This window comes from Sulfitobacter aestuarii, assembly GCF_042685005.1.
Taxonomy (GTDB): domain Bacteria; phylum Pseudomonadota; class Alphaproteobacteria; order Rhodobacterales; family Rhodobacteraceae; genus Sulfitobacter; species Sulfitobacter aestuarii.
Genome location: NZ_JBHUMP010000020.1, coordinates 1 through 47,467 on the forward strand (window position 1 = coordinate 1; position 47,467 = coordinate 47,467).

Genomic DNA, 47,467 nt, shown 5'->3' on the forward strand with positions numbered 1-47,467 from the left:
AGCCGCATCGACGATCTGCTGCCGTGGAACTTCAGGACGTCAAGCTGAACCGACAGTGCTATCCCGCGACCGCTTACCAATCAATCGACAGGCGCCGCTTTCAGACAGCGGGCCCGGCGGCGTCGGCTCTTTAACTGGTGCGCATGGTTTTGTAGAGACAGGCAACGACAGGGGGTACCGGTGAGCCAGGACAAAGTAACGCCGATGATGGCGCAATATCTTGAGTTGAAAGCCTCCTATCGGGAGGCATTGTTATTCTACCGGATGGGCGATTTTTATGAGATGTTCTTCGAGGACGCCGTGGCGGCTGCCGAAGCGCTCGATATCGCGCTTACCAAAAGGGGCAAGCATGACGGAGCGGATATCCCGATGTGCGGCGTGCCGGTTCATGCCGCCGAAGGTTATCTTCTGACACTGATCCGCAAGGGTTTTCGCGTTGCGGTCTGTGAGCAGATGGAAAGCCCCGCCGAAGCCAAGAAGCGCGGCTACAAGGCGGTGGTGAAACGCGACGTGGTGCGGCTGGTCACGCCCGGCACCCTGACCGAAGAGGCCCTTCTAGAAGCACGGCGGCACAATTACCTGGCCGCCTTTGTCGAGGTGCGTGACGCTTCTGCACTGGCCTGGGTGGATATTTCCACCGGGGCGTTCCATGTGATGCCCTTGCCGACCGTCCGTCTGGCCCCGGAACTGGCGCGTCTCGCGCCCTCGGAGTTGATCGTTTCGGAGGCCAAGGAGCGCGAACTCTTCGATATCGTCTCCGATTTCGGCCTCGCCCTCACCGGGCTTGCACGCTCTGCCTTTGACAGCAGCGCTGCCGAAAAGCGGATCTGCGATATTTACAAGGTCGGGACGCTGGAGGCTTTCGGCAGTTTCACCCGTGCCGAGGTCTCGGCGATGGGGGCGCTTATCGACTATCTGGAAATTACCCAGAAAGGCCGCCTGCCCCTCCTGAAACCGCCGCAGCGTGAAGCGGAAGCGCGCAATGTGCAGATCGACGCCGCGACAAGGCGAAATCTCGAATTGACGCACGGGCTCAACGGAGGTCGCGCAGGCTCGCTGCTCTCAGTGATGGATCGCACGGTAACCGCCGCCGGGGCGCGGCTGCTCGAGCGGCGTATTTCCAGCCCATCGCGTGTAATAGAGACTATTCAGAGCCGCCTGCAGGCCGTCGCCCACGCCATCGAAAACCAGCGCCGGACCGAAACGATCCGTGACCTGCTGCGTAATGTGCCCGATCTGGACCGTGCCCTGTCACGCCTGTCGCTCGACCGCGGCGGGCCGCGAGATCTGGCGGCGCTGCGCGACGGGTTGATCCAGGCTGAACACATCTCAGTAACCCTCGATAATCCGGAGATGCCGAGCCTGCTGAGAGAGGCAAGGGCCGGCCTTGCGGTGCATCAAAGCCTGATCGACCTACTTGATCAGGCGCTCGTCGCCGAGCCGCCGCTGATGCTGCGCGATGGCGGCTTCATTGCTCCCGGTTATGATGCCGAGCTCGATGAAGCACGCCAGCTGCGCGACGAAGGCCGCGGTGTGATCGCGCGGATGCAGCAGGATTTCGTCTCAGATACGGGCATTTCGTCACTCAAGATCAAGCATAATAACGTGCTCGGCTATTTCATCGAGGTTACGGCAACCCATGGCGACAAGATGCTGTCGCCGCCGCTTTCCGAGCGTTTCATCCATCGCCAGACCACCGCCAATCAGCTTCGGTTCACCACCGTCGAACTTTCCGAGATGGAAACCCGTATCCTCAACGCAGGAAACCTCGCGCTGGAAATCGAGAAACGCCTCTATGAAAATCTGAAAACCACGATACTCGAAAGCGCGGCTGAGATCGGTGTTACCTCGGCCGGAATGGCAGAGATCGATCTGGCCGCGGCACTGGCACATCTGGCGAAGGAACAGAACTGGGTCATGCCGAAGGTCGACACCAGCCGGGCTTTCAAGATTGTTGGCGGGCGCCACCCGGTTGTCGAGGCGGCCCTTACACAGAACTCCGGCACGCCATTCATCGCAAATGATTGCGACCTCAGCGCCTCAGAGGATGCCGCTAGCGTCTGGCTTCTTACCGGGCCGAACATGGCCGGTAAGTCAACCTTTCTGCGGCAAAATGCGCTGATTGCGCTGATGGCCCAGATCGGCAGTTTCGTACCAGCAGAATCCGCCCATATCGGTGCTGTCAGCCAGTTGTTCAGTCGTGTCGGCGCTTCGGACGATCTCGCGCGCGGGCGTTCTACCTTCATGGTGGAAATGGTCGAAACGGCAGCGATACTCAATCAGGCCGATGACCGAGCGCTGATCATCCTCGATGAAATCGGCCGGGGAACCGCGACCTATGATGGGCTCAGCATCGCCTGGGCGACGCTCGAACATCTCCACGACGTCAATCGCGCCCGCGCACTCTTTGCCACACATTATCACGAAATGACCGCCCTCGCCGGCAAGTTGCCGGGCGTCGAGAACGCAACCGTCGCCGTGAAGGAATGGGAAGGTGACGTGGTGTTTCTGCACGAGGTGCGCAAAGGTGCAGCGGACCGCTCCTATGGAGTTCAGGTGGCGCAGCTTGCCGGCCTGCCGGCGCCGGTGATTGCGCGGGCCCGTATCGTGCTGGAAGCGCTGGAACAGGGTGAGCGCGAAGGCGGGGCGACCCAGAAAACGTTGATCGACGATCTGCCGCTGTTCTCGGCCGCCCCGCCACCCATGCCGACGGCCCCGGCAAAACCCTCTGCGGCAGAGACGTTGTTGGAAAAGATAATCCCGGACGAGCTTACCCCCCGCGAAGCGCTCGAAATGCTCTACAAACTGAAAGAGGCGGCCAGAGCCTGACCGCCTCTTTTTTCTCGTCAGCGCGAAACAGCGCGACTTTTCTGGAAGTTCTTCCGATCAGCTCGCCGGTGTGGACGACACGCCGACCTGTGCGGGGCGCAGCAGTCGATCGTGGAGCATGAAACCTTCGGAAGCGACCTGGATGATATCGCCGGTCTTGGTGTCGGGCACCGGCGCCTCGAACATCGCCTGATGATGCTGCGGATCGAACCGGTCACCGACTTCAGGTGCAATGATCTCGATACCGTGTTTCTTGAAAACGCTGAGCAGCTCTCGCATCGTCAATTCGACCCCTTCGAGCAGTGCGGCAGAATGCTCGCGCTGCTCGCCGGTCGCTGCCTCGAGCGCGCGTTTCATGTTGTCATAGACTGGCAGCATGTCGCGGGCGAGCTTGGAGCCACCATAATTCTCTGCCTCGCGCCGATCTTTCTCGGAGCGCTTGCGGGCATTCTCCGCATCCGCCAGGGCGCGCATGAAACGGTCGCGCAGCTGGTCCCGTTCGGCGCGCAGCTGCTCCACCTCGAGCGCTTCTTCATCGATCTCGGCCATCTCCTCGGCATATTCGTCTGCCTGGGCCTCGTCGATATCGTCGAGAAAATCGTTTTCCTTGGGCTCTGCCATTTTTCACACCTCTATTTCTGGTTGGAAATCATCTTTCCAACCAGCTGTGCCGTGTAGTTCACGATCGGCACGATACGTCCATAATTCAAACGCGTCGGGCCAATGACGCCGACCGCGCCGATGACCTTGCGATCCGCGTTCATATAAGGGGAAACCACCAAAGATGAACCCGAAAGTGAGAAAAGTTTGTTCTCTGAGCCGATAAAAATGCGCACACCGTCGCCGCCTTCGGCCAATTCGAGGAATTCGGCAATATCCCGCTTACGCTCGAGATCGTCGAACAGCGAGCGGATACGCTCCAGATCTTCGGCTTCAGCCTCGCTTTCCAGCAAGTTCGCACGGCCGCGTACGATCAACCTCTCGGTATTCTCCGTATCGCTGTCCCAGAGTGCCAATCCGCTCTCCACGAGCTCCTGTGCCAGCCGGTCGATCTCCTGTCGTCGCTGCCTTATCTGTTGGGCGATGCTCCGCTGCAATTCACCGATCGTTTTGCCTTCGACCAGAGCGTTGAGAAAATTGGCTGCCTCGCGCATCGAACTTGGGGTCTGTCCCGGCGGCGGGGTAAACAGGCGGTTTTCGACATGACCGTCCGAAAACACAAGTACCACCAGGGCGCGATCCTGAGACAGGGAGACAAATTCGATATGCTTGATCGGCGCTTCGTGCTTGGGCGTCAGCACCAGCGAAGCACCATGGGTGACGCCAGACAGAGCCGAGCCGACCCGGTCGAGCAGGCCTGTGACATCAGAGGCATCCGCGCCGAGCGTCGCGTCGATCTTCTCGCGGTCCGGCTCCGAAGGATCGCCGATCTCGATCATCCCGTCGACGAACATCCGCAGCCCCATTTGTGTCGGGATCCGGCCGGCGCTGACATGCGGAGAGCCGAGCAGGCCCATATATTCGAGATCCTGCATGACGTTCCGGATCGTCGCGGCGCTTACCTTTTCACTGAAGTCGCGGGTCAACGACCGGGAGCCGACCGGGTCGCCCTTTGCCAAATACCCCTCCACCACCCGGCGAAACACCTCGCGGGAGCGGTCGTTCATATCCTGCAACAGTTTTGACGTCTCGTTCATCGGTGCCCCTTACTCACGGTCCAATAAAGGTGTCCGGGGCCCAAACGTCAATCGGGCTTGCATCACGCAGGGCAGCGGCGGTATCCCCCGACAACATCAAAAAGGATAGACCATGCGCCCTTCCGGCCGAAAACTCGATGAAATGCGTCCCGTCTCCGTAGAAGTCGGCTTCACCAAACATGCCGAGGGCTCGGCGCTGATCAAGGTCGGCGACACACATGTGCTTTGCACTGCCACGATCGAGGACCGGGTACCGCCTTTCATCAAGGGTTCCGGTCTCGGTTGGGTGACGGCAGAATATGGTATGCTGCCCCGTGCAACCAATACCCGCATGCGGCGCGAAGCCGCTTCCGGCAAGCAGGGCGGACGCACCGTCGAGATCCAGCGCCTGATCGGCCGTTCGCTGCGCGCTGGTGTGGACCGGGTCGCCCTGGGCGAGCGGCAGATCACCGTCGATTGCGATGTCCTGCAGGCCGATGGCGGCACCCGCTGCGCGTCGATCACCGGGGGCTGGATCGCGCTGCGGCTTGCGGTCAACAGGCTGATGAAGGCCGGTGACGTGATCAGCGATCCGCTGGTAGATCCGGTGGCCGCTGTGAGCTGCGGTATCTATGCCGGTCAACCCGTGCTCGATCTCGATTATCCGGAAGATTCCGAGGCCGGCGTCGACGGCAATTTTATCATGACGGGGTCGCGTCGCCTGATCGAGGTGCAAATGAGCGCCGAAGGCTCTACCTATAGTCGCGAACAGATGAACAACCTGATGGACCTTGCCGAGAAAGGCGTCTCGAAATTGGTTGAGATACAAAAGGCTGTCACGGCATGACAAGAAGGTTCACCGGCACGCGCATTCTGATCGCGACCCATAATGCGGGCAAGCTCGAAGAGATGGGCCAATTATTCGCGCCGCTTGGCGTGCAGGTGATTGGCGCTGCGGAGATGAAGCTACCTGAGCCGGAGGAAACGGAAAACACCTTCGTGGGCAACGCCCGGATCAAGGCACATGCGGCGGCAAAGGCGACTGGCCTGCCCGCCCTCTCCGATGATTCAGGCATAGAGGTCGAAGCGCTGGACAATGCGCCCGGTGTCTATACTGCCGATTGGGCCGAGACCGGGAATGGCCGGGATTTTGTCATGGCGATGACGAAGACCCATGATCTGCTGGAAGCAAAAAATGCGGCACATCCCCGCCGCGCCCGGTTCTGCGCGACGTTGGTGCTTGCATGGCCCGATGGACATGACGAGGTCTTCGTTGGCACGGTCAACGGAACGCTCGTCTGGCCGGTGCGCGGCGCCCTCGGTCATGGCTATGATCCGATGTTTCAACCCGACGGATACAATAGCACCTTCGCCGAGATGAACTCCGAACAGAAAAACGCCATTAGCCATCGATCGAAGGCTTTTGCCCAATTGATAGCAGGATGCTTTGACTGAAGATTGGCAACAGGGCGGTTTCGGCCTCTATATCCATTGGCCGTTTTGCGAGGCAAAATGCCCCTATTGCGACTTCAACAGTCATGTAAGCCGACAAATTGATCAAAAGGCCTGGCGGGACGCCTATCTCGGCGAGCTGAACCGCGCGGCAGGCGAGGCGCCCGGCCGCGTCCTTAACGCGGTCTTTTTCGGCGGCGGCACCCCCAGTCTGATGGATCCGCAAATTGTTGCGGATATCATAGATGCGATCAAACGTCTGTGGCCGATAGCCAACGATCTCGAACTCACCCTGGAAGCGAACCCCGGATCGGTCGAGGCTGGACGCTTTGCGGCCTATCGACAGGCCGGCATCAGCCGTGTTTCAATGGGTATACAGGCGCTCAACGACTCAGATCTGCGCCGCTTGGGGCGTATTCATTCGGCTAAGGAGGCCTTAGCAGCGTTCGATATTGCGCGCAACGCCTTCGACCGGGTGAGTTTTGATCTGATCTACGGCCGCCAAGATCAGACATTGCAGGATTGGAACGACGAGCTCAAACAAGCTCTCAGCCTCGCGATCGACCATATTTCCCTCTACCAACTCACTGTCGAGCAAGGTACCGCATTCGGTGACCGCTATAACCGTGGCAAACTGCGGGGCTTGCCCGACGAAGACCTCGGCGCCGACATGTACAGCCTCACCCAAGACATTTGCGGCGAGATGGGCATGCCGGCCTATGAGGTCTCCAACCATGCACGGGACAACGCGCAATCCCGGCATAATCTGATCTACTGGCGCTACGGCGATTACATCGGTATCGGCCCGGGGGCGCATGGTCGGCTGACACTCGGCGGTCAGAAATGGGCCACCGAATGCTATTCCAATCCCAACCGCTGGCTCACCGGTGCGGCCGATGCCGATGCTGAAAAGCCGCGTCAGTCACTCGGCCCCGCAGAACAGGCAAGCGAATACGTGATGATGGGCCTGCGACTGAAGGAAGGTATCGACCTTGACCGCTATGCCCGGATCGCCGGATCCCCCATAGAAGCGACAAAGATCGACCACCTGCGCAATATCGGCATGATCGATCTCCACGGGTCAATATTATCCGTGACGGATCAAGGCATTATGCTTCTAAACGCCGTGCTGAAGGATCTGCTCACGGATCAATGACCGCCAAGCTTGCGGCAAAGCTCATCAAGTTGATCAAGCGACGTATAGTGCAAGACCATCTGTCCGGTTTCCTGACCTGGTTTGTGGTTCAACAACACCTTCATCCCGAGATTGGCCGAGAGATCGCCTTCCAACGCCTTTGTATCTGCATCCTTCTCCTCGCCGTTAACTCGATTGTTTTGACGGACGCGCGCATCGGGGCCAGCCTGCTCCTTTTTGACCAAGGCTTCGGCGGTACGGACTGAGAGACCTCCTTTGACGATCTGCTGAGCCAGGCGGTAAGGATCCTTCGATGGGATAAGCGCACGTGCGTGACCGGCGCTCAGCTCACCACCGCGCACCATCTCCAATACGGGCTCCGGAAGGTTCAGCAGCCGTAACAAGTTGGCAATATGACTGCGGCTTTTCCCGAGCGCCTCCGCCATCTTTTCTTGCGTATGACCAAAGCGATCCATCAACTGGCGATAGCCGGCCGCTTCCTCAATCGAGTTGAGATCGGCACGTTGTATATTCTCGATAATCGCGACCTCGAGCACCTCGACATCGGTAAAAGACCGTACAATGACAGGCAGCTCGTGCAACTTGGCCATCTGCGAAGCACGCCATCGGCGTTCGCCGGCAACGATTTCGAACGTCCCGTCGTCACGTGCACGGACGATCAGTGGCTGAATAACGCCTTTCTCTCGGATTGACGCAGCGAGATCATCGAGGTCCCCCTGCTCGAACCGCTTCCGGGGTTGCTCCGGATTGGGAGAGATACGCTCAATCGGAACAAATTGCTCCGCAGCCGCCGGACCACGAGCCGCTTTACTTTCCGTTTCCGCTACATCTGCCATAAGTGCTGACAATCCTCGCCCCAAACCACGTTTTCTTTCCTGTTTTTCAGTCATACTGCCCCGCTCTCATGTTTGTTATTCGCCAGGATTTCACTTGCTAGCGCGCGATAGGCCTGCGCTCCCTTGGACATCGTATCGTAGCTCAAAACCGGCACTGCAAAACTGGGCGCTTCGCTCACCCGTACGTTGCGCGGAATCATGGTTTTGAAGACAACGTCGCCCAGGGTGGCTCTGGCATCCTGTTCAACCTGTTGAGAAAGATTATTACGACGATCGTACATCGTAAGTAAAACCCCTTCGATCCGAAGATCCTTGTTGCCGCTTTGCCGTACCTCCCGGATAGTCAGCATCAGCTGCGACAAGCCTTCCAGAGCGAAGAACTCGCTCTGCAACGGTACCAGTACGGAATGGCTGGCAATCATCGCATTGACGGTAAGCAGATTGAGCGAAGGCGGGCAATCGATCAAGATATAATCAAGCGCAAATGTGGTTATATTTTCCTGACGCAACGCATCATGTAGTAGGAAGCTGCGCTTTTCATTGGAGAACAGCTCGATATCAGCCGAACTCAGATCGACGGTCGCGGGAACGATGAAGAGGCCGTCCTGCGCGGTCGGAAGAATAACCTCATCGAGCTCAGCCTCATCGAGCAGTAGTTCGTAGGTGGTATTTTCCCTATCTCCAATCTCAATACCGAGGCCAGTTGAAGCGTTTCCCTGGGGGTCGAGATCGACCAAAAGAACACGCTTCCCCTGTTCTACCAAGGCTGCGGCGAGATTGATGGCTGTCGTGGTCTTCCCGACACCGCCTTTTTGGTTGGTGACAGCGATGATTTTCGGGCCCGCCGGGCGCAACGAGTCAGACACGTACAAGTTCCTTGATCTTCAACACCGCGGCAGCGTCGTTTGTCTCACTCTTAACCACTTCAAGATCATAATGCCAGCGCAGCTGTGCCTTCATATGCTCTTCGCGCCATCTTTCGCCCTTTAGGAACAATGCGACACCGTCTTGAGCGAGATGTCTCTCGGTAAATTCCAGCAAGCTGTCCAGTCCGGCTAATGCCCGGGCCGACAGGATATCGACCTTCAAAGGTTCAATTTCCTCGATACGCGCGGTGATCACATTGGCGGACAACCCCAATTCTCTAATCGCAGTGCGAAGAAACGCCGACTTTTTCTGGTCGCTTTCAACCAATGTCATTCGCCGCTCTGGTTCCGATTCAGTGGACAGAATAGCGATGACAATGCCTGGAAACCCACCGCCGCTTCCTATATCCGCCCAATGTCCGCCAGACGGTGCGTGATAGAACAATTGCATCGAATCACGGATATGGCGGTCCATCAGCTCCGGAACGCTTGCCTTTGATATCAGGTTAACTTTTGATGTCCACTTTCGAACAAGCTCACCGAAAGCAAGGAGCTTTTCCGATGTTTCACGTGAAACATTCGAACCGAAGATATTGGTCATGCAATTTTTCGCTGCTCATCACGCTTCAACCGCGCTAATAACAGCGTAAGCGCGGAAGGTGTGATCCCGTCAATACGCCCTGCCTGCGCAATGGTCTCAGGACGGGCCTTGATGAGTTTGTGCTTCAACTCATTCGACAGACCTTCGAGGGTTTGATAGTCGAACTGCTCAGGGATGCGATGTCCCTCGTCCTTCCGAAGCAAGGCTACATCTTTTTCTTGCCGTGCGATGTAGTTTGAATATAGAGCATCCTTCTCGATTTGTCGCCGAATTGGCTCGCGGACCTGCACTAAGTCGGTGTCTAATGGCAGGAGATCTTCATAGCATACATTCGGGAACGATAGCAGCTGAAAAAGAGATCGCTTCTCACCATCCTGATTGATTACGATACCGGCCTGCTGCGCCTGTTTAGGCGAAACTATCGTGGCAGATAGTCGGTCCTTAGCCGCACGGATATCGGCATGCTTCTTTTCGAAGGCGGCAACACGAGTTTTGGATACGCATCCCAATGAGATTGCAACGGGCGTCAGGCGCTGGTCCGCATTGTCGGCGCGGAGAGATAACCTGAACTCTGCGCGTGATGTAAACATCCGATAAGGTTCACTCACCCCACGGGTCGTGAGGTCATCGATCATAACACCGATATAGGAATCAGCCCGACTGAATGTGAACGCTTCACTACCCTGCGCTACCAGTGCAGCATTCAAACCAGCAACCAGTCCTTGGGCTGCAGCCTCTTCATAACCGGTCGTTCCATTGATTTGTCCTGCGAAAAATAGACCTGGCACCGAATTGACGCGCAATGCGGAATCCAGTGCCCTGGGATCTACATAATCGTATTCAATGGCATATCCAGGTTGCAGAATCTCTGCTTTTTCCAATCCTTTCATCGTTCTCACATATTCAAGCTGTACGTCTTCAGGCAGTGATGTGGAGATTCCGTTCGGATATATAGTATGGTCATCAATGCCTTCAGGCTCGAGAAAAACCTGATGGGATTCCTTGTCCGCGAAGCGTACGACCTTGTCTTCGATTGACGGGCAGTATCTTGGCCCAACTCCATCAATTTGACCACCATACATGGCCGATTTCGAAAGGTTTTCCCGTATGATATCGTGAGTCTTCGCGTTGGTATGAGTGATGCCACAGTTGACCTGTTGGGCAGGAGCCTCATTCGACAGGAACGAAAATAATACCGGTGTCTCGTCGCCCGGCTGTTCGTCAAGCACGGACCAATCGATTGTCCGACCATCCAACCTTGGCGGAGTACCTGTCTTCAGCCGCCCCATAGCGAGTTTAAATGAGTCGATCCGTTCCGCCAGAGCAACAGACGCACGATCTCCTATGCGGCCACCTGTTTTCGACACATCGCCGATATGTATCGTTCCCCTAAGAAACGTACCCGTCGTCAGAACAACCGATGTACCAACAATCTCGCCAACATCACGCACCTTTACGCCTGTTACCGCGCCGCCTTGCAGGACAAAGTCAATTACTTCGCCTTCGATCAACTGAAGATCTTCCTGCGCCTCAACCTCGCGAAGCATCTCGTCGCGGTAGATTCGTCGGTCGGCCTGCGCCCGCGGTCCCTGAACTGCCGGTCCCTTGCGTCTGTTTAGGAGCCTGAACTGGATCCCGGCTTTGTCAGCGACCCGACCCATCAACCCATCCATCGCGTCAATCTCGCGCACCAGATGGCCCTTCCCCAAGCCCCCGATAGCTGGATTACAGGACATGACACCGATATCACGGCGGGACATGGTGACAAGCGCAGTTCGCGCGCCAAGGCGCGCAGCGGCATGTGCCGCTTCTACACCGGCATGCCCGCCGCCGATAACGATTACATCAAAATGTTTCACGTGAAACACTCCATTATTTTCCGAGGCAAAAGCTGCTGAAAATCTCGTCTAACAAGTTCTCGACATCGATGCGACCCACAAGCGCTTCTAAAGAGCGAATCGCATAGCGTAGTTCATCAGCAGCTATATCATAGTGATCGGGGCCAAGTGCCAGAGTTTCGCTCACGTTATTGAGTGCAATCGCCGCGCGCTGCATGGACACACGATGCCGCTCATGAGTTGCCAATCCTACATCTGCACAACGTTTTGAGAGAATACCTTCAATAAGCGCAATCAGATCAGTAATCCCCTGACCCGACTTACCTGAGACCGCAGGCATGTCATCGGACCGAAGATCGGCTTTGGGTGCGATCACTATGTCCTCGGCAGAAGGTTTCAACATCAACACTTCGCCCGGCTCGGCGAGGAAGACACGGAGATCCGCCGAGCTGGCCCGTTCTATTGCCCGGCTAACACCGATAGTTTCGATTTCATCATCGCTGTCGCGCAGGCCGGCGGTATCCAAAAGCGTGACCGGAAGTCCGCCCAAGTCCATTCGAACTTCAATAACATCTCGCGTAGTCCCGGCAATCGAAGATGTAATCGCCGCATCGCGTCCTGCTAATGCGTTGAGAAGTGTCGACTTTCCAGCATTCGGCGCTCCGACGATAGCCACCTCGAAGCCTGTTCGGATCCGTTCTGCGACAAGGGTTCCCTTTATCTCGTGAGCGAGATTCTCGGAAACTTCGGTTAGTAAGCCTCTTACTTCAGGTGTCACGTCGACCGGAACATCCTCATCGGCGAAATCTATTGTCGCCTCCAATAACGCGGCCGCGCGAATCAGGTTAGCACGCCATTGATCAATGCGCTCCCCCAGTCGTCCGGCCAGTACACGTGCGGCCTGCTTGCGCTGCGCTTCCGTCTCGGCTTCGATAAGATCGGCGAGACCTTCCACCTGAGGTAGATCGAGTCGCCCATTCTCCAAAGCGCGTCTGGTAAATTCTCCGGGCTCTGCAAGCCGGGCATCTTTATACGTCGAGAGCAGCACGAGTACGGCCCGAGTTACGGCGATGCTTCCATGCAGTTGAAATTCAACAACATCTTCGCCGGTGAAGCTATCAGGTCCGGGAAAGGTGAGCACGACCCCCTGATCCAGGATCATACCATCACGATCCCTCACCTCACGCAATCCCGCGTGTCGCCCGCTTGGCAGCGAGCGACAGCAGGACGATGCGATTTCGAAAGCCGTCGGTCCCGATAGCCGGATGATCGAAACTCCCGCCCGTCCCTGCGCGGTTGCCTGGGCAAAGATCGTGTCCATCACACTAACCCACTGATATCTATTACTTTATCAGGTATTCATCGAGTCGAAGAAATCTGAATTTGTCTTGGTCTGCTTCAGCTTCCCAAGTAAAAATTCTATTGCATCGGTCGTACCCATCGGGTTCAGGATCCGCCGCAACACAAAGGTTTTCTGAAGATCGATCTTATCGACAAGCAGGTCTTCCTTGCGGGTCCCTGATTTCAGAATATCGATCGCCGGGAACACCCGCTTGTCGGCGATTTTGCGGTCCAGCACGATTTCCGAGTTGCCGGTACCTTTGAATTCTTCAAAGATCACCTCGTCCATCCGGCTGCCGGTATCGATCAGCGCGGTGGCAATGATGGTAAGCGAGCCGCCTTCCTCGATATTGCGGGCCGCACCGAAAAACCGCTTCGGTCGCTGCAAGGCATTGGCATCCACACCGCCGGTCAGTACCTTGCCCGAAGACGGTACGACGGTATTGAACGCCCGGCCGAGACGGGTAATCGAATCCAGCAGGATCACCACGTCCCGCTTGTGCTCAACCAGACGTTTGGCTTTCTCGATCACCATATCGGAAACCGCAACGTGGCGTGTGGCCGGCTCGTCAAAAGTCGAGGAAACCACTTCGCCCTTCACACTGCGCTGCATGTCGGTGACCTCCTCGGGCCGCTCATCGATCAGCAGCACTATGAGATAGCATTCGGGGTGGTTCTTCTCGATCGAGTTGGCGATGTTCTGCAGCAACACGGTTTTACCGGTTCGCGGCGGTGCCACGATGAGCGACCGCTGGCCTTTGCCGATGGGCGACACGAGGTCGATCACCCGCGCGGAGCGATCCTTGACCGTCGGATCCTCGACTTCCATTTTCAGACGTTCGTCCGGATAGAGCGGTGTCAGGTTTTCGAATGCGACCTTGTGACGCGCTTTCTCGGGCGGCTCGAAGTTGATCTTGGTCACTTCGGTGAGCGCAAAGTAGCGCTCACTGTCGTCCGGCGCCTTGATTAAACCTTCGATCGTATCTCCGGTTCGCAGAGAATACTGGCGGATCATTTCCGGCGAGACATAGATATCGTCCGGTCCCGGCAGGTAATTGGCCTCGGGCGAGCGCAAAAACCCGAAACCGTCCTGCAATACCTCAAGCACGCCGTCCCCGGAGATTTCCCAGCCGTCGTCCGCGCGTTCGCGCAGGATCTGGAACATCATCTCGCCCTTGCGCATCGTCGAGGCGTTTTCGATCTCCAGCTCTTCGGCCATGGCGAGCAGGTTTTTCGGCGTCTGCGCCTTGAGATCGGCGAGGTTCAGCGTTTCGGTGGTCATGGAAGATCCTGTGCGGCAGCAGCAGCTTGCGCTGGCGGGTCGAGAAAGAAGGATGAGCAGAATGTGCTTCCCCCGGACGGGGTGCAAAAGCAGATATAGGCAGAGCGCAGCGGTGAGTCAATCAGCTCAGAATTTGAGCACTACCGAAAAGACGATAACGATCATCAACACCGTCGGAACTTCATTCATCAGGCGATATTGACGCCCTGTCAGGCTATTACGTCCGGATGAGAAGCTCTTGCCTCGTTGCACCAGCCAGCCATGAAACCCGGTCATGCACAAAACGGCGGCGGCCTTGCTCCAGGGCCAGATAGCTGACCAATCGACGATGCCGGGGGTAAACACCAGCACCACACCGAAAAACCAGGTTGCGAGCATTGCAGGCCGCATGATTACACGCGCGAGCTTGTATTCCATCATGGTGAAAAGCTGGTGGGTTTCGCCCTCCAGCCCAATGGCTTCGGTATGATGTACGTAGAGCCTGGGAAGATAGAACAGCGCGGCCATCCAGGAGATCACAGACACGATGTGGAACGCCTTGGTCCAAGGATAGATCGAGGCGAGTAGATCGGACATGCGCAGCTCCGCGGTTTTCATCCTTCTTAATATAAAAAGAGAAAGAAGAAAGATGATGATGTTTGTAGGTCGCGCTAACTCTGTGGATTATCCAGTTTTGCGATGAGTTATCCCGCGGTGCACAGATTTCCATCCGTAATGTGGAGATGAGTAAGTGCAAAAAATATTTTATATATGATTCAATGATTTGTAGACGATTTTCCGTTCCACGTCGCGCCGGCGAATCTGAGGATAAACCTGGGAGGGAAGGAAACATACCGTACCCAATCTTGTTCTTGCTCATCACTGATGGAATCGCCTCGAATCGGGTGAGAATTTGGCGGAATCAGCAGGCTTGATCCCGAAGGCGATAATCTGCAGAACCAATCCCGAAGAAACCTTGCTGTCGCACACAGGATTATCCACATGCCGCTTCCGATCATCCTCGCTTCTGGCTCAGAGGTCCGCGCTGGACTCCTCCGACAGGCCGACGTGCCTCACCAAATAGTGGTGCCTCGGATCGATGAAGAAACCGTAAAACAATCCCTTCTCGGCGAAGACGCAAAGCCTCGCGACATTGCCGATACGCTCGCCGAGCTGAAGGCGCGCAAGGTCAGCGAAAAGCATCCCGGTACACTGGTTTTGGGATGCGATCAGGTGCTCGATCATCGTGGCACCATGCTGAGCAAACCCGCCGGCCGGGAAGATGCTGTCGCTCAGTTAAAAACCCTGCGCGGTGATAAGCACTTCTTGCTTTCAGCTGCGGTGCTCTGCGAGGACGGCGAGCCGGTCTGGCGTCATGTTGGACAGGTGAGACTGCGGATGCGCGATGTATCGGATGAATATATTCAGGATTACGTTGATCGGAACTGGGACAGCATCCGTCATGCGGTTGGATGCTATAAACTGGAAGAGGAGGGCGTGCGGCTATTCACCAGCGTTGAGGGAGATTACTTCCACGTGCTGGGTCTGCCGCTTCTGGAATTGCTCAATCATTTGGCCCTCCGAGGGGAGATCGCGACATGAGTGCGGATAGGATCCCGCTGGCCGGGGTAATCGGCCATCCGATAGCCCATTCAAAATCGCCACAACTGCACCGACATTGGTTGCAGACCCACGGAATCGCCGGCCATTACATTCCCATGGACGTGGCCACGGAAGATTTGCGCGCGGTGCTTGCGACCCTGCCAAAGATGGGGTTCGTCGGGGTGAATATCACCATCCCGCACAAGGAAGCCGTGCTCGAAATGGCTGATCTTGTCACCGATCGTGCCACCCTGATCGGCGCGGCCAACACTTTGATTTTTCGTCCAGACGGAAAGATTCACGCCGATAATACAGATGGTTACGGGTTCATTGAGAATTTGCGCAACAATGCTCCGAACTGGCACCCGCCCGCCGGTCCGGCGGCGGTGCTCGGGGCCGGCGGCGCGGCGCGGGCGGTGATAGCCTCTTTGCTGGATGCCGGGGTGCCGGAAATCTACCTGTCCAACCGCACGAGGATCCGGGCCGAGCAATTGCGCAAGGACTTCGGCAGCCGGGTCTTCGTTTTCGACTGGGTCCAAGCGGGCAACATGCTGGATGACGCCAACCTCGTCGTTAATACGACCTCGCTCGGAATGAGCGGCAACAGCGAATTGCGCGTGCCGCTTGACGGGCTGACGCCGAACACCACGGTTACAGATCTGGTCTATGCACCGTTGCGCACCCGGCTGTTGCAGACCGCGGATCAGATCGGCTGTGTTACGGTAGACGGGCTTGGTATGCTGTTGCATCAGGCCGTTCCGGCTTTCGAGCGCTGGTTCGGTACCCGGCCAGAGGTGGATGACGCGACCCGCGCGGCGGCGCTGAGCTGATGTTCCTGCTCGGCCTGACCGGATCGATCGGCATGGGGAAATCCACCACCGGCGCGATGTTTGCCGAGGCCGGTTGTGCTCGTTGGGATGCCGACGCGGCGGTCCATCGTCTCTATGGCCGTGGCGGTGCGGCGGTCCCGGCCTTCGAGATGCATTTCCCTAAGTCTGTGCGGGATGGTGAGGTCTGCCGTACGGCGCTGAAGTCGATTATAGCGGAAGATCCGACGGCCCTGCCCCGTATCGAGGCATTGGTACACCCGCTCGTTGCGGAAGATCGCGCAGAATTCCTGCGGAACGCCAAAGCGGAGATTGCCGTGCTCGACATCCCGCTGCTCTTCGAGACCGGCGGCGAGCGCGAGATGGATGCCGTCGCCTGTGTCACCATCCCACCCGAGCTTCAGGCCGAGCGGGTGCTGGCGCGCGGTACCATGACAGAAGCTCAATTCGAGGCGATACGCGCCAAACAGATGCCGAATGAGCAGAAATGCGCCCGTTCGGATTATGTGATCAAGACCGATACGCTTGAGCATGCCCGCGCGCAGGTTCAGGATGTGATCCGCGATATCAGGAGAAGAATAGCCCATGCGTGAAATCGTGCTCGATACCGAAACTACCGGGTTTGATCCGGAATCCGGTGACCGCATTGTCGAGATCGGGGCTGTCGAGTTGATCGGTCATGTGGCGACGGGCAATACCTATCATCAATATATCAACCCCGAACGCTCGATGCCCGACGAGGCGTTTCAGGTACATGGGCTCGGCGATGATTTCCTGCGCGACAAGCCCAAATTTGCCGAGATCGGTCGCGATTTCCTGCGGTTTATCGGTTCTTCTAAGCTGATCATTCACAACGCCGCCTTCGACATCAAGTTTCTCAATGCCGAGCTAAAATGGATGGGACTGCCTCAGATCCCCTGGGAGCAGGCGCTTGATACGCTGGCGATCGCCCGGAAGCGCTTCCCCGGCTCGCCGGCCTCGCTCGACGCGCTGTGCCGTCGGTTTGGCATCGACAATACTTCGCGCACCCTGCATGGCGCGCTGCTCGACAGCGAAATTCTTGCGGAAGTCTATCTAGAGTTGATCGGCGGGCGGCAACCGGACTTTGCGCTTTCGACACGGCAGAGCCCGAAAGCGGGTGTGCAGGAGACCGAATGGGTCGCCCGACCACGTTCCGTGCCCCTGCCCCCGCGTCTCAGCGCCAAAGAGGCGGCAGCGCATGCCGAGTTCGTTGCCAAACTCGGCGATGACGCGCTGTGGATCAAGCTTTAGGCGTCGGCCTTGGGCGGGTTCTCAGCCTGTCGGCGCGCGACCTCGTTGCGGTAAAGTGACAGGAAGTCGATGTTTTCGAGGTTCAGCGGCGGGAAACCACCGTCTCGGGTGATGTCGCTGACCACGCGGCGCAGGAACGGGAAGATCATCCGAGGGCATTCGATCAGCAGGAAAGGGTGCAGCTGATCTTCGGGTACGTTCTCGACGTGAAAGATGCCGACATAATCTACTTCGAGCAGGAACAGCGTCGTATCGCCTTCCTTGGCCTTGGAAGTGATGTTCAGCTTGATCGCGCTTTCGTACTGGTTCTCGGCGCTCCGCTTCTTGGCATCGAGATTGACCTGTACCTGGACATCCGGCTGCACGTCGGCACTCGCGCCCTTCTGCGCCATGATGTTTTCGAAAGACATGTCGCGGATGAACTGTCCGAGCACACGCATCTGCGGCTGTGTCGGCTTGGCTTGGTCTGTTTCTGCCATGGTCGGCTCCCTGAACTTGACTAAAGAATTGGAACGGACTTAACAGCTTGCCCCAGACTGCTCAATCCTTTGTCCAACCTGACGGACCCTCGCGTTTTTTCGCCGGTTCGGAGATCTCGTGATATTCGCCATCGATCACATCACCGCCGCCGGGCCGATGCGGCTGCCGGGGCGTTTGTCCGGGGGTTCCGAAGCTCTGCACGTTTACCCGGGCGCGTATTGCCTTGTAGACAGATTGACGGATCTGCGGCACCAGCAGGGCAAAACCGACGGCATCGGTGAAAAACCCGGGTGTAAGCAACAAAGCTCCGGCGAAGAGGATCATCGCACCATGGACGAGCGGTTCCGTCGGGTCGCGCAGATCCGAGAAGGAGGATCTCAGCTTGCCCAGGGCGATGGCACCCTGCGAACGCACGAGCCAGGTGCCAAGCACCGCCGTGAACAGCACGATTGCGAGGGTCCAGCTTAATCCGATCGCGCCGCCGATCTGGATGAACAGAGTGATTTCGATCAGCGGAACGGCAATGAAAGCCAGCAGCAGCCACATGTGATAGGATCCTTTCACTTGAGGCAGAGTGGACTTGCCCCGGTCGAGCCCTTACATAAGTCGTCTAACGCCCCGTTTCCATGCATGGCCCTAAAAGAGGTACCTATGAATTCGCCCCTGATACAGCTTCTGGTGCTCGCCGGTATCGCCGTATTCCTGATTCTGCGCCTGAAAAACGTGTTGGGAACCCGCGAAGGATTCGAGAAACCGCCTGTCATTGACCAGTCCGCTTCCCGTCGCAGTGGCCCGGCGCTCGAAGTCATCGAAGGTGGTCCCGATCTGGACATCACCGATCACGTTGCCGAAGACAGCGATTCCGCCAAGGCACTGGCCGAAATGAAACGGATCGAGCCGTCCTTCGGCGTCGGCGATTTCCTGCAGGGCGCACGCGGAGCCTATGAAATGATCGTCATGGGCTATGAACGTGGCGATCTGAACGAAATTCAGCCGTTCCTGTCCGAAGACATCTATGACAGCTTCGTTGATGGCGTCGCGGCCCGCGAGGATCAGGGGTTGACCATCGAGGCGAATTTCATCGGTGTGCGCGAGTTGGAGCTGGTCAGTGCAACGCTCGATCCACAGACCAAGGAAGCGGAGATGACGATCCGTTTCGTCGCCGAGCTGACCTCTGCCGTGCGGGACCGGGATGGCCAGATTGTCGAAGGCAGCACTACCGAGATCAAGCGTCAGAAAGATACGTGGGTCTTTGCCCGCATCATGGGCTCGGATGACCCGAATTGGCTGCTGGTTTCTACAGACGGTTAACCCATGCCTGTGCGGCACTGGCGATCTGGGGCTCCGGCGTGACGGCCGGTCCCCCGGACGGTGATGTGCGCTATCGGGTTCTGGACTTCGATCAGCTGCAAGGTTGGCAGAACGATGATCACGGTGCCGCGCTGGAAGTGTTTCTCACTACCTGCCGCGACATGAAGGAGCCGGACTGGCAAGCACTCTGTCAGTTTGCCGGTCAACATCCGGAGCCCCGACAATTCTTCGAACTGTTCTTTCGCCCGGTATTGATGGAAGACGGGAAGACGCCCTTGTTCACCGGCTATTTCGAGCCTGAACTCGACGGCGATCTCTACCGGTCGGAGCGGTTCCGCTATCCGATCTATGCCATGCCCCCCGAAGCCGAGACAAGCGAACTCTGGTTGACCCGCCGGGAAATTCTCGATGGCGAGGTGCTCGACGGTCGGGGGTTGGAGATCGCCTGGGTCGATGACCCGGTCGAGCTTTTCTTCCTGCAGATACAGGGCTCCGGCAGGATTCGCCTGCCCGGCGGCCGTCGCATACGCGTCGGGTATCGCGGCGCCAATGGCCACCCCTATCGTTCGATCGGCGTCGAACTGGTGCGCCGGGGCATCTACGAGCCGCATCAGGTCAGCGCCGATGTCATCAAGTCATGGGTGCGCCGCAATCCCGACGAGGGACGGGAATTGCTTTATCACAACCCCTCCTATGTGTTCTTTCGGGAAGTCAGCAAGGTACCGGCAGAACTTGGACCGCTCGGCGCGATGAACCGGTCGATTACCACCTTGCGCAGCATCGCGGTGGACCCTGCCTATGTGCCACTGGGCGCACCGGTGTGGATCGAGAAAGAAGGCGAAAGGACAATGAACCGACTGATGGTGGCACAGGATACCGGCTCGGCCATCAAGGGCGCGCAGCGGGCCGATGTGTTCTTCGGCACCGGCGATAAGGCCGGCCGCGAGGCTGGAAAACTGCGCGACCCGGGCCGGATGGTGGTCCTGCTGCCGATCCAGCGTGCCTATGCGTTGCTGCCCGGAAGCACGTTATGAAGCGGCGACGCGGACTGACCGAAGATGATCTGGCGCTCTGGCGCCGGGTCACCGAACGCACTGAAAAGCTCGATCTCAAGGGGTTGTTGACCGCCGGGATCGACGCCCCGGCACCGCCACCACCCACGCTGCGCAAGGCCAAGTCACTGGTCATGGGCAAGCCGCAAGGGAAAGACCGGACGGCGTCTCACGATCTGGCACCCGCCCTGCCCGACCGGATCCGTGCCCAGCCGGTGCAGATGGACCAGAAAGCTTTCACCAGGCTCAAGCGGGGCAAACTGAAACCCGAGGCGCGGATCGACCTGCATGGCATGACGCTGGAACGCGCCCATCCGGCGCTTACCGGTTTTATCCTGTCCTCCCATAAGCGCGGCAAACGGTTGGTGCTGGTGATCACTGGCAAAGGCAAGCAGCGCGACGAAGGCGGACCGATCCCGGTGCGCCATGGCGTGCTCCGGCATCAGGTTCCGCAATGGTTGTCGATGGCCCCGCTTTCGACTCTCGTGCTGCAAGTCAGTCAGGCCCATTTCAGCCATGGCGGCAGCGGCGCCTATTACGTCTATCTGCGGCGTCAGCGCTGAAGGTGCAGTGCCGGACGATAGAGCGCTATGCCATAGGTCGAAAGACCGGCGGCGATCAGGTAATACAGTGCGATCGGCAGCATCTGTTCAGGAAAGCTCACGCCGAGATCGATCAACCATCCGGTTACTCCCGGCCCGATTGCCGAGCCGAAGACCATAAGCGCCGCTGCGACGGCCTTGATCGCACCGAGATGCCTCGTGCCGAAATACTCGCCCCAGAAAGCCGGCGGCGCGGTTGATTGCAAACCTTGTCCGATGCCGAAAATGACCAGCCCGAGCCCGGCCATTGCGAGGGTTTCGGCATAGGCGAGCACTATGAAGGCAAGGGCGAAGGGCAGCATTTGAAGCGGCACGATGCGACTGACACCGAAACGGTCGATCGCCCAACCCGAGGCGAAGGTGCTGGCAACAGCGGCCATCGTGTAGATCGGCATCAGCGCCACGAAAGCGACCAGCGACCAACCCTTGACCTCGGTGAGATGCACCTGCTGGAAGAACAGCGCCGTCCCCCAGGCGGCCGGCCCGATGATCGCCGGGATCATCAGATAGAATAGCGGTGCATGCAGCATCTGCCCACGGGTCCAGTGACGGCCGTCCATACCTGCGGATTGCGATTGTGATGCCATTGCCTGCGGCGTCCGCTCGCGGCGCAGGAGTAGCAGGATCACCGGGATAGTGCAGATGACCAATATCGCGGCCAATATCCAGAGTGCGCGCCAGTGAAAGGAGGCGAACAGGGCGACGAATACAATCGGCAGGATCGCCTGACCGGCCGCGAAGCCCATGGAGGACAGCGACAGCGCCTTGCCACGGGAGGCTTCGAACCAGCGCACCATCGCCACCGCGCCAAGCTGGGACATCATCCCCTGCCCGGTCAGTCTCAACGCGTAGATCACGAAGATCAGCACAACGCCGTTCGGCACCGTCGCCATCGCCAGACAAGCAAGGGCCAACGCCGCCATCACGCCGAGCGCCAGCGCTCTGACGCGAAACCTGTCGGTGAGCACGCCGGCCCAGACCATTGTCACCGCCGACATCGTCGTCCCGAGCGTATAGATCCCGCCCCATTGCCCATCGCTCAGCGCAAAGGCGCCTTTGATGTGACCGGCAAAGAGAGAAATAAAATAGGTCTGACCATAGGACGAGGTGAAGGTCAGCAGGAAACCTGCCAGCAGGAACAGCCAGTTGGCCCGGAGGAAGCGCAGATATGCCATGCCCCTTGGTCACAGGGGCATGGCGGAAAGGAAAGCCCTAAAGCACGTAGCGGCTCAGATCGGTGGAGCGCGTCAACGCGCCGAGGTTCTTCTCGACGAAATCATCATCGACAACGACCTCCTCGCCCGAGCGATCCGGCGCGGTGAAGGAAAGTTCCTCGAAGACCCGTTCCATCACTGTATAGAGCCGCCGCGCACCGATATTCTCGACAGATTGGTTCACGTCGGCCGCAATCTTGGCAAGCGCCTTGATGCCGTCTTCGGTGAAGCGCACCGTGACTTCTTCGGTTTCCATCAGCGCGGTATACTGAAGCGTCAGCGCATTGTCGGTCTCGGTGAGGATGCGCACGAAATCCTCCTCGCTCAACGCCCGCAGCTCGACCCGGATCGGCAGACGGCCCTGCAATTCGGGCAACAGGTCCGATGGCTTGGCGATATGGAAGGCGCCCGAGGCGATGAACAGGATGTGATCGGTCTTAACCGGACCGTATTTGGTGCTGACGATGGTGCCTTCGATCAGGGGCAGCAGATCGCGCTGCACACCCTCGCGGGAAACATCGCCGCCACGGGCGTCGGACCGCGCGCAGACCTTGTCGATCTCGTCGAGAAAGACGATGCCGTTCTGCTCAACCGCTTCTATCGCCGCGCGATTGACCGTCTCGTCATCGAGCAGCTTGTCGGCTTCCTCGCCAATCAGCACATCGTAGCTGTCGGCGACGGACAGGCGTTTCTTCGTAGTACGCCCCCCCATGGCCTTGCCGAAGATATCACCGAGATTCATCATTCCCATGCCGCCGCCGGGCTGACCGGGGATGTCCAGCATCGGGAAGGGGCTCGACGTATCGGCGACCTCGAGCTCGATCATGGTGTCGTCGAGCTCCCCGGATTTCAGCTTCTTGCGGAACATCTCGCGTGTGCCTTCGCGGGCGTCGCTGCCGGCGATGGCATCAATCACACGTTCCTCGGCGGCCTTCTGTGCATTGGCCTTCACGTCCTCGCGCATGAATTCGCGTGTCATGGCAATGGCACTGTCCAGCAGATCGCGGATGATCTGCTCCACATCGCGGCCGACATAGCCGACTTCGGTGAATTTCGTTGCCTCGACCTTGAGGAAGGGCGCGCGGGCCAGCTTCGCCAGGCGGCGGCTGATCTCGGTCTTACCGACGCCGGTTGGCCCAATCATCAGGATGTTCTTGGGATAGACTTCATCACGCAGATCATCGCTGAGTTGCTTGCGCCGCCAGCGGTTTCGCAGGGCGACGGCAACGGCGCGCTTGGCGTCCTTCTGGCCAATGATGAACCGGTCCAGCTCGGAGACGATCTCGCGGGGGGTCAGGTCGGTCATTTGCTGATTTTCTCCACGGTCAGGTTGCCATTGGTATAGACGCAGATGTCGCTGGCGATTTTCATCGCATCGCGCGCGACCGCCTCGGCGTCCCGGTCGCTGTCGATCATGCCGCGCGCGGCCGCGAGAGCGTAGTTACCGCCCGAGCCGATGGCCGCCACGTCATGCTCGGGTTCCAGCACGTCGCCGGCCCCGGTGATCACCAGCAGATCGTTCCCGTCGGTGACGATCAACATCGCCTCGAGTTTCTGCAGGTATTTGTCGGTGCGCCAGTCCTTGGCGAGCTCGACAGAGGCGCGGGCAAGCTGTCCGGGTGTCGATTCGAGTTTGGTTTCAAGCCGCTCCAGCAGGGTGAAGGCATCGGCCGTCGATCCGGCAAAGCCGGCTACGACCTCGAAACCGCCGGGGCTGAGCCTGCGTACCTTGCGCGCGGTGCCCTTGATCACTGTCTGTCCGAGGCTGACCTGTCCGTCCCCCGCGATGACGACCTCGCCACCTTTTTTCACGCCGATGATCGTCGTCCCGTGCCATCCCGGGAAGTCCTGCTCTGCCATCAAAGCCTCCTTTGTCTGGCGCTCTATATGGCCTTCTGAACCGTATCCTACAAGGGTGCCGCCGCTTGCGGGGGGAGAGCCATGTCGCTAGGTTGCAGCGGATGGAAACACCCGAAATTATTCGATTTTATCTGGAACCCGGCTTGCGCAGCAGCGCCGAGGCGGGGCAGCATAACTTCATCGGTAGGACTGCCACGGTCCTGGCGAATGCCGGTTTCACGATCACCTACCATGACATCGCCGAAGCGGATCGCCATCCCGAAGGCACCTATTCCCTGACCCACATGAAACCGCCAACGGATGCGCGGGGCCTGCTGTTTCGCCGGGTCTATCACTACCCGTTCTGGCAGATCGAAAGGCAGGCGGAGCGCTGGCTCTGGGATGTGGCGGCGCGGTCTTTCCGTCCCGAGGAGATCGACGCACGTGAAGCGCATCAGTTCTATGACTACTGGCGCAAAAGGCTCTTTGGCGGCACCGCACGGTCCGCGCGACGGGAAGGATGTGTGTATGTCCCGTTGCAGGGGCGTCTATTGACGCGGCGATCGTTCCAATCCTGTTCGCCGCTCGAGATGCTCGAACATTGCCTCCGGCATGAGAAAACCCGCAAGATCATCGCAACGCTCCATCCGAAGGAACACTACAGCCACGCCGAACTGGCCGCCCTGACCGAGCTTGAGCACCGCTTTCCGAGGCTCAGTATCCGGACAGGCGAAATGGAGGCTTTGCTTCAAGATTGCGATTACGTGGTGACGCAGAATTCGGCGGCGGGTTTTGCAGGATATCTTTTCGGCAAGCCCCTGCTGCTGTTCGGAGAGATCGACTTTCATCATATCGCCATCAAGGCCGATCACGGGAACCTGCAAGACAGCTTCGTATGCGTGATCGGTCACCGACCTGATTATGCGCGCTACCTCTGGTGGTTCTGGCAGGACCAATCGATCAACGCTGGCCGACCCGAGGCCGAGACGAAGATCGTGGCGCGGCTCAGGCGTTACGGTTGGCCGGTATGAAAAAGGCGCCCCACCGGGACGCCTTTTGATGTTCTATCGAAAACTTTGCATCTCAGATAGATTCTTCGATCCAGCTTTGCAGTGCCGCCTTAGGCCGCGCGCCGGCCATGTTGGAAACCACCTGACCGTCCTTGAAGATGAACAATGCCGGGATGCCGCGCACACCCATCTGGGCCGGCGAGTTCGGGTTCTCGTCGACATTGACCTTGACGATCTTCACCTTGCCGTCGAGCTCATTGGACAATTCTTCGAGCGACGGGCCGATCTGCTTGCAGGGGCCGCACCATTCTGCCCAGAAATCCACTACGACGGGGATATCGGATTTTTTCACTTCGGCGTCGAACGTATCGTCCGTGACTGCGACGGTGGCCATGATGCTCTCCTGACAGGAATTGATTAGACTGAGAACCTATGAACGCGGGTGGGCATCGTCAAGGCAGCCTGCGCGATTGAGCGCCGAGCCCGTCAGTTCGGCGGGCAGGGGCATCAGCATGCCGTTGCGGGTCCAGAGGATCGCGGTGCGGATCTCGCGGTCGGGATAGATCTGCGCCAGCATATGCGCATAGGCGCCCATCTGCCGCAGCAGACCTTCGGGACAGGTTTCGGCGCGTTCCGGCATCAATCGGTTGGTCTTGAAATCCACGGCGAGGAGGTGATCCGGTGCGATCAGCAGCCGGTCGATAGTGCCGTGCAGGCGTTGATCGCCAAGCATGGCGGTCACCGGCACCTCGGCCAGCGTTTCCTGCGCGAAGACCGGGCCGAGTTCAGGTATCGCCAGCAGCGCCGTCGCTTCGCTCAGGGCGGGCTGTAGCAGTTCCGGCGCGACGCCGCTGCCGAGCCGTTCCAGCAGGGCTGGCCGGTCCTCGACGGGAAGGGCGGGCAGTTGTTCGAGCAGCGCATGAACCAGCGTGCCATAGGCTTTCGCCTGATCCTCGGCGAACCCCATCTCGCCGGGCAGCGCCTTTGCCCCGCCCAGATCGGAGGGAGAAAGCGTCTGGCGGCGGTCCGGCGTGTCGGCGACGGGGCGGGAGAAGACCGGCTCCAGAGACGGTGTCTCGACTTCGGTCAGGGGAATTTCCTCCACCGGCAAGCCGTCCCAATCGCCCTCCTGGAACCGCAATCCGCCCTCGTCGTCGGTTGGCGTGGCATGGATATGTTTCATTGCCGCGCCAAGCATCTGGTACCAGCTGTTGCCGTCCTTCTGCAATTCGCCGGCCGCTGCCACGATCAGCCATTTCTCGGCCCGCGTGGCGGCAACGTAGAGCAGGCGCAGACGCTCCTGGAAGGCGGCGTTCTTCATTTCCTCGATCACTTCCTGCGCTGCCCGCGGCATGTCCTCGGCGCCGCCCTTCCAGATTGGTACGCCTGCGACATCGATGATCTCGTCCCGGATCCGGATCTCGCGCTTGGCAGTATCGGGCAGTATCACGATCGGCGCTTCGAGCCCTTTGGAGCCATGAACCGTCATCACCCGGATCTGGTTCGACGCGCTATCGATCTGTCGCTTGATCTCAAGATCATCGGTCTGCATCCATTGCAGGAAACCGGTCAGGCTCGGCACGGCGCTGCGTTCATAGGCAAGCGCCTGGCTCAGCATCGCATTGATCCCGTCCTCGGCTTCCGGACCGAGCCGCGCGAGCAGGCGGCGGCGGCCGTCATGTCGGGTCAAGATGCGTTCAATCAGGTCATAGGGGCGCAGGAAATCAACCTGGCCGCGCAGGTCGTTCAGGAAAGCCAATGTCCGCGGATGTTCGGTGGCCTGCTGGCGCAGCGCCTGCCAGAGATGTTTCTCCTCCCGGTAATGGGACAGCGTGAATAACTGCTGCTCGTCCCATCCGAACAGCGGCGATTTCAGCGCCGTGGCCAGCGACAGGCTGTCATCCGGCGTAGCAAGGAACGACAGGATCGCGGCGATGTCCCGCACGGCCAGTTCCGCCCCGACCTTGAGCCGGTCCGCGCCGGCGATCGGCAGGGCGGCGGCCTTGCAGGCACGAATGATTTCGGCAAACAGCGCCGAGCGCCGCTGCACGAGGATGAGGAAGTCGCCGGGCTGGATACGCCGACGCACGAAGCTGCCGCCGGTCCCGTCATCGGGCAGGTAATACGGGTTTTCGGTCAGCTCTGTGATCTGCGCGGCGATCTTCTCGGCCAAGAGCACGTTGTGGTGACGCGGGCTGCGCCGGTCGACCGGGTCGGTCCAGACACGGTCTTCCTCCTCTTCCGTCTTTTCGATCAGCGGCCAGAGATCGACGCGGCCGGGCAGGGCGCGTTTGAAGGCAATATGTTGGGCGTCCTTGTCGAAACCTTGCCGCAGTTCCGGATCAAAGGCGGTATCCACCAGCCGCAGGATCGCGCTGGAGGAGCGGAAGGAATATTGCAAGCTGCGACGCTGGAAAATCTTGTCTGCGGCGGTCACCTTGTCTGCGAAGAGCAATTGCCGCCGGTCAAATTCCAGCGGATCGGCGCCCTGGAAGGAATAGATCGACTGCTTCTTGTCGCCGACAACGAAGATCGTGCGGTTCGCATCGGGCCGCATCCCGGCACCGCTGTAAAATTCCTCCGTCAGCCGCTCGATCACGTCCCATTGCCGCGGCGAAGTGTCCTGCGCCTCGTCAACGAGGATATGGTCGATGCCGCCATCGATCCGGTACAGCACCCAGGCGGCCACGGCACTGTCGCTGAGCAGGGTGCGGGCCTTGAGGATCAGGTCATCGAAGTCGAGCCAGCCGCGTCTCTGCTTCTCAGCGGTGTAGCGGCGCAGGAACCGCGCGGCGAAATCGTGCAACGCTGCGCTGCGTTGCGCTGCGAAGAGCGCCAACCTGGCCTCCCGCGCATCTTCCACACGCTGCATGAATTGTTCGAGTTCGGGCATCCAATCGGCGGCAAGCTGTTGTGTCGCCTTTGTCGGAAAGGTGCCGATCTTCGCGGTGAATGGCGATTTCGCCTTGGAGCCGGTGAGGAAGACATTCTCCAGCGCGGGCAGGGCGCCAAAGCCGAGTTCCGCGATCTCCTGCAGCTTCACGCCGGCTTTCAGGTCATTGCCGCCCTTGGCGCAGAGCAGTGGGACCAGCGCGTCGAGCAGCGCCCTTTCGCCGCCTTGAAACACGCTCTCTTCGATGCTTTCGACGCCAAGATCGCCGGGCTGGTCGAAAAGCGCCAGTATATCCGCGAGGTCGAGCCGTCGCCCGAACCCGTCGCGCTTGCCCACGATCGCCCGGGTCAGGTTGCCAAGCTCCGCCCCGCCATAATGGCGTGCCACGCCTTCCAATGCCCCGGCATCTTCATCCAGCGCCATCTCGTCGAGGATCTCGGCGCGCAGCAGGTCGGCGGCGCGGTCCTCGATCTCGGTGAATTGCGGGCTGACGCCGGCCTCTAGCGGGAACCTCCGCAACAGCGAGGCACAGAAGGAGTGGATGGTCTGGATCTTCAGACCCCCCGGCGTTTCGATGGCGCGGGCAAAGAGCGTGTGGGCATCGCGCAGCCTGTCGAGCGGAAAATCCCCGGTCACGCCAAGCTCGCGCAGCGAGCCGCGCAGCGCCTCGTCTTCGAGCATGGCCCAGGCGCCGAGCCTTTTGAAAAGCCGGTTCTGCATCTCAGAGGCGGCAGCCTTGGTGTAGGTCAGGCAGAGGATATGCTGCGGTTGCACTCCTTCGAGCAACAGCCGCGCCACCCGGTCGGTCAGCACCCGCGTCTTGCCAGAGCCGGCATTGGCGCCCAGCCAGGTAGAGGCATCGGGCCGCGCTGCCTCTACCTGGGCGCGGGTCGCATCGTCGAAATCCAAGGTCATGACAGATCCTCGGGGGTCGGGTTGAGAGTCGCATCCCATTCCCCGAACCGGGCCAATTGATCGTAATCTCCAGCAAAATCCTCGGTCTTCACCATCCGGCGCGATGTGAAACCCTGCGCCGGATCGAGATAGGATGCGAGCAACTCATGCAGCCCGTCGAGCACCTCTTGCGGCGGATCCTCGTCAAGCGGGGCGGGGACCTCGACCGGCTTGCCGCCCAGCCCGATAAACGCCGCATGGGCCACATGGGCCGGCCCGACTTCAGAAAAACCGCCCTGTTCGACCATCGCCGCCTCGATCAGTAGTTGCTTGTCGAAGAGCTGCTGCTCCTTCTTGCTCGGCGGCGTCCCGGTCTTGTAATCGTAGATCAACGCATCGCCGCTTTCGGTCATGTCGATGCGATCGGCAAAGCCGGTGAGGGTAAAGCCGAGATCGGCAAACACATGGGTGCCCCTGGCAGCCTTCTCGAAGGCGACGGGGCGCGAGAACCCCTGCCGCCTGGTCTCTTCCTCGACGAACCAATCCGCAATGCGCTCGATTCTTGCGAGCCACATCAGCCGCGCGGCCGGCCAGGGGGCTTGTCTCTGCAGCACACCAGCCGCGATTTGCATCAGATGCTGCTTGTTGAGCCTGTCAGGATCAGCCGAAGCAGATTTTACGAAACGCTCCATGATCTCATGCACCAAAGTGCCGCGCACCGGGGCATCGGGTGACTGTACCAGCGGGTCGACGGGGCGCAGCCGCAGGCTGTGCTTGGCATAGATCGCGTAGGGATCGCGGATCAGTTTCTTGATCTCGGTGACCGACAGCTTCAGGGGACGGGCGGCGCGCGGTGGCCGGGGTGAAGGGCGCGGCGTGGGCGGTACCCGGTCGACAGCCTCCAGGGCACGGACCTGGGCGAGCCAATACGTGCCGCGTGCGCGCATATCCCTACATGCTTCGGGACCACCTTGCTGTTTCAAACCGCTGAGCAGGTTTCCGAGGCGGTTGAGCCAGCGCGAGGGGATCGTCTCGGCTTCGTCCGAGCGGATGGCGCGGGTCAGCCAGACCTCGGGCGCGGCGATCGCCTGCTGATAATCATGCGCCGAGAGACCGATACGCCGTTCCGGCAGAAGCAAGCCGACTTCCTTGCGCATCTGCCGGTTGAGCCAGGGATCGGGCGGCGGCGCCTCCGGCCAGCTGCCGTCGTTGAGCCCGCCGAGGATCACCAGATCGGCGCCCTGCACTCGCGCTTCGAGCGTGCCCCAGATCATAATGCCCGGATGCGGCGCATCGCGGTCGCGCACTTCTCCTGCCGAAAGCAGCGCCCCCATCAGATCGGCGTAATCCGTCGCGGTCATGTCACCGCCATGCCCGGCGTGGCTGGCAAGATCCTCCATCACCGAGCGGGCCTTCTCGCCGGCCTTCTGTTTCCACAATTCGCTGGGCAGGTCCGGGGTCTGACCCGAGGCAATGCTCTCCGCCAGAGCCAGATGATCGGCCACCCAATCGGCCAGCGGTCTTGCGCCGCGACGCTCGCGATCGAGGAAGGTGGCGCTCACCCAATCGAGCCAGCCCAACAGTCCGGAGGGATCCTCAAGCTGCGCCGCCGCGCCTCGCCCGATGCGCCGCAGCCCGTCAGCATCCGGATAGGGCAGCCCTTCGCGACGGATCTGCATTTCCAGCCGCTGGCTGTTGAGCTGGTGAAAATTGCGGTCCGATGCCGAATGGGTCAGCGGATGCTTGAGCAGTGTCAGCAGCGCCTCGGCGTCGAGCTTGCGCTGGAACAGGCCGGCGACATGGCGCAGGAAACGTCCCGGCGGCGACAGATGCAGCGGCGTGCCGGCGGAATCGTCCGGCAGGATGTTCCACCGGTCGAGCGCTGCAGTGACCTGTCGTGTCAGCATGCGGTCCGGAGTGATCAGCGCGGCACTCTGACCGTCCTCGACCGCCTTGCGTAATCGCAGGGCGATGGCCAGCGCTTCGGTACGCGGCGTCGGCGCCTCGATCAGCGTCAGTCCCGCGGTGGCGCGTGCCAGCGAGGGCAGTTTCGGTCCTTCGCTCAACCAGGCATGGGTAACCGGGGCGGGCCGCAATGACAGGGAGATCAACGCGTTGCGCTCGGACGAGGGCACGTCCATGCCGCTCCATTCGCGGATTGCCGTGCGCGGCAGGTCAAGCCCCTTGATCAGGTGACGAAAGCGATATTGCGGATGATCCTCCGACAGGAGCTGTTCGTCGAGCTCGGCCCAGACCTCGGTCGGCATGTCGAAATCGAAGCCGGGCAAGACCAGCGCCCCCTGCGGAAGCCGCGCCACCGCCTGCATCAGCAGGGCAGTGGTTCCGCGCGAACCGGTCGAGCCGGCGATGATCACCGGATGCTGCGGCGGTTGTTCCTGCCACTGGCCGATGATCCGATGCACCAGTTGCCGCGCGCGACCCTCGCTGTCCGCGGGCGTGTCGGTCTGGTCGAGATAATCATGGGCGATATTGAGGAACTTCTGCGCCCGTGCCCAATGTCCCGACAGGTCGCTCACATCGAGCCCGGTGACATTGGAAACATCGACACCTTCACCCTGCATCTCGTCAAACAGGGCTGCCAGTGAATCCGAGAGCGCATAGAGAGACGAACGCGGCGCCAGTTCCGGCGCGGCTTTCAGCAATTCGGAGACCAGCTGCGTGAGTTCCAGCCGCCGTCGGAGGGTCGGGCTGGCCGGCGGCAAGGTGACTCCCGGCACGAGTTGGTCAAGCTCGGTGACCAGTAGGATTCGTGGCAGGAACCCGGGCGGCCCGGCATCGAACATGGCGCGCAGCCGGCGGCGCATCCGGGTCGTGTTGACCACCAGATCGACCCGCGCCATCGCGTCAGGGGGCTGTTCCGCGAGACGCGCGCGCAGGCCATCGAGCAAGGCCGCGGGAAAATCGACCCCCGGGGCCACGCCGAAGACGCGGGCTTGATCGCCTGGTTCAAACATCGGATCGCTCCAGCAGGCTTTCGGCCAGGGCGATGCCCTCGGGGTGTCCGACATCGCACCACTGGCCGGGATAGCGCAGCCCGTGCAGCGCTTCGCGGGCCAGCATACGATCCCACAAAAGATTGAGAGAAAATATCTTTTCCGGAATACCGGCGAGTAGCTCTGTTTTGATGATCTGTACACCACCAAAGATCAGCCCGGGGCCACGACTGAGACAGCCATCACTGCCCAGGGTGAAATCCCCCTCGCTCTTGTGTCCAAGTGCCTGTTCGGGCGGGATGCCGATGAGCAGCGCATCCATCCTTTCCGGCTCCCAGGCGTGGGCCAGCAGCTGCAGCGGGTTCGGCCCCTGCCAGATCGCGTCGGTGTTCATGGTGAACACCGGACCGTCCCCGAGAACAGACAGCGCATTGCGCAGCCCGCCGCCTGTCTCGAGGATCTCGGGAATTTCAAGCAGACAGGTGACGCCGCGGGCCGCAAGGTGCCGTTCCAGCGTCTCGGGTTTGTAATGCAGGTTGGCGACGATGCGAGCGGGGGCGATCTCCTCTGCGAGTGTCAGCGCGTGGTCGATCAGCGGCCGACCGGCAACGGGAATCATCGGTTTTGGGCGGTCTTGCGTGAGCGTTTTCATGCGCGTGCCGAAGCCCGCGGCGAACATCATTACGGCTTGCGGATGGTTGCGCATTGGTTTTTCAATTGCTCCAGATAGGGACCGGTCGGCTCGGGCAGCAGGGGCGCGAGGAAGGCAGCGAGATTGGCCAGCGCGGGATGGGTCAGGTTACGCTGCAGATAGGTCCAGACCCGCGGGATCAGATCGATATATTGAGGTTTGCCGTCCTGCTGACAAAGGCGTGCGAAAATGCCCAGGATACGCAGATTTCGCTGGGCGCCGAGCAGGGCATAGGCGGCGTGGAACCCGTCATAGTCACGCCTGCTTCCTTCCAGAAAATACGCGATCATCTCGGTTTCGAGCGCCGCGGGCACGTCGCGCCGGGCGTCCTGCAGGATGGAGACGAGATCATAGGCCGGATGACCGATCAGCGCGTCTTGGAAATCCAGAAGACCGACCTTCGCGGCCCCTTCGCGCCCGTGCTGAAGGAGCAGGTTTTCAGCGTGATAATCCCGTAGGATCAAAATTTTGTCGGTATCGTCGAGGCGCTGGGCGAGGGGGTGGAACACTTCGCGGAATGCGTCCTTCGAGGCTTCGGCCTCGCGCGCGTAAAAGTCAAACACCGGGGCGGTCATCCCAGTCAGCCAATCGGCGTCACAATGCGGCAGTTCAGGAAGTGGACATTGGTCTAACGCTTGTAAAACGTCGATAGCACATCGGTAGAGTTCGGTCTGCCTTTCCGGTTGCTCAGCCATCAGCCGCGCAAAGAGCGCGTCGCCGAGGTCCTCCAACAACAGAAAGCCCTGCTCGCGGTCGGCGGCGAGGATGCGCGGAGCGCTGAAACCCTGGGCCAGCAAATATTCGGCAATGGCGATGAACGGAGTCACATCCTCGCCGCTGTCGGGCGGGGCGTCCATCAGGATGGCGGTTTCGCCATTATCACGCTGAAGCCGCTGGTAGCTGCGGCGCGAGGCATCGCCGACGACCGGATGGCGTCGGGCAGCTTGCCAGCCGGTCTTCGCAAGAAATTGCTGCGCCTGTTGCTGCCGAATGGTCATGTCCGCCAGACCTTCAAGCGCTGGTCCCAGGTCGGAGCAGACCAGCGGGCGGTGAGCACGCGAATGTCGTCGCCGCTTCCGGTCTCCAGAGTGATCCGAAGTGCCTGCGGCGGGATCAGCAGGCCCAGCCGGTCGGGCCATTCCACGAGGCAGATCGCATTCTCGAAGGCCTCGGTAAGGCCGAGCTCTTCAACCTCGTAGACGCTGGTGAGACGGTAGAGATCGGCGTGCCAGAGCGGTCCGACTGTGGTCTCGTAGCTTTGTACCAGCGTGAAAGTCGGCGAGGGCACATCTTCGAGTGCCAGCAGGATGGACTGGATCAGTGCGCGGGCGAAATGGGTCTTGCCAGCGCCGACATCGCCTTCGAGCAGGATGACGTCGCCCGGGCCCAGCAGCGGCGCGAGAAGCTGCGCGCAGCGGGCGGTGTGATCAGCGTCACAAAGGTTGAGGGTGAGCGAGTTGGCGGACATGGCGCGAAACTACCGGGGCCAGCCGCAGCTGCAAGTCCAAACCCGCGCGGCTCTGCAGTCAGTCAAGACTGCGCTCACGCGCGATCACGGGGAGGTCCGGTTCGGGGGTTATCTGCTGGAAGCGGATCAGCGTCGCGCCGGTGGCGACCGGGGCGATATGGCAGATCAACGCCTCGCCGTTGCGCAGGCGTAGCGGCATGTGCCAGTTCTCGCAGCTTTCGAGATTGAGTACCGAGTCTTCGATGTCCCGCCACATCGGATTGGGAGCGCAAAGCTGACGCCATGCGTCGATCGAATCAGTGATGGTGACATCGGCGAAGGTGGCCTGCGGGTTGAGGCACCAGAGCGAGCGGTAGCGGGCGTTGCTGAAGGTCAGCACCCCGGAGACGGAGAACAGCGCAAGCCCGTCCTCGAGCGTGTCGAGCAGCGATTGGCAGAGTTCCAGATCGGCGCGGAAATTGCGGGTCAGCGCGACTTCGGCACTGATATCCTCGATCAGGAAGGCTGTGGCGCCGTCGGGGTGGGGGCGGCCGCGAACCCGGTAGGTGCGTCCGGAGTCCAGCGTCCAGATCTCCTCGTAGCGGCCATCCTCGGCTGCGGCGATCACGGCGGTGATCTCTTGGCGCCAATTCAGGTAGTTCTTCGGCTCCGGCATGTGCCGGTTCTCGCGAAGCTGGTCGAAGAAGGAGATCATTGTCGGTCGGGTGCTGAGAAACTGCGCGGGCAGGGCGGTGAGATCGATCAGCGCCGGGTTGAACAATGCCAGCTGGCCATTGCGGTCGAATATCGCCAGACCGATCGACAGATGCGCGAAGGTCTTGGCCAGGGTTTGCACGAAATTGCGCTGGGCGACCTCGGCGGTGACGACCGCGTTGACGCAGTTGGCATGAAACACTGTCGCCTCGTCAAGGATCACCGGGGTAACTTCATACCAGGCAGGGAGTTCGGCGCCTTCGCCGGGGAGCGAGACGCGTTTCTTCAACCGGTCGAGATCGCCGTCGAATAGCGGATGGTTTGGGTCCGGCGGGGTTTTGTAACGGGATTCATAGAGGGTCGCATATGCGGCGTTGTACCAGATTACCGAGCCGTGCCGATTGACCTGCCAAACCGGATTGGGATTGCTGTCGCTGGCGCGGCGCAGTGCGGCAAGTTCTGCGGTTTCCTGAATCTTTGGTGACCGCCGTGTGGATCTGGGGAGTGCGAGAGCGTGACCCAGCACAGGGGATCGCGCCAGACGATCCTCAGATGCGAGGGCGCGCGCTTGTCATTGGCCTTCAGGCTGATGCTGCCGGAGCGGCCCGATCCGGCCATTTCGGGGAAGCCGGGAAAGCGCGGTGCAAGCGCGGCGCGGATGTCGCCCCAGTCATGCTGGCCAGGTTGCAGCGACAGGGACGCCAGCGCGGTCTCGCTGCCATGTTGCAGGATGCCGCTGTCGAAGAGCAGTGCGGTTTCATCGCCCTCGTGTCCGGCCGTGCCGTGCTTAGGCGCGCGGTTGATCCACCATATCCCGGCGGCTGCGCTCAACAGCGCGACGCAGCAGACAACAGCGAGATCTGGCGCGGCAAACACTGACGTTCCTTCGGCTGACTCGGATCTGACTGGAGTCTTGGGCAAGCCGGTTAACGATTGGTTAACGCCGCTTTGGAGCCGGTGTAGCGCTGGTTTGGGCCCTGTGAGTCAGGCAGTCAGACGCGTGTTGCGGCCAAGCTGAACCGGGGAATCGCCGGTTCTCGCGTCGATCTTTCGGCGTGGCCAGATCACCTCGACGATGGCGCCCGTGCTGTGTACTTCGATCTCGGGATCACCGGTGCCGTTGGCAAAGCGCAGCTCGGCGCCGCTGCGTTCGAGCAGAGTCTTGGCGATGAACAGGCCGAGTCCCATGCCCTCGTAACCGGGCCGCGGATCCTGCGGACGTTCGGCCCGGCGGCGGCGCATGAAGGGATCGCCGATGCGCCCGAGAACCTGCGGGGGAAAGCCTGGCCCGTCATCGATGATGCGGATGCTGATTTCGTCCTGCGTCCAATGCGCCTCGATCCAGACTTCCGCATGTGCGAAATCAACCGCGTTCTGCACCAGGTTGCGCAGACCGTGGATAATCTCCGGCTTGCGCAGGATTGCTGGCTGCTCGGGATCGGCGCCCTCGTCTGGCAGGGCGAGGATATGAACCTCCTTGCCGCGTTCGAGATGCGGTTCGGCGGCTTCGTCGATGAGGGCGCGAAATGGTGCCTGATGCAGGTGCAAATCGTCCTTTCCCGCACGACCCATGTCGCGCAGGATGTCACGACAGCGGTCCGCCTGCTCGCGGATCAGCGCCGCGTCCTCGGCGAGCTCGGGGCGGTCCTGAAGCTCATGCAGCAATTCCGACGAAGCGAGCTTGATCGTGGCGAGCGGCGTGCCGAGTTCATGCGCCGCCGCCGCCACCACGCCGCCGAGATCGGTGAGTTTCTGTTCGCGGGCCAGCGCCATCTGGGTGGCGGCCAGAGCATCGGCCATTGAGTGGATTTCGGTGGTGACGCGGCGCGAATAGGCGGAGGTAAAAATCACCGCGATCACCAGCGCCAGCCAATGCCCGAACACGAAGAGCTGGGGGATTTCCAGCGTCATGCCGGATTGCAGGCGGAGCGGCAGGTGCAGCTCCGCGAGCAGGGTCACGAGGACGATGGCGCTGCCACAGAGGATCAGGGTCGAGCGCAGGCTGAGCGCGGCGGCGGAGATCGTCACCGGACCAAGCAGGAGCAGGGCGAAAGGGTTGTGCAGCCCGCCGGTGAGGAACAGCAGGGAGGCGAGTTGCAACAGGTCGAAGAGCACCATCAGAAGGTTGGCGGTCTCCGGCAGGCGCTTGTTTTCCGGAAAGACGAAGGACGTGATCAGGTTGGCGATGATCGAGGCGCCGATGGCGAGGTAGCACAGGCCGATCTCGAGCTGCAGTCCGTAGAAGACCTGCGCGACAGTGATTGCGGTCATCTGCCCGATGATCGCCACCCAGCGCAGCAGGATCATCGTGCGCAGGCGGATCCAGTTAGCGCGCCGCTGTCCTTCGAGCGGGCGGATATGTGCCTGCGTCATGTTCACGCTCTTGTGCCATTCCCTCTTGCACCCCGAAGCCGTTAGCGTAGGTCTGCGCGAAAGCGCGATCAAGAGCGCCTTTTGGCGCAGGAGAATGATGATGAACCGTAGATTTGCACTGATTGCAGCGGCAGCGGCGGGGGTGTTCCTGCTGGCGATGCTGGCGCTGCCCTATTTCCAGCCCGAGGGCGAGAAATTCGCGCAGTGTCGCGGCAGTGCGGTGGCCGGGGGCGCGGATCTGGGCGGACCCTTCGAACTGGTCAACAGTGCCGGGGAGACCGTGACCGATGCACAGGTGATCACCGAGCCGACGCTGATCTATTTCGGCTATACCTATTGCCCCGACATCTGCCCGCTCGATGTGGATCGCAATGCCGCCGCGGTCGATATTCTAGAAGCGCGCGGGCAGAGCGTCACGCCGGTGTTCATCTCCATCGATCCGGCGCGCGATACGCCGGAAGTGGTGGGCGACTTCGCCGCCAACATGCATCCGCGGATGATCGGGCTGACCGGGTCGCCCGAACAGGTGAAACAGGCAAGCAGCGCCTACCGGACCTATTACAAGGCTCATGAGGACGGCAGCGATGAATATCTCGTCGATCATTCGACCTTCAGCTATCTGGTGCTGCCCGAGGATGGTTTTGTCGAATACTTCCGGCGCGAGACGACACCCGAGCAGATGGCGGACCGGGTTGGCTGTTTCATCGACGAGATGTGAGATTTGACGGGGACCGGGCGGCGACCCATACTGACCCTTGCGCGCCTGCCGCGGTTTCCTATTCGAGAGTGCCGACATGACATCCATCGAAAACCCCGATCTTGGGCCGGACAGGTCGCTTCTGCTGGTCGATGATGACGAGCCGTTTCTGCGACGGCTCGAGAAGGCCATGGCGCGGCGCGGTTTCGAGGTCGAGACCGCCGGAACCGTCGCGGGCGGCCGGGCGATCGCCACCGCGCGCCCGCCGGCCTATGCGGTGGTCGACCTGCGGCTCGAGGATGGGAATGGGCTGGACGTGGTGGAGGTACTTCGCGAGAAGCGCAGCGATGCGCGGGTAGTGGTGCTGACTGGCTATGGCGCCATCGCGACGGCGGTGGCAGCAGTCAAGCATGGCGCGACCGATTATCTTTCCAAGCCCGCCGATGCCGATGACATCATCAACGCGCTGCTGGCCAATGGCGGCGACCTGCCGCCGCCGCCGGAAAATCCGATGAGCGCGGACCGGGTGCGCTGGGAGCATATCCAGAGGGTCTATGAGCTTTGCGATCGCAATGTCAGCGAAACCGCGCGACGGCTCAACATGCATCGCCGCACCCTGCAGCGCATCTTGGCGAAACGCAGCCCGCGCTGAACTCAGCCGAAATTGCCCAGCAGAGATTCGACGCGTGCGGTGAAATCGCGGCGCACCTCGACCGGGGGGCGCAGCATGATACTGAGATCTTCGAATAGCGCGGGGGAAGGGCGACCGAAGAAGCGACTCGCTTCCGCTTCCGAAAACCCGGCGATCTGCGTGGCTTCCATCCAGGCGCTGACCCTGTCGGCCCGCTTGATCTGTCGCTTCACGCTGACCGGCAAGGTCGCGGGCAGGCCGAAGCGGCGGTGAATCGCGACGCTCAACCGGTCATCTAGCGCCCCGTAATTCGGTCCGACAGCCGCCTTCACCGGTGAGATCATGTCGCCGATCACATATTCCGGAGCGTCGTGCAGCAACGCGGCCAGCCGCCATTTGGCCGGGGCTCGCGGATTGATCCGGCCATAGAGCGTCTCGACCAGCAGCGAATGCTCCGCGACGGTATAGGCGAAATCGCCTCGGGTCTGGCCATTCCACCGGGCGACGAAGGCGAGACCATGGGCGATATCCTCGATTTCGATATCCACCGGCGTCGGGTCGAGCAGGTCGAGCCTGCGTCCCGAGAGCATCCGCTGCCAAGCCCGGACCTGTTGCGCCATCACTGAGCCTTCCCGCATCTGACTGATTGCAAGGAACTTTCCTTTGCGTCCAAGGTTCATCCCCCGAAGGAGATGATCATGAAATCCGTATTTTCCGCTCTCACACTTGCCGCAATTCTGGGGTTCAGCGCAACCGTTGCCTCGGCGCAGGACGTCTGTATGCGCGCGGAGGAGATGAGAGCCTCTCTGACCGATTGGTACGGTGAACGCCCGCTGCCCGGGCATCAGGAGGCGGATACCCAGGTCTGGGTCTCGCCGGAAGGGGATACATGGTCACTGGTGCGTTTCATGGTCGATGGCCGTTCCTGTGTAATGGAGACCGGCGAGGACTGGTACGGTGGCGGCCGACAGGCTGACCAGCTGGCGTCGCTGGAACAGGTTTCCAACCGCTGACCCGTTAAATCCCCGCATTGTTGCGAGCCGGGCTTCCTGCTAATCCAATCGGCAACGCAGTACAATATGGGGACCATTTTCATGGCCAATGATTATATCATCAAAGACATCGGACTGGCCGATTACGGGCGCAAGGAACTAGACATCGCGGAAACCGAAATGCCGGGGCTAATGGCCCTGCGCGCGGAATACGGCGAAAGCAAACCGCTCAAGGGCTCGCGTATCGTAGGTTCGCTGCATATGACGATCCAGACTGCGGTGCTGATCGAAACATTGGTCGCGCTGGGCGCGGATGTCCGCTGGGCATCCTGCAATATCTTTTCTACCCAGGACCACGCCGCTGCCGCGATTGCCGCGGGCGGCACGCCGGTCTTCGCGATCAAGGGACAGTCGTTGGTCGAGCACTGGGATTATCTTGACCGGTCCTTCCAGTTCGAAGATGGTCCCAACCTGATCCTCGACGACGGCGGCGACGCGACGTTATATGTGTTGCTGGGGGCACGGGTCGAAGCGGGCGAGGACGCATTGATCTCGGTTCCCAAATCCGAGGAAGAAGAGGCGATCTTTGCGCAGATCAAGAAGCGGATGAAGGAGAGCCCCGGCTGGTTCACCAAGATGCGCGACCAGATCAAGGGTGTCTCCGAGGAGACAACGACGGGCGTGCACCGGCTTTATGATCTTGTGAAGCAGGGTCAGTTGCCTTTCCCGGCGATCAACGTGAATGACTCCGTCACCAAATCGAAATTCGACAACAAATACGGCTGCAAGGAGTCGCTGGTCGATGGTATTCGCCGCGCCACCGACACGATGATGGCCGGTAAGGTCGCTGTGGTCATGGGCTATGGCGATGTCGGCAAGGGGTCTGCCGCGTCGCTGCGCGGTGCCGGTGCGCGGGTCAAGGTCACCGAGGTTGATCCGATCTGTGCCTTGCAGGCGGCGATGGACGGTTTTGAGGTGGTATTGCTGGAGGACGTGCTGGAAACTGCCGATATCTTCATCACGACGACCGGCAACAAGGACGTGATCCGCATCGAACATTTGCGCCAGATGAAAGATATGGCGATTGTTGGCAACATCGGCCATTTTGACAACGAGATCCAGGTCGCGGCGCTGAAGAACCACAAATGGACCAATATCAAGGAACAGGTGGACATGATCGAGATGCCGAACGGCAATCGACTGATCCTCTTGTCCGAAGGCCGTCTGCTGAACCTCGGCAATGCAACCGGACATCCGTCATTCGTCATGTCGGCAAGCTTCACCAACCAGGTGCTGGCGCAGATCGAGCTCTGGACCAAGGGCGAGGAATACAAGAACGAGGTCTATATCCTGCCGAAACATCTCGATGAAAAGGTCGCGCGGCTGCATCTCGACCGGATCGGCGTGAAACTGACCCAGCTGAGCCCGGAACAGGCAGCCTATATCGGCGTAACACCGGAAGGACCGTTCAAGCCCGAGCATTACCGTTACTAGGCCAGTTTGCCTGGGGTTTAGGCTCTACATCTTTGAAACGCCGCCCGGGACCGCGGGCGGCGTTTCGCTTTTTCAGCATCTCTGCACGGGCGTTTCGGCAGGTTTCAGCCCAATCTTGGCGGGTTCGCGCCGAAGTTGAATTCCCCATGGCATAACGGTGGAACAGAGCGCCGTCTGTCGTGTTTGCTTATCGTGATGCTTAACCGCAGACAGGAGAATGAAATGACCTATACGACTTTGAAAACCACTGTTGCTGCCCTTGCCCTGACCGCCGGTACCGCCTTCGCGGCCGACGACGCTGTCGAGGATACAACGCCGCTGAACCCTGACAGCTCGATCAGCGCCGAAGCCGGTGCCGATGTGGATACTGACGATGTGGATACTGACATTGAGACCGATCTCAGCGAGTCTGCGGACGCCGCCGGTAATACTTTCGAGGATGCGGGCGATGCCACTGCAGAAGCGATGGACGATGCCGCGGATGAGGTCGACAACGCTACCGATATGGCGGAGGACAGCTTGTCCGACGACACGGAAACCGGAGCTACTGCCGAGGTCGATTCCGCGGCGGAAGTCGACACCGAGGTGACACGCACCGACAGCACCATGGCCGAAAGCTTCTCCGGGATGATCGCTTCGGATCTGATCGGGCTTGAAGTCATGTCGGCTGATGACGAGAAGATCGGCGAGATCCAGCAGGTGGTGCGCCAGGGCGACAAACTGGCCGCGATCGTCGGTGTCGGTGGATTCCTGGGCCTTGGCGAGCGTGACGTTGCCGTTCCGCTGGAGGAAATCTCCCGTGCCGGCGAGGGTGATCTGAAGCTCAGTACCTGGACCAAAGCCGAGCTGGAAGCGCAGCCGGAGGCCGATCTGAACACGCTCGAAGCTCTGGAACCTGAAGCGACGCTCGAAGAAGCGTCCTGAGGTTAGACCGAAGCTACAAGGAGGGCGCCACAGGGCGCCCTTTTTTGTTGGATTCAATTGAAACGGGAATTTTAGGCGAGATAAATACAGCGAGAAAAATCCTTTTGCGAAAATTTTCAAGCCCATTAGGCTGGCCACGAGATCAGAATGATCTGGTCGGGTTGTGATTTGGAGAATGACGATGGGTAAGCGGGATGAATGGATCGAGAAATACGCGGAGGATCTGCGTAACAAATGCGGGGTCACTCCGGATATGGATCTGTTGACCAAGGTCACGATAGGCTGCGGCCCCGCGATATATAATGCCGATGCCCAGACCATCGCCTCAAGCCAGACCAGCGAATTGGAAACGGTAAAGAAGAACTTCCTGATCAAGAAACTGGGGCTGACGGAATCGCCCGAGTTGATGGGCGGCATCCAGAAGGCGCTGCGCACATATGGCCATTCGGAGCGGAACAAATACCGGGCCGTCGTATATTACCTGCTGGTAAAACATTTCGGCAAAGAAGCCATTTACGACTAGGTAATTTAGTTAAAGCAAAGTTTTACGCGCCCGCTTGGTTAAGCGGGCGTTGCGATTAAGACCGGCGTTTGAAGCACTCGAAAGTTGCTTTTTGGCAGCTATTTCCGTAAACACAACTTACCGGCCAGAATGGTCAGAACAGATTTCGAACACGTGTGGTGGTTCTAGGGAGCACGTGGGGTGAGAAAGGGTTCTGGCTGGGGGGTCAGAGCCCTTTTTTCATGCGGCCTATCTGATTGCAGTCGCGATGGCGCATCAGAAAAATGTCAGCACCAGCCCGATCACCGCGCAGCCGAAGGTCGCATAGCCGCTGTCGATCAGTGTCAGTGTGAAGGGACGGCCGCCATAGGCGTTGTTGATCATGATCCAGGGGCTGATGAAAAAGAGCCCGATGCCGAGCCCGGATACCAGCCCGGCCCCGAGCGTATAAATTCCCGACAGTACGAAAACATGCCGCATCATGCCGGCCACCAGCAGCATCGCTATGGCGGACAGGATATAGGGCAGGGGGGAGCTTCCCTCCGGTTTGCCGTCCGGCGCCATGCGGATGTCGGCCGCGGCCATCCATGGCCGTGCCAGTGTCATGTACCAAAGCGCGCCAAAGGCGAAACCAGCCGCTGCCGCAACAATCACCGCGAAAAAGCCCATTCACGCCTCCAGCTCTAAGGTCTGGCACGAGTATGCGACAAAATATTCCGGCTGACTACGGTCGGGTATTTCCCAATGCGCAGATCTTGCGCCATTCTGCCGCGCTGACCGGCTGCACCGAAAGACGCGGGTTCTTGACAAGCGCCATTCCGGCCAGATCCTCCTCCGCCTTGACTTGTTCCAGCGTTACCGGGGTTTCGAAGGGGCGCAGCGCCTTGATATCGACACATTCCCAGCGCGGATCGTCGGTGCTGCTGTCGGGATGGGCTGTGGCGATAACCTCGACGATACCGACCACCGCCTTCTCGCTCCGAGAATGATAGAATTGCCGGAAGTAACAAAGATTTCGAGCACTTTATCGACTCAACTCCATGGTAAAAAAGGAAAAATCTGCGGAAAACATCTGGCTGACGTTCGACGCAGTACATTTTCGAATGCAAGGTGCAGGCAGAGATTTTGGGGGAAGCGGAAGCCGGGCGTAGCCCGGATGCAGCTTCCCCCAAAATCTCGTGCGCCTTAACACCCCTGTGGCCAATACAGGGTGAGGATGTTCCAAGCAGGCCATGTCGCAGACGTTGAACATAGCACCACCACGACAGAGTTTCCTGTTGAGTTGAGAACAGAGGTTTGTCGGACAAAACAAATAAGCAATCAGGCCTCGACCCCAAAAGGGAGAAGGAATATTTGAGGATCCAAATCGGTGCCTATCCAATCCCGTCGACGACCACAGCACTTCGATAAAATTCTCTGAAGCCAAAGAACTTTATGGTTATTGATGCGTCCCCAAAACGCACATGCAACCAAATAAAGCTTCCCGGCAGGAACAGCTAAACCCAATAAGGATATCGGGACACTTTCGATTCTTTAGTCAGGAAGTTGTAATGCATCCGCCGAACGAAATACTCGGGCAAGTTTACCACACGGGCTCTGCCCTCAAGAAATTGCTTCTTCGATCACGAACACCGAGCTATTCACTTCAAAAGCCCATGGGCGTTATTGCCATTCTCTATGAAGGAGAACTCTGGGCCTCGCTCATCGATGAACTGAAAAATTGCGATGCTTACGCCGGAGATGCTTAGGTCGCGGCACAGATCAGCAAGTTCCTGGATAGAGCGTCCCCAAGAGGCGGGCACAACAATGATTGAGTGCGCGCGGTTTGATGCCCGTAGTGCTGCCATGGCCAGAGTCTCCACCAGATACCGACGATGAAGTGTTCTGCGATGGGACTTGCATTCGACGAGCGCTACCACGGCAGCGTCGCGCAGAACGGTAAAATCCGAAGGGATGACTGCATCTCTCTTGGTTCGAACGACCTCTACGTTGTGGCCGAGTCCAAGCTTTGCGGGCGAATCTCTCAGAAAACGAAAGACTTCTTCCTCAAACCCAACCGCCTGCTTCATACGGGCGTGTCCGGGGACACGAAGTCCCTGTTCGGCCTCCGCTCTCCTAAGAGCGATTTCTAACTGCCTGCGTGGCATCCTACCTGAGAAAAAAGCGGGCGAGAGTTCATCTGCCAAGTGACTCGAAACACTCGAGATCTGAGAAAGCGTGAGGACACCAGTCATGGGAATCTTCGCATTCTCTTCTGAGAGCGCTTTGGGAGCGTTGTCCTTCATCCACTTTACAGCCGCGAGGGGGTTCCTGAGGCTCGCCTCTTCGACGCCGCGTAGCTTCGCCACATGTGCAAGCAGGTGGCTTACCTCGGTGAAACCGTATCGCTCGGGGTTGTCGAGGGCGAGCGTAAGCGCCTTGCCAAAGGCAATCCAGTTCTCGATCTTAGCGAGCTCACTCAGCGACAGCTTGCGTACCATGCAAAGGGAGTAGCAAGTTTTTGTTAGGTCATCCAGATATTTATGCGTTATTGTCAATAACGAATCACAGCGGAGGGTAGCGCGATGCAACCTAACAACAACTCGCAACCGGTCATGCGTCACTCTCGGAAGCAAAGCAGTTCAAGAAACGCTCAATCCACTTCAGTCGGCGGCGCTCATCTACCGCGACATGCAAACAGCCTCGAAGCGGGCGACGCCATAGTTGTGGGATGCCATGGAAGGCCCCACTCGGTTCGCCCGCATTCAGGGTTGCCCAAAGTTAGAATCCAAGAACTTGGGACTGAAGTCTCCTGAATGAAACAAGCTTTGCGCAAGAAAATTCACATATCTGCGGAAGGGGCTCGACACGGCGAACGCACCCCTTACCTCACCGATGAAACGGGAACTATAGACCAATACGCCTTGGCCTATTCTGTTGCCCGAAGAAAAAAGCTAACGCCTGCCTCGCGGGAGCGAGCGCTGGATGCCATCATAGCGCTAAGGCTGTGGGCGAGATTAGCAGATGTCAATGTTGAGCGATCGATGTTCTATGGAGAATGCCTGTCGACGGACCAGGTCGAAAGCCTGAAATATTACATTCATCTAACGACCGGAGAATTACGCGACATTGTAGCGACAAACCCGCTAAAGCTAAACAGGAGGCTGGAAGTTGCGAAACGATGCAACCAAGGAACTTACGTAATCAAACTGCATTACGTGAATGACTACTTGGCGTTTCTTGGTCAGTGGGGTGACCGTTATCACAACAGGACCGGCTCCCCCCAAGATCTGATCGAAAGGCGGAAAAAACGCCTCAAGCCCCCTACAAAAAGCGGCCGGCGAACCAGGAAAAGATACGTGCTTGGATCAATCGCGGATGAACTGCTGCGCGATGCACAGGCGGCCTCAATGTCGCGAATCGATTCGACGCCGACCGTCCTTCTCAATAAATTTAAGCTCTGGCTCGTATCTACAGGGTTTTCAGAGATTTGGAGTAACGAAGCAATCGCACGTAGAAATCGTGTTTTGTTGGACCTGCTCGCGAAGAACGGTGGGCGCTTAGGTGAAGTTCTTCAAATAAAGAACGAAGATTTGGATTGGGTGAGCCGTGGTATAAGGATCGTTCGGCGCCACAATGATCCCGACGATAACAGAAAAGATGAGCCAAACGCTAAGACCCATGATCGCCTCCTTCGGTTCGACACACGGAGTTGGAACGATCTGCAACGCTGGCTCGACTTGCACTTTGAGCTGACGACCAGGACCGACACTCAGTTTTTACTCGTCAGCCTAAGTCGAAATCCGCGTTACGCGGGAAGACCTTTAACGAAACGTGGAGCCCGACAACAGGTCTACCAAGCCTGTGATCATGCCAAACTTCCCCGCTTGAGTCCTCACGATTTGCGACATGGAAGCGTTCGCGACCTCGCAGAAGAGGCGGCCAGACAGGGATGGACCCAAGAGCAATGGCGAAAAGTCGCGACGTATCTTTATGGCTGGAGCGATCAATCAAACATGCCCATGCACTATGTTGGCGATCAATGGTCTGCACACGCTGCAGAAGTCATGGAGAAGGTATGGCTGCGGCGCGAGTCACCGGCAAGATCGCTTCGCGAAGATACGATACCTTGGTAGTGCCCAGGAAGATTGAATGAACTTGGAGGCCAACTTGGATGCGCGGGTGGAAGGGAGAAAAGGGACAATGAATAATGTTGAAGGCCGCGACGGGCATTGGTCGGCGCCAAACTTTTCCCCTCCAGCCCGGGGCGATTTGCGGCAGACAATTGATGGATACTCCTTCAACATTCGCACACAACGTTGGAAGATTCCGGGCGAGGGAAAAACCCATAGTTTTATCTTGGACACGGTCTCGCGTGTTTGCGAACCGTCACTTGATCAATCGATCCGCGAGGGACTCGCCGACTTATTGCTGGCTGTAGCGCCAAGTACCGTCGGGGCGTCATTACAAGCGGCAAACAGAGTATTAATGTATCATGAGAAGGAATCGCAAAATTCCAGTCGCCTAAAGGAAATTACAGGTGAACTTCTGGAAGCATATTTCATCGCAGCAGGCGTGGGTGCAGATCGAGCTCTAAAACCTCTTCTTGAGACGTTCCAGATTTGGAATAGGGTTGGTCTCTCCCCTTGCGGGTGGGATGCGATTAAAGACCGGTCGTTTCAGTCTGATTCCCCCTATATCGATGTGCTAACACTCGACCCGGATTCCGGGCCCTATCTAAATAGCGAGTTGGCAGAGCTCGAGAATAAATTACAGAACGCCTATGAGGCCGGGGAGATTGGTGCAGAAAAGTACCTTACAGTCATGATATTCAATCTTTTCGGACAGCGACCTGCCACAAATGCGAAGCTCAAGATAGGAGACGTCAGAACCCCGAAACACCACGGCGTTGATCGTGCTACAATTCGCTTTCCCATTGTGAAGCAGCGCCGGAAGGGCCGACTAAATAAACGTAGTCATGGCATTCCAAGGACGCTCCCAATGTTCTTTTCGCGCGTGCTCGAAGCTTATCTTGATGAACGCTTTCACGGCGCTATTCGACTTGATTGCGAGAGCCAGCCGCTGTTCAGAGCGGAAAGCCCGGAGTATCGTTGTGGTGGGCGGATTAGCGGGCAGACCGCTAACAGGGTGCTGATTTAGTCGCTGATCCGGAACGCTATCCCTTCAACGGCGCCGGTTCGGGTGATCTTCTCACTT

The 47,467-nt window shown here is 59.3% G+C and carries 46 protein-coding genes and 1 pseudogene; 20 read left to right on the plus strand and 27 right to left on the minus strand.

Going from position 1 to position 47,467, the window contains the following annotated elements:
• The first annotated feature begins 204 nt into the window (after nt 1–204).
• The gene (gene mutS, locus ACFSUD_RS16815; RefSeq protein WP_386375711.1) at nt 205–2,829 is read left to right on the plus strand and encodes a DNA mismatch repair protein MutS; all 2,625 of its coding nucleotides are present in this window, start codon (nt 205–207) and stop codon (nt 2,827–2,829) included.
• 57 nt (nt 2,830–2,886) lie between these two features.
• Here the strand turns inward: mutS and ACFSUD_RS16820 are convergent, their stop codons facing one another.
• Nucleotides 2,887–3,450, minus strand: a complete 564-nt coding sequence (locus ACFSUD_RS16820; RefSeq protein WP_386375668.1) for a nucleotide exchange factor GrpE — start codon at nt 3,448–3,450, stop codon at nt 2,887–2,889.
• Nucleotides 3,451–3,461: 11 nt separating this feature from the next.
• Complete coding sequence (gene hrcA / locus ACFSUD_RS16825; protein WP_386375669.1) at nt 3,462–4,526, minus strand: heat-inducible transcriptional repressor HrcA; 1,065 nt, start codon at nt 4,524–4,526, stop codon at nt 3,462–3,464.
• Between the two features lie 112 nt (nt 4,527–4,638).
• On the opposite strand from hrcA, the gene rph reads away from it, so the two are divergent.
• Genes rph through hemW form a run of 3 tightly spaced genes read left to right on the plus strand, consistent with a single transcriptional unit; the run spans nt 4,639 to nt 7,113 of the window.
• Nucleotides 4,639–5,352, plus strand: a complete 714-nt coding sequence (gene rph, locus ACFSUD_RS16830) for a ribonuclease PH (protein WP_386375670.1) — start codon at nt 4,639–4,641, stop codon at nt 5,350–5,352.
• Nucleotides 5,349–5,960, plus strand: a complete 612-nt coding sequence (gene rdgB, locus ACFSUD_RS16835) for an RdgB/HAM1 family non-canonical purine NTP pyrophosphatase (RefSeq protein ID WP_386375671.1) — start codon at nt 5,349–5,351, stop codon at nt 5,958–5,960. Before rph ends, rdgB begins: the two co-directional genes overlap by 4 nt.
• On the plus strand, nt 5,953–7,113 hold the full coding sequence (gene hemW, locus ACFSUD_RS16840) for a radical SAM family heme chaperone HemW (protein WP_386375672.1): 1,161 nt from the start codon (nt 5,953–5,955) through the stop codon (nt 7,111–7,113). The genes rdgB and hemW overlap by 8 nt, the downstream gene beginning before the upstream one ends.
• Here hemW and ACFSUD_RS16845 read toward each other — a convergent pair.
• The 7 genes from ACFSUD_RS16845 to ACFSUD_RS16875 form a co-directional block, all read right to left on the minus strand.
• Complete coding sequence (locus tag ACFSUD_RS16845; protein ID WP_386375673.1) at nt 7,107–8,003, minus strand: ParB/RepB/Spo0J family partition protein; 897 nt, start codon at nt 8,001–8,003, stop codon at nt 7,107–7,109. The two genes, hemW and ACFSUD_RS16845, sit on opposite strands and share 7 nt — an antisense overlap.
• On the minus strand, nt 8,000–8,815 hold the full coding sequence (locus ACFSUD_RS16850; protein WP_386375674.1) for a ParA family protein: 816 nt from the start codon (nt 8,813–8,815) through the stop codon (nt 8,000–8,002). Before ACFSUD_RS16850 ends, ACFSUD_RS16845 begins: the two co-directional genes overlap by 4 nt.
• Nucleotides 8,808–9,416: a 16S rRNA (guanine(527)-N(7))-methyltransferase RsmG gene (gene rsmG / locus ACFSUD_RS16855; RefSeq protein WP_386375675.1), complete on the minus strand. Its 609-nt coding sequence runs from the start codon at nt 9,414–9,416 to the stop codon at nt 8,808–8,810. The genes ACFSUD_RS16850 and rsmG overlap by 8 nt, the downstream gene beginning before the upstream one ends.
• Nucleotides 9,413–11,284, minus strand: coding sequence for a tRNA uridine-5-carboxymethylaminomethyl(34) synthesis enzyme MnmG (gene mnmG, locus ACFSUD_RS16860; protein ID WP_386375676.1), 1,872 nt, complete (start codon nt 11,282–11,284; stop codon nt 9,413–9,415). Before mnmG ends, rsmG begins: the two co-directional genes overlap by 4 nt.
• Before the next feature lie 4 nt (nt 11,285–11,288).
• Complete coding sequence (mnmE, locus tag ACFSUD_RS16865) at nt 11,289–12,575, minus strand: tRNA uridine-5-carboxymethylaminomethyl(34) synthesis GTPase MnmE (protein WP_386375677.1); 1,287 nt, start codon at nt 12,573–12,575, stop codon at nt 11,289–11,291.
• Between the two features lie 30 nt (nt 12,576–12,605).
• Nucleotides 12,606–13,877, minus strand: coding sequence for a transcription termination factor Rho (gene rho / locus ACFSUD_RS16870; protein ID WP_386375712.1), 1,272 nt, complete (start codon nt 13,875–13,877; stop codon nt 12,606–12,608).
• A gap of 126 nt (nt 13,878–14,003) precedes the next feature.
• The gene (locus tag ACFSUD_RS16875) at nt 14,004–14,453 is read right to left on the minus strand and encodes a CopD family protein (protein WP_386375678.1); all 450 of its coding nucleotides are present in this window, start codon (nt 14,451–14,453) and stop codon (nt 14,004–14,006) included.
• A 405-nt stretch (nt 14,454–14,858) separates the two neighbouring features.
• Here ACFSUD_RS16875 and ACFSUD_RS16880 point away from each other — a divergent pair, with 405 nt between their 5' ends.
• Genes ACFSUD_RS16880 through dnaQ form a run of 4 tightly spaced genes read left to right on the plus strand, consistent with a single transcriptional unit; the run spans nt 14,859 to nt 17,557 of the window.
• Nucleotides 14,859–15,458: a Maf family protein gene (locus tag ACFSUD_RS16880; RefSeq protein ID WP_386375679.1), complete on the plus strand. Its 600-nt coding sequence runs from the start codon at nt 14,859–14,861 to the stop codon at nt 15,456–15,458.
• Entirely contained in the window at nt 15,455–16,288 is an 834-nt protein-coding gene (locus ACFSUD_RS16885) for a shikimate dehydrogenase (RefSeq protein ID WP_386375680.1), read from the plus strand. The genes ACFSUD_RS16880 and ACFSUD_RS16885 overlap by 4 nt, the downstream gene beginning before the upstream one ends.
• Nucleotides 16,288–16,878 carry a dephospho-CoA kinase gene (gene coaE / locus ACFSUD_RS16890; RefSeq protein WP_386375681.1) on the plus strand — a complete coding sequence of 197 codons (591 nt, stop codon included), beginning with the start codon at nt 16,288–16,290 and terminating at the stop codon, nt 16,876–16,878. Before ACFSUD_RS16885 ends, coaE begins: the two co-directional genes overlap by 1 nt.
• Nucleotides 16,871–17,557 carry a DNA polymerase III subunit epsilon gene (gene dnaQ / locus ACFSUD_RS16895; RefSeq protein WP_386375682.1) on the plus strand — a complete coding sequence of 229 codons (687 nt, stop codon included), beginning with the start codon at nt 16,871–16,873 and terminating at the stop codon, nt 17,555–17,557. The genes coaE and dnaQ overlap by 8 nt, the downstream gene beginning before the upstream one ends.
• On the opposite strand, the gene secB is transcribed toward dnaQ, so the two are convergent.
• A complete protein-coding gene (gene secB, locus ACFSUD_RS16900) occupies nt 17,554–18,036 on the minus strand; it encodes a protein-export chaperone SecB (RefSeq protein ID WP_386375683.1) in 483 nt (160 codons plus the stop codon). The genes dnaQ and secB overlap by 4 nt on opposite strands.
• Before the next feature lie 61 nt (nt 18,037–18,097).
• Nucleotides 18,098–18,583: an FxsA family protein gene (locus ACFSUD_RS16905; protein ID WP_386375684.1), complete on the minus strand. Its 486-nt coding sequence runs from the start codon at nt 18,581–18,583 to the stop codon at nt 18,098–18,100.
• A gap of 105 nt (nt 18,584–18,688) precedes the next feature.
• Between ACFSUD_RS16905 and ACFSUD_RS16910 the strand changes: the two genes are divergently transcribed.
• From ACFSUD_RS16910 to ACFSUD_RS16920, 3 genes are read left to right on the plus strand one after another with little or no spacing between them, the layout of a single operon-like run.
• Entirely contained in the window at nt 18,689–19,348 is a 660-nt protein-coding gene (locus tag ACFSUD_RS16910; RefSeq protein WP_386375685.1) for a Tim44/TimA family putative adaptor protein, read from the plus strand.
• Between the two features lie 38 nt (nt 19,349–19,386).
• Nucleotides 19,387–20,382: a murein transglycosylase A gene (gene mltA / locus ACFSUD_RS16915; RefSeq protein WP_386375713.1), complete on the plus strand. Its 996-nt coding sequence runs from the start codon at nt 19,387–19,389 to the stop codon at nt 20,380–20,382.
• Entirely contained in the window at nt 20,379–20,963 is a 585-nt protein-coding gene (locus tag ACFSUD_RS16920) for a Smr/MutS family protein (protein ID WP_386375686.1), read from the plus strand. The genes mltA and ACFSUD_RS16920 overlap by 4 nt, the downstream gene beginning before the upstream one ends.
• Here the strand turns inward: ACFSUD_RS16920 and ACFSUD_RS16925 are convergent.
• From ACFSUD_RS16925 to hslV, 3 genes are read right to left on the minus strand one after another with little or no spacing between them, the layout of a single operon-like run.
• Nucleotides 20,954–22,177, minus strand: coding sequence for an MFS transporter (locus ACFSUD_RS16925; protein WP_386375687.1), 1,224 nt, complete (start codon nt 22,175–22,177; stop codon nt 20,954–20,956). The two genes, ACFSUD_RS16920 and ACFSUD_RS16925, sit on opposite strands and share 10 nt — an antisense overlap.
• A gap of 37 nt (nt 22,178–22,214) precedes the next feature.
• The gene (hslU, locus tag ACFSUD_RS16930; RefSeq protein ID WP_386375688.1) at nt 22,215–23,522 is read right to left on the minus strand and encodes an ATP-dependent protease ATPase subunit HslU; all 1,308 of its coding nucleotides are present in this window, start codon (nt 23,520–23,522) and stop codon (nt 22,215–22,217) included.
• Nucleotides 23,519–24,076, minus strand: a complete 558-nt coding sequence (hslV, locus tag ACFSUD_RS16935) for an ATP-dependent protease subunit HslV (RefSeq protein WP_386375689.1) — start codon at nt 24,074–24,076, stop codon at nt 23,519–23,521. Before hslV ends, hslU begins: the two co-directional genes overlap by 4 nt.
• A gap of 143 nt (nt 24,077–24,219) precedes the next feature.
• Here hslV and ACFSUD_RS16940 point away from each other — a divergent pair, with 143 nt between their 5' ends.
• Complete coding sequence (locus tag ACFSUD_RS16940; RefSeq protein ID WP_386375690.1) at nt 24,220–25,086, plus strand: capsular polysaccharide export protein, LipB/KpsS family; 867 nt, start codon at nt 24,220–24,222, stop codon at nt 25,084–25,086.
• Nucleotides 25,087–25,138: 52 nt separating this feature from the next.
• On the opposite strand, the gene trxA is transcribed toward ACFSUD_RS16940, so the two are convergent.
• From trxA to regB, 9 genes are all read right to left on the minus strand, one after another.
• Nucleotides 25,139–25,459 carry a thioredoxin gene (gene trxA / locus ACFSUD_RS16945; RefSeq protein ID WP_386375691.1) on the minus strand — a complete coding sequence of 107 codons (321 nt, stop codon included), beginning with the start codon at nt 25,457–25,459 and terminating at the stop codon, nt 25,139–25,141.
• 36 nt (nt 25,460–25,495) lie between these two features.
• Nucleotides 25,496–28,873, minus strand: coding sequence for a double-strand break repair helicase AddA (gene addA, locus ACFSUD_RS16950; RefSeq protein WP_386375692.1), 3,378 nt, complete (start codon nt 28,871–28,873; stop codon nt 25,496–25,498).
• Nucleotides 28,870–31,827, minus strand: coding sequence for a double-strand break repair protein AddB (gene addB / locus ACFSUD_RS16955; protein WP_386375693.1), 2,958 nt, complete (start codon nt 31,825–31,827; stop codon nt 28,870–28,872). The genes addA and addB overlap by 4 nt, the downstream gene beginning before the upstream one ends.
• Complete coding sequence (locus ACFSUD_RS16960; protein ID WP_386375694.1) at nt 31,820–32,512, minus strand: nucleotidyltransferase family protein; 693 nt, start codon at nt 32,510–32,512, stop codon at nt 31,820–31,822. Before ACFSUD_RS16960 ends, addB begins: the two co-directional genes overlap by 8 nt.
• Nucleotides 32,488–33,495: an aminoglycoside phosphotransferase family protein gene (locus ACFSUD_RS16965; protein WP_386375695.1), complete on the minus strand. Its 1,008-nt coding sequence runs from the start codon at nt 33,493–33,495 to the stop codon at nt 32,488–32,490. Before ACFSUD_RS16965 ends, ACFSUD_RS16960 begins: the two co-directional genes overlap by 25 nt.
• Entirely contained in the window at nt 33,492–33,965 is a 474-nt protein-coding gene (gene tsaE / locus ACFSUD_RS16970; protein ID WP_386375696.1) for a tRNA (adenosine(37)-N6)-threonylcarbamoyltransferase complex ATPase subunit type 1 TsaE, read from the minus strand. Before tsaE ends, ACFSUD_RS16965 begins: the two co-directional genes overlap by 4 nt.
• Before the next feature lie 58 nt (nt 33,966–34,023).
• Entirely contained in the window at nt 34,024–34,947 is a 924-nt protein-coding gene (locus ACFSUD_RS16975) for a PAS-domain containing protein (protein ID WP_386375697.1), read from the minus strand.
• 95 nt (nt 34,948–35,042) lie between these two features.
• Nucleotides 35,043–35,534, minus strand: a complete 492-nt coding sequence (locus ACFSUD_RS16980; RefSeq protein WP_386375698.1) for a hypothetical protein — start codon at nt 35,532–35,534, stop codon at nt 35,043–35,045.
• Nucleotides 35,535–35,642: 108 nt separating this feature from the next.
• Complete coding sequence (gene regB / locus ACFSUD_RS16985) at nt 35,643–37,031, minus strand: sensor histidine kinase RegB (protein WP_386375699.1); 1,389 nt, start codon at nt 37,029–37,031, stop codon at nt 35,643–35,645.
• Nucleotides 37,032–37,131: 100 nt separating this feature from the next.
• Here regB and ACFSUD_RS16990 point away from each other — a divergent pair, with 100 nt between their 5' ends.
• Together ACFSUD_RS16990 and ACFSUD_RS16995 are read left to right on the plus strand one after the other, a co-directional pair.
• Nucleotides 37,132–37,749, plus strand: coding sequence for an SCO family protein (locus tag ACFSUD_RS16990; RefSeq protein ID WP_386375700.1), 618 nt, complete (start codon nt 37,132–37,134; stop codon nt 37,747–37,749).
• A 76-nt stretch (nt 37,750–37,825) separates the two neighbouring features.
• On the plus strand, nt 37,826–38,380 hold the full coding sequence (locus tag ACFSUD_RS16995; protein ID WP_386375701.1) for an ActR/PrrA/RegA family redox response regulator transcription factor: 555 nt from the start codon (nt 37,826–37,828) through the stop codon (nt 38,378–38,380).
• 2 nt (nt 38,381–38,382) lie between these two features.
• Here ACFSUD_RS16995 and ACFSUD_RS17000 read toward each other — a convergent pair whose 3' ends face one another.
• Complete coding sequence (locus ACFSUD_RS17000; protein ID WP_386375702.1) at nt 38,383–38,979, minus strand: HD domain-containing protein; 597 nt, start codon at nt 38,977–38,979, stop codon at nt 38,383–38,385.
• A 78-nt stretch (nt 38,980–39,057) separates the two neighbouring features.
• On the opposite strand from ACFSUD_RS17000, the gene ACFSUD_RS17005 reads away from it, so the two are divergent.
• The 4 genes from ACFSUD_RS17005 (at nt 39,058) to ACFSUD_RS17020 (ending at nt 42,292) form a co-directional block, all read left to right on the plus strand.
• Nucleotides 39,058–39,372, plus strand: coding sequence for an S-adenosyl-L-homocysteine hydrolase (locus tag ACFSUD_RS17005; RefSeq protein ID WP_386375703.1), 315 nt, complete (start codon nt 39,058–39,060; stop codon nt 39,370–39,372).
• Nucleotides 39,373–39,453: 81 nt separating this feature from the next.
• Nucleotides 39,454–40,845 carry an adenosylhomocysteinase gene (gene ahcY / locus ACFSUD_RS17010; protein WP_386375704.1) on the plus strand — a complete coding sequence of 464 codons (1,392 nt, stop codon included), beginning with the start codon at nt 39,454–39,456 and terminating at the stop codon, nt 40,843–40,845.
• Between the two features lie 222 nt (nt 40,846–41,067).
• Nucleotides 41,068–41,769, plus strand: a complete 702-nt coding sequence (locus ACFSUD_RS17015) for a PRC-barrel domain-containing protein (RefSeq protein ID WP_386375705.1) — start codon at nt 41,068–41,070, stop codon at nt 41,767–41,769.
• Nucleotides 41,770–41,950: 181 nt separating this feature from the next.
• Entirely contained in the window at nt 41,951–42,292 is a 342-nt protein-coding gene (locus ACFSUD_RS17020; RefSeq protein ID WP_386375706.1) for a DUF2853 family protein, read from the plus strand.
• A 255-nt stretch (nt 42,293–42,547) separates the two neighbouring features.
• On the opposite strand, the gene ACFSUD_RS17025 is transcribed toward ACFSUD_RS17020, so the two are convergent.
• The 3 genes and pseudogenes from ACFSUD_RS17025 to ACFSUD_RS17035 all read right to left on the minus strand — a co-directional run bounded on the left by ACFSUD_RS17025 (nt 42,548) and on the right by ACFSUD_RS17035 (nt 44,751).
• Nucleotides 42,548–42,940 carry a DUF1761 domain-containing protein gene (locus ACFSUD_RS17025; protein WP_386375707.1) on the minus strand — a complete coding sequence of 131 codons (393 nt, stop codon included), beginning with the start codon at nt 42,938–42,940 and terminating at the stop codon, nt 42,548–42,550.
• 55 nt (nt 42,941–42,995) lie between these two features.
• Nucleotides 42,996–43,265, minus strand: a pseudogene (locus ACFSUD_RS17030) (EVE domain-containing protein); the annotation flags it as partial.
• A gap of 646 nt (nt 43,266–43,911) precedes the next feature.
• Complete coding sequence (locus ACFSUD_RS17035) at nt 43,912–44,751, minus strand: hypothetical protein (protein WP_386375708.1); 840 nt, start codon at nt 44,749–44,751, stop codon at nt 43,912–43,914.
• 315 nt (nt 44,752–45,066) lie between these two features.
• On the opposite strand from ACFSUD_RS17035, the gene ACFSUD_RS17040 reads away from it, so the two are divergent.
• Entirely contained in the window at nt 45,067–46,386 is a 1,320-nt protein-coding gene (locus ACFSUD_RS17040) for a tyrosine-type recombinase/integrase (protein ID WP_386375709.1), read from the plus strand.
• A 16-nt stretch (nt 46,387–46,402) separates the two neighbouring features.
• Complete coding sequence (locus ACFSUD_RS17045) at nt 46,403–47,410, plus strand: hypothetical protein (protein ID WP_386375710.1); 1,008 nt, start codon at nt 46,403–46,405, stop codon at nt 47,408–47,410.
• The last annotated feature ends 57 nt before the right edge of the window (nt 47,411–47,467 follow it).

Excerpts from the sequence above, each read along its gene's own strand:
- mutS (WP_386375711.1), top strand. The coding sequence starts at position 205 with ATGATGGCGCAATATCTTGAGTTGAAAGCCTCCTATCGGGAGGCATTG.
- ACFSUD_RS16820 (WP_386375668.1), bottom strand. The coding sequence starts at position 3,450 with ATGGCAGAGCCCAAGGAAAACGATTTTCTCGACGATATCGACGAGGCC.
- hrcA (WP_386375669.1), bottom strand. The coding sequence starts at position 4,526 with ATGAACGAGACGTCAAAACTGTTGCAGGATATGAACGACCGCTCCCGC.
- rph (WP_386375670.1), top strand. The coding sequence starts at position 4,639 with ATGCGCCCTTCCGGCCGAAAACTCGATGAAATGCGTCCCGTCTCCGTA.
- rdgB (WP_386375671.1), top strand. The coding sequence starts at position 5,349 with ATGACAAGAAGGTTCACCGGCACGCGCATTCTGATCGCGACCCATAAT.
- ACFSUD_RS16845 (WP_386375673.1), bottom strand. The coding sequence starts at position 8,003 with ATGACTGAAAAACAGGAAAGAAAACGTGGTTTGGGGCGAGGATTGTCA.
- rsmG (WP_386375675.1), bottom strand. The coding sequence starts at position 9,416 with ATGACCAATATCTTCGGTTCGAATGTTTCACGTGAAACATCGGAAAAG.
- mnmE (WP_386375677.1), bottom strand. The coding sequence starts at position 12,575 with ATGGACACGATCTTTGCCCAGGCAACCGCGCAGGGACGGGCGGGAGTT.
- rho (WP_386375712.1), bottom strand. The coding sequence starts at position 13,877 with ATGACCACCGAAACGCTGAACCTCGCCGATCTCAAGGCGCAGACGCCG.
- ACFSUD_RS16875 (WP_386375678.1), bottom strand. The coding sequence starts at position 14,453 with ATGTCCGATCTACTCGCCTCGATCTATCCTTGGACCAAGGCGTTCCAC.
- ACFSUD_RS16880 (WP_386375679.1), top strand. The coding sequence starts at position 14,859 with ATGCCGCTTCCGATCATCCTCGCTTCTGGCTCAGAGGTCCGCGCTGGA.
- ACFSUD_RS16885 (WP_386375680.1), top strand. The coding sequence starts at position 15,455 with ATGAGTGCGGATAGGATCCCGCTGGCCGGGGTAATCGGCCATCCGATA.
- coaE (WP_386375681.1), top strand. The coding sequence starts at position 16,288 with ATGTTCCTGCTCGGCCTGACCGGATCGATCGGCATGGGGAAATCCACC.
- dnaQ (WP_386375682.1), top strand. The coding sequence starts at position 16,871 with ATGCGTGAAATCGTGCTCGATACCGAAACTACCGGGTTTGATCCGGAA.
- secB (WP_386375683.1), bottom strand. The coding sequence starts at position 18,036 with ATGGCAGAAACAGACCAAGCCAAGCCGACACAGCCGCAGATGCGTGTG.
- ACFSUD_RS16905 (WP_386375684.1), bottom strand. The coding sequence starts at position 18,583 with ATGTGGCTGCTGCTGGCTTTCATTGCCGTTCCGCTGATCGAAATCACT.
- ACFSUD_RS16910 (WP_386375685.1), top strand. The coding sequence starts at position 18,689 with ATGAATTCGCCCCTGATACAGCTTCTGGTGCTCGCCGGTATCGCCGTA.
- ACFSUD_RS16920 (WP_386375686.1), top strand. The coding sequence starts at position 20,379 with ATGAAGCGGCGACGCGGACTGACCGAAGATGATCTGGCGCTCTGGCGC.
- ACFSUD_RS16925 (WP_386375687.1), bottom strand. The coding sequence starts at position 22,177 with ATGGCATATCTGCGCTTCCTCCGGGCCAACTGGCTGTTCCTGCTGGCA.
- hslU (WP_386375688.1), bottom strand. The coding sequence starts at position 23,522 with ATGACCGACCTGACCCCCCGCGAGATCGTCTCCGAGCTGGACCGGTTC.
- hslV (WP_386375689.1), bottom strand. The coding sequence starts at position 24,076 with ATGGCAGAGCAGGACTTCCCGGGATGGCACGGGACGACGATCATCGGC.
- trxA (WP_386375691.1), bottom strand. The coding sequence starts at position 25,459 with ATGGCCACCGTCGCAGTCACGGACGATACGTTCGACGCCGAAGTGAAA.
- addA (WP_386375692.1), bottom strand. The coding sequence starts at position 28,873 with ATGACCTTGGATTTCGACGATGCGACCCGCGCCCAGGTAGAGGCAGCG.
- addB (WP_386375693.1), bottom strand. The coding sequence starts at position 31,827 with ATGTTTGAACCAGGCGATCAAGCCCGCGTCTTCGGCGTGGCCCCGGGG.
- ACFSUD_RS16960 (WP_386375694.1), bottom strand. The coding sequence starts at position 32,512 with ATGCGCAACCATCCGCAAGCCGTAATGATGTTCGCCGCGGGCTTCGGC.
- ACFSUD_RS16965 (WP_386375695.1), bottom strand. The coding sequence starts at position 33,495 with ATGACCATTCGGCAGCAACAGGCGCAGCAATTTCTTGCGAAGACCGGC.
- tsaE (WP_386375696.1), bottom strand. The coding sequence starts at position 33,965 with ATGTCCGCCAACTCGCTCACCCTCAACCTTTGTGACGCTGATCACACC.
- regB (WP_386375699.1), bottom strand. The coding sequence starts at position 37,031 with ATGACGCAGGCACATATCCGCCCGCTCGAAGGACAGCGGCGCGCTAAC.
- ACFSUD_RS16990 (WP_386375700.1), top strand. The coding sequence starts at position 37,132 with ATGAACCGTAGATTTGCACTGATTGCAGCGGCAGCGGCGGGGGTGTTC.
- ACFSUD_RS16995 (WP_386375701.1), top strand. The coding sequence starts at position 37,826 with ATGACATCCATCGAAAACCCCGATCTTGGGCCGGACAGGTCGCTTCTG.
- ACFSUD_RS17000 (WP_386375702.1), bottom strand. The coding sequence starts at position 38,979 with ATGGCGCAACAGGTCCGGGCTTGGCAGCGGATGCTCTCGGGACGCAGG.
- ACFSUD_RS17005 (WP_386375703.1), top strand. The coding sequence starts at position 39,058 with ATGAAATCCGTATTTTCCGCTCTCACACTTGCCGCAATTCTGGGGTTC.
- ahcY (WP_386375704.1), top strand. The coding sequence starts at position 39,454 with ATGGCCAATGATTATATCATCAAAGACATCGGACTGGCCGATTACGGG.
- ACFSUD_RS17015 (WP_386375705.1), top strand. The coding sequence starts at position 41,068 with ATGACCTATACGACTTTGAAAACCACTGTTGCTGCCCTTGCCCTGACC.
- ACFSUD_RS17020 (WP_386375706.1), top strand. The coding sequence starts at position 41,951 with ATGGGTAAGCGGGATGAATGGATCGAGAAATACGCGGAGGATCTGCGT.
- ACFSUD_RS17025 (WP_386375707.1), bottom strand. The coding sequence starts at position 42,940 with ATGGGCTTTTTCGCGGTGATTGTTGCGGCAGCGGCTGGTTTCGCCTTT.
- ACFSUD_RS17035 (WP_386375708.1), bottom strand. The coding sequence starts at position 44,751 with ATGGTACGCAAGCTGTCGCTGAGTGAGCTCGCTAAGATCGAGAACTGG.
- ACFSUD_RS17040 (WP_386375709.1), top strand. The coding sequence starts at position 45,067 with ATGAAACAAGCTTTGCGCAAGAAAATTCACATATCTGCGGAAGGGGCT.
- ACFSUD_RS17045 (WP_386375710.1), top strand. The coding sequence starts at position 46,403 with ATGAACTTGGAGGCCAACTTGGATGCGCGGGTGGAAGGGAGAAAAGGG.